The organism is Thermoflexibacter ruber (assembly GCF_900113045.1).
Lineage (GTDB): Bacteria > Bacteroidota > Bacteroidia > Cytophagales > Thermoflexibacteraceae > Thermoflexibacter > Thermoflexibacter ruber.
Map to the genome: position 1 here is coordinate 1 of NZ_FONY01000027.1, position 57,671 is coordinate 57,671.

Annotated in this window: 46 protein-coding genes and 1 pseudogene (1 of these 47 running past the window's edge); 33 read left to right on the plus strand and 14 right to left on the minus strand. The window is 38.3% G+C overall.

What is annotated here, in order from left to right:
- The 4 genes from BM141_RS14625 to BM141_RS14640 form a co-directional block, all read left to right on the plus strand.
- A partial coding sequence (locus BM141_RS14625) for a transposase (RefSeq protein WP_143090942.1) occupies nucleotides 1-333 on the plus strand: 333 nt, incomplete at its 5' end.
- Nucleotides 333-845 (plus strand): mannosyl-3-phosphoglycerate synthase, encoded by a 513-nt coding sequence (locus BM141_RS14630; RefSeq protein ID WP_262509461.1) that lies wholly within the window; start codon nucleotides 333-335, stop codon nucleotides 843-845. The genes BM141_RS14625 and BM141_RS14630, both read left to right, overlap by 1 nt.
- Before the next feature lie 12 nt (nucleotides 846-857).
- Nucleotides 858-1,667, plus strand: a complete 810-nt coding sequence (gene mpgP / locus BM141_RS14635; RefSeq protein WP_091547947.1) for a mannosyl-3-phosphoglycerate phosphatase — start codon at nucleotides 858-860, stop codon at nucleotides 1,665-1,667.
- Nucleotides 1,668-1,757: 90 nt separating this feature from the next.
- On the plus strand, nucleotides 1,758-2,114 hold the full coding sequence (locus BM141_RS14640; protein WP_091547949.1) for an RNA recognition motif domain-containing protein: 357 nt from the start codon (nucleotides 1,758-1,760) through the stop codon (nucleotides 2,112-2,114).
- A gap of 77 nt (nucleotides 2,115-2,191) precedes the next feature.
- Here BM141_RS14640 and BM141_RS14645 read toward each other — a convergent pair whose 3' ends face one another.
- Complete coding sequence (locus BM141_RS14645; RefSeq protein ID WP_091547951.1) at nucleotides 2,192-2,986, minus strand: alpha/beta hydrolase; 795 nt, start codon at nucleotides 2,984-2,986, stop codon at nucleotides 2,192-2,194.
- Nucleotides 2,987-3,407: 421 nt separating this feature from the next.
- On the opposite strand from BM141_RS14645, the gene dusB reads away from it, so the two are divergent.
- A complete protein-coding gene (gene dusB / locus BM141_RS14650) occupies nucleotides 3,408-4,457 on the plus strand; it encodes a tRNA dihydrouridine synthase DusB (protein WP_091547953.1) in 1,050 nt (349 codons plus the stop codon).
- Entirely contained in the window at nucleotides 4,454-5,689 is a 1,236-nt protein-coding gene (locus tag BM141_RS14655) for a glycosyltransferase (protein WP_091547955.1), read from the plus strand. The genes dusB and BM141_RS14655 overlap by 4 nt, the downstream gene beginning before the upstream one ends.
- On the opposite strand, the gene hpt is transcribed toward BM141_RS14655, so the two are convergent.
- The gene (gene hpt / locus BM141_RS14660) at nucleotides 5,668-6,198 is read right to left on the minus strand and encodes a hypoxanthine phosphoribosyltransferase (RefSeq protein ID WP_317039461.1); all 531 of its coding nucleotides are present in this window, start codon (nucleotides 6,196-6,198) and stop codon (nucleotides 5,668-5,670) included. The genes BM141_RS14655 and hpt overlap by 22 nt on opposite strands.
- A 214-nt stretch (nucleotides 6,199-6,412) precedes the next feature.
- Here hpt and trpS point away from each other — a divergent pair, with 214 nt between their 5' ends.
- The 17 genes and pseudogenes from trpS to BM141_RS14745 all read left to right on the plus strand — a co-directional run bounded on the left by trpS (nucleotide 6,413) and on the right by BM141_RS14745 (nucleotide 31,975).
- Nucleotides 6,413-7,384, plus strand: coding sequence for a tryptophan--tRNA ligase (gene trpS, locus BM141_RS14665; RefSeq protein ID WP_091547960.1), 972 nt, complete (start codon nucleotides 6,413-6,415; stop codon nucleotides 7,382-7,384).
- A gap of 19 nt (nucleotides 7,385-7,403) precedes the next feature.
- Nucleotides 7,404-8,876 carry a sensor histidine kinase gene (locus BM141_RS14670; RefSeq protein ID WP_091547962.1) on the plus strand — a complete coding sequence of 491 codons (1,473 nt, stop codon included), beginning with the start codon at nucleotides 7,404-7,406 and terminating at the stop codon, nucleotides 8,874-8,876.
- Between the two features lie 82 nt (nucleotides 8,877-8,958).
- A complete protein-coding gene (locus BM141_RS14675) occupies nucleotides 8,959-9,345 on the plus strand; it encodes a hypothetical protein (RefSeq protein WP_091547964.1) in 387 nt (128 codons plus the stop codon).
- A 385-nt stretch (nucleotides 9,346-9,730) separates the two neighbouring features.
- Nucleotides 9,731-11,203 carry a Do family serine endopeptidase gene (locus BM141_RS14680; RefSeq protein ID WP_091547966.1) on the plus strand — a complete coding sequence of 491 codons (1,473 nt, stop codon included), beginning with the start codon at nucleotides 9,731-9,733 and terminating at the stop codon, nucleotides 11,201-11,203.
- A 279-nt stretch (nucleotides 11,204-11,482) separates the two neighbouring features.
- Nucleotides 11,483-13,381: an amidophosphoribosyltransferase gene (locus BM141_RS14685; RefSeq protein WP_091547968.1), complete on the plus strand. Its 1,899-nt coding sequence runs from the start codon at nucleotides 11,483-11,485 to the stop codon at nucleotides 13,379-13,381.
- A gap of 79 nt (nucleotides 13,382-13,460) precedes the next feature.
- Nucleotides 13,461-14,117, plus strand: a complete 657-nt coding sequence (locus BM141_RS14690) for a hypothetical protein (protein WP_091547970.1) — start codon at nucleotides 13,461-13,463, stop codon at nucleotides 14,115-14,117.
- Between the two features lie 155 nt (nucleotides 14,118-14,272).
- Nucleotides 14,273-15,169 carry a DMT family transporter gene (locus tag BM141_RS14695; protein WP_091547971.1) on the plus strand — a complete coding sequence of 299 codons (897 nt, stop codon included), beginning with the start codon at nucleotides 14,273-14,275 and terminating at the stop codon, nucleotides 15,167-15,169.
- Nucleotides 15,170-15,178: 9 nt separating this feature from the next.
- Nucleotides 15,179-16,114, plus strand: a complete 936-nt coding sequence (gene queG / locus BM141_RS14700; protein ID WP_091547973.1) for a tRNA epoxyqueuosine(34) reductase QueG — start codon at nucleotides 15,179-15,181, stop codon at nucleotides 16,112-16,114.
- 122 nt (nucleotides 16,115-16,236) lie between these two features.
- Nucleotides 16,237-17,070: a CvfB family protein gene (locus BM141_RS14705; RefSeq protein ID WP_091548074.1), complete on the plus strand. Its 834-nt coding sequence runs from the start codon at nucleotides 16,237-16,239 to the stop codon at nucleotides 17,068-17,070.
- Between the two features lie 45 nt (nucleotides 17,071-17,115).
- Nucleotides 17,116-17,748, plus strand: coding sequence for a PAS domain-containing protein (locus tag BM141_RS14710; protein ID WP_091547975.1), 633 nt, complete (start codon nucleotides 17,116-17,118; stop codon nucleotides 17,746-17,748).
- Nucleotides 17,749-18,356: 608 nt separating this feature from the next.
- Nucleotides 18,357-21,266, plus strand: a pseudogene (locus BM141_RS14715) (methylmalonyl-CoA mutase family protein); the annotation flags it as partial.
- 43 nt (nucleotides 21,267-21,309) lie between these two features.
- Nucleotides 21,310-23,934 carry an alpha-L-rhamnosidase-related protein gene (locus BM141_RS14720; protein WP_091547979.1) on the plus strand — a complete coding sequence of 875 codons (2,625 nt, stop codon included), beginning with the start codon at nucleotides 21,310-21,312 and terminating at the stop codon, nucleotides 23,932-23,934.
- A 78-nt stretch (nucleotides 23,935-24,012) separates the two neighbouring features.
- A complete protein-coding gene (locus tag BM141_RS14725) occupies nucleotides 24,013-25,146 on the plus strand; it encodes a DUF3667 domain-containing protein (protein ID WP_091547980.1) in 1,134 nt (377 codons plus the stop codon).
- A gap of 6 nt (nucleotides 25,147-25,152) precedes the next feature.
- Entirely contained in the window at nucleotides 25,153-29,082 is a 3,930-nt protein-coding gene (locus tag BM141_RS14730) for a hydantoinase B/oxoprolinase family protein (protein ID WP_091547982.1), read from the plus strand.
- 80 nt (nucleotides 29,083-29,162) lie between these two features.
- Complete coding sequence (locus BM141_RS14735) at nucleotides 29,163-29,498, plus strand: ArsR/SmtB family transcription factor (protein ID WP_091547984.1); 336 nt, start codon at nucleotides 29,163-29,165, stop codon at nucleotides 29,496-29,498.
- Nucleotides 29,498-30,205: a low molecular weight phosphatase family protein gene (locus BM141_RS14740; RefSeq protein WP_245764069.1), complete on the plus strand. Its 708-nt coding sequence runs from the start codon at nucleotides 29,498-29,500 to the stop codon at nucleotides 30,203-30,205. The genes BM141_RS14735 and BM141_RS14740 overlap by 1 nt, the downstream gene beginning before the upstream one ends.
- Nucleotides 30,206-30,259: 54 nt before the next feature.
- Nucleotides 30,260-31,975 (plus strand): GMC oxidoreductase, encoded by a 1,716-nt coding sequence (locus BM141_RS14745; protein ID WP_091547986.1) that lies wholly within the window; start codon nucleotides 30,260-30,262, stop codon nucleotides 31,973-31,975.
- A 59-nt stretch (nucleotides 31,976-32,034) separates the two neighbouring features.
- Here BM141_RS14745 and gmk read toward each other — a convergent pair whose 3' ends face one another.
- Genes gmk through BM141_RS14760 form a run of 3 tightly spaced genes read right to left on the minus strand, consistent with a single transcriptional unit; the run spans nucleotide 32,035 to nucleotide 35,813 of the window.
- A complete protein-coding gene (gene gmk, locus BM141_RS14750) occupies nucleotides 32,035-32,610 on the minus strand; it encodes a guanylate kinase (protein WP_091547988.1) in 576 nt (191 codons plus the stop codon).
- 26 nt (nucleotides 32,611-32,636) lie between these two features.
- Nucleotides 32,637-33,377 carry a proteasome-type protease gene (locus tag BM141_RS14755; RefSeq protein WP_091547990.1) on the minus strand — a complete coding sequence of 247 codons (741 nt, stop codon included), beginning with the start codon at nucleotides 33,375-33,377 and terminating at the stop codon, nucleotides 32,637-32,639.
- Between the two features lie 48 nt (nucleotides 33,378-33,425).
- Nucleotides 33,426-35,813, minus strand: coding sequence for a SpoIIE family protein phosphatase (locus BM141_RS14760; protein ID WP_143090943.1), 2,388 nt, complete (start codon nucleotides 35,811-35,813; stop codon nucleotides 33,426-33,428).
- Between the two features lie 167 nt (nucleotides 35,814-35,980).
- On the opposite strand from BM141_RS14760, the gene BM141_RS14765 reads away from it, so the two are divergent.
- Nucleotides 35,981-38,200 (plus strand): TonB-dependent receptor plug domain-containing protein, encoded by a 2,220-nt coding sequence (locus BM141_RS14765; RefSeq protein WP_091547994.1) that lies wholly within the window; start codon nucleotides 35,981-35,983, stop codon nucleotides 38,198-38,200.
- Nucleotides 38,201-38,209: 9 nt separating this feature from the next.
- Here the strand turns inward: BM141_RS14765 and BM141_RS14770 are convergent, their stop codons facing one another.
- The gene (locus BM141_RS14770; protein ID WP_091547996.1) at nucleotides 38,210-39,736 is read right to left on the minus strand and encodes an OmpA family protein; all 1,527 of its coding nucleotides are present in this window, start codon (nucleotides 39,734-39,736) and stop codon (nucleotides 38,210-38,212) included.
- A 206-nt stretch (nucleotides 39,737-39,942) separates the two neighbouring features.
- Between BM141_RS14770 and proB the strand changes: the two genes are divergently transcribed.
- Nucleotides 39,943-41,013, plus strand: a complete 1,071-nt coding sequence (gene proB / locus BM141_RS14775; RefSeq protein ID WP_091547998.1) for a glutamate 5-kinase — start codon at nucleotides 39,943-39,945, stop codon at nucleotides 41,011-41,013.
- Nucleotides 41,014-41,029: 16 nt separating this feature from the next.
- On the opposite strand, the gene BM141_RS14780 is transcribed toward proB, so the two are convergent.
- The 3 genes from BM141_RS14780 to BM141_RS14790 all read right to left on the minus strand — a co-directional run bounded on the left by BM141_RS14780 (nucleotide 41,030) and on the right by BM141_RS14790 (nucleotide 44,955).
- Entirely contained in the window at nucleotides 41,030-42,370 is a 1,341-nt protein-coding gene (locus BM141_RS14780; protein WP_091548000.1) for a serine hydrolase domain-containing protein, read from the minus strand.
- A gap of 60 nt (nucleotides 42,371-42,430) precedes the next feature.
- Nucleotides 42,431-43,291 (minus strand): hypothetical protein, encoded by an 861-nt coding sequence (locus tag BM141_RS14785; RefSeq protein WP_091548077.1) that lies wholly within the window; start codon nucleotides 43,289-43,291, stop codon nucleotides 42,431-42,433.
- Between the two features lie 191 nt (nucleotides 43,292-43,482).
- On the minus strand, nucleotides 43,483-44,955 hold the full coding sequence (locus BM141_RS14790) for a xylulokinase (protein ID WP_091548002.1): 1,473 nt from the start codon (nucleotides 44,953-44,955) through the stop codon (nucleotides 43,483-43,485).
- A 178-nt stretch (nucleotides 44,956-45,133) separates the two neighbouring features.
- Between BM141_RS14790 and BM141_RS14795 the strand changes: the two genes are divergently transcribed.
- Entirely contained in the window at nucleotides 45,134-46,351 is a 1,218-nt protein-coding gene (locus BM141_RS14795; protein WP_091548004.1) for a PQQ-dependent sugar dehydrogenase, read from the plus strand.
- A 2-nt stretch (nucleotides 46,352-46,353) separates the two neighbouring features.
- On the opposite strand, the gene BM141_RS14800 is transcribed toward BM141_RS14795, so the two are convergent.
- Nucleotides 46,354-46,608, minus strand: coding sequence for a YkoF family thiamine/hydroxymethylpyrimidine-binding protein (locus tag BM141_RS14800; RefSeq protein ID WP_091548006.1), 255 nt, complete (start codon nucleotides 46,606-46,608; stop codon nucleotides 46,354-46,356).
- Between the two features lie 81 nt (nucleotides 46,609-46,689).
- Between BM141_RS14800 and proC the strand changes: the two genes are divergently transcribed.
- The 6 genes from proC to BM141_RS14835 all read left to right on the plus strand — a co-directional run bounded on the left by proC (nucleotide 46,690) and on the right by BM141_RS14835 (nucleotide 53,257).
- Nucleotides 46,690-47,490, plus strand: coding sequence for a pyrroline-5-carboxylate reductase (proC, locus tag BM141_RS14805; RefSeq protein WP_091548008.1), 801 nt, complete (start codon nucleotides 46,690-46,692; stop codon nucleotides 47,488-47,490).
- Nucleotides 47,491-47,637: 147 nt separating this feature from the next.
- Entirely contained in the window at nucleotides 47,638-48,732 is a 1,095-nt protein-coding gene (locus BM141_RS14810; protein ID WP_177217399.1) for a DUF4837 family protein, read from the plus strand.
- Nucleotides 48,733-48,832: 100 nt separating this feature from the next.
- Nucleotides 48,833-49,084: a hypothetical protein gene (locus tag BM141_RS14815; protein ID WP_091548012.1), complete on the plus strand. Its 252-nt coding sequence runs from the start codon at nucleotides 48,833-48,835 to the stop codon at nucleotides 49,082-49,084.
- Between the two features lie 64 nt (nucleotides 49,085-49,148).
- Nucleotides 49,149-49,619: an arsenic resistance N-acetyltransferase ArsN2 gene (gene arsN2 / locus BM141_RS14820; RefSeq protein WP_177217400.1), complete on the plus strand. Its 471-nt coding sequence runs from the start codon at nucleotides 49,149-49,151 to the stop codon at nucleotides 49,617-49,619.
- 162 nt (nucleotides 49,620-49,781) lie between these two features.
- Nucleotides 49,782-51,347: a sodium/sugar symporter gene (locus tag BM141_RS14825; RefSeq protein ID WP_091548016.1), complete on the plus strand. Its 1,566-nt coding sequence runs from the start codon at nucleotides 49,782-49,784 to the stop codon at nucleotides 51,345-51,347.
- A gap of 263 nt (nucleotides 51,348-51,610) precedes the next feature.
- On the plus strand, nucleotides 51,611-53,257 hold the full coding sequence (locus BM141_RS14835; protein WP_091548020.1) for a S41 family peptidase: 1,647 nt from the start codon (nucleotides 51,611-51,613) through the stop codon (nucleotides 53,255-53,257).
- Between the two features lie 71 nt (nucleotides 53,258-53,328).
- Here BM141_RS14835 and BM141_RS14840 read toward each other — a convergent pair whose 3' ends face one another.
- The 3 genes from BM141_RS14840 to BM141_RS14850 all read right to left on the minus strand — a co-directional run bounded on the left by BM141_RS14840 (nucleotide 53,329) and on the right by BM141_RS14850 (nucleotide 56,363).
- Nucleotides 53,329-53,955: a hypothetical protein gene (locus BM141_RS14840; RefSeq protein WP_091548022.1), complete on the minus strand. Its 627-nt coding sequence runs from the start codon at nucleotides 53,953-53,955 to the stop codon at nucleotides 53,329-53,331.
- 89 nt (nucleotides 53,956-54,044) lie between these two features.
- Nucleotides 54,045-54,770 (minus strand): carboxypeptidase-like regulatory domain-containing protein, encoded by a 726-nt coding sequence (locus tag BM141_RS14845; RefSeq protein ID WP_091548024.1) that lies wholly within the window; start codon nucleotides 54,768-54,770, stop codon nucleotides 54,045-54,047.
- 114 nt (nucleotides 54,771-54,884) lie between these two features.
- Entirely contained in the window at nucleotides 54,885-56,363 is a 1,479-nt protein-coding gene (locus tag BM141_RS14850) for a phytoene desaturase family protein (protein WP_091548026.1), read from the minus strand.
- 170 nt (nucleotides 56,364-56,533) lie between these two features.
- Here BM141_RS14850 and BM141_RS14855 point away from each other — a divergent pair, with 170 nt between their 5' ends.
- The gene (locus tag BM141_RS14855; RefSeq protein ID WP_091548028.1) at nucleotides 56,534-56,950 is read left to right on the plus strand and encodes a Dabb family protein; all 417 of its coding nucleotides are present in this window, start codon (nucleotides 56,534-56,536) and stop codon (nucleotides 56,948-56,950) included.
- Between the two features lie 76 nt (nucleotides 56,951-57,026).
- On the opposite strand, the gene BM141_RS14860 is transcribed toward BM141_RS14855, so the two are convergent.
- Nucleotides 57,027-57,671, minus strand: the 3' portion of a protein-coding gene (locus BM141_RS14860) for a 3-hydroxybutyryl-CoA dehydrogenase (protein ID WP_091548030.1). The gene runs 243 nt beyond the window's last position; only the last 645 of its 888 coding nucleotides appear in the window; its start codon lies beyond the right edge, outside the window; the stop codon is at nucleotides 57,027-57,029.

Sequence of the window (57,671 nt, forward strand, 5' to 3'; positions counted from 1 at the left end):
AAGGGTTATATTACTGCACTAAAAGAAGAATTTGCAGAAAGAAACTTGCACTTAATCACTAAGTTAAGAGCTAATATGAAGAAAAATCAAGTATTAACAGAACCACAAGCCTATTATTTAAGGCATAGAGGATTGATAGAAACTGCTTTCGATGTACTTAAAAATCAACTAAATATAGAACATTCAAGGCACAGAAGCCCTAAAAATTTTCTTATTAATTTGCTGGCAGGCTTAATTGCTTATACATTTTTGGAAAAAACACCAAACATAAAAGCATATCCACAAAAATTAGAGGACAAACAAATTGTATTTATTCAAGAAAATGTAAAATAATTCACGTTAATTACTATCTGAATAGACTCATTAGCCTTTACACAGGCTTTGAAACAGACGTCATCAAAACAGGAAACTCAGGCGAACATGCTCTCACCACTAATTTGGCGATGCTATTAGATTATTCCGCAGGGTTTTCTATTGAAACTTATCATTTTATCAATTTAATAGAACAGTTTGGTGGAGTATTGGAAAGCAAGTACCCCGAGGTTATGCAAAAAGCAGTCGAGATTTACCAAGTCGAGTCCCGTAATCCGCACCTACACGAGGTAAAAGACGAAGACCACATCAAGGAAATGATAGAAAGTTCTTTAAGCGTTATTTTCCACTCAGCCATTAGTCCAAGTGAACTGAAAAAAGAAGTGCTAAGAGAACTCAGAAAACTCAAAATCATAAACAAAGAAGAAGTACCCAACCAGCCTACTAAATACAAAGCCTTGAACTTAATTGACTTAGAAAAGTTTTTTCAAGAAATAGATTTAGAAAAGTATTGCAATTTCTCCAACAACTAACCCGCATTGCCCATGAACCAATACGTTGTTTATACAGACTTAGACGGCACGCTTTTAGACATCAATACCTACTCTTTTGACCTTGCCAAAGAAGCAGTTGGCGAACTCAATGCCCATCAGATTCCTCTGGTTTTTTGCTCTACCAAGACCTTTGCTGAGCAGATTTACTATCAGCATGAATTAGGCGTTACCGCTCCCTTCATTGTAGAAAACGGGAGTGCTATTTTTATCCCTCAAAACTATTTTTCTTTCCCTTATCACTTTGATAGCCAAGTAGAAAGCTATCAGGTCATAGAATTAGGCAAGCCTGTTTCCCTGATTCGTAAGGCTATGCGCGACATCAATAGAAATCTGGGAATGAGATTGAGAGGTTTTAATGATATGCCTATGGACGAGTTGGAGCGTTTGTTGGGCTTAGACAAGGACAAAATACATAAGGCTTTGGCAAAGTCGTACACCAAGACGCTTCTGAACAGCCTAAGCGAGAAAGAAGTATTGAAAATCAAAGAAGAACTCTTAAAAAGTGGGCTAACTATCGCCAAAGGAAGTAAATTCTACTCTGTCATGTCTATAGATACCGACAAGGGAAAAGCCGTAAAAATTTTGAATGAACTTTTTGCAAAAAAATACAAACAGTTCACTTCCGTAGGAATAGGGGACGGACTGAACGATTTCCCCATGCTAAAAGTAGTAGATAGACCATTTTTGGTGCAAAGACACAAAGGCTTTTGGGAAAACCTCAACCATGGCAACATAGAAAAAATAGAGGCTGTCAGTTCGCAAGGGTTTAGTAAGGTCATTCAGCTACTTTTAGCACAATAAAAAATATATTTTATCATATTTTGGGTTTTATGCTAAAAATGCCAAATTAATTCCCTACCTTTGAAACGTTAAACTTTAATTTGTTATTTAATGAATATTTATGTTTCTAACATTTCCTTCAAACTTACTGAGGGAGAGTTGCAAGAGGCTTTCGCCGAGTTCGGTGAAGTTTCATCTGTAAAAATTATCACAGATAAATTTACAGGAAAGTCTAAGGGCTTTGGTTTTATCGAAATGGAAAATGATGATGAAGCCGCTAATGCTATCGAGCAATTAAATGGTATTGAACTCGGTGGAAGAGAAATTCAAGTTAAAAAGGCACTTCCTAAAACTGAAAACAGTGGAAGCAGAGGCGGTTACGGCAACGACAATCGCTACGGCTCATCAGACAGAGGAGGTTACAAACGCAACAACAGTTACGATTCAAAGAAGAACAACAGATACTAATCGATATACAGGTTATTTGAAATTTGGTCTTATTTGAAAAAAAAGCCTACAATCTGAAAATTGTGGGCTTTTTCTTTTTACACAATGACTTGATTGTTAAAATGATGCACCAATTGATGATGCCCACATTCTAAGACTTTGATTTCACGCTTTGCCAATCTATACTGCAAAGGCTTGATAGTCTGTATATTGATTAGCCTATCATACTTACCTACATAGAAAAAAACTTTTATTTCCGCTCTATTGAGCACCTTGGCTAATTCTTTGACATCTACCTCCAAAAAGCGGTACAGCATCCATGTCTGATAGACCTTTCTGCGTTTTTGAGGAGTTCTCATTTCGGTATCTGCTAACTTTAAGACGGTCTTATGGATTAGTCCGTATTTGCCTAAACGTTTTACCGTTTTTCTATAAAAATCTGTTTCTGTGTGTGTAAAATATTTGAAAATTTTTTGTAAAGGTGGAAATTTTGTCGCTACTCTATACCAAGCATTGATTTGAATACCGTCTGGGGCGAGCAGATAAAGCGAATGGACTTTTTCAGGGAAAAGAAAAGCACTCACCAAAGCTATTCTTCCTCCCATGGAAAACCCAATCAAATCAAAAGTAGTTATCTGGTTATCAGATAAGAAATTGGCTAAAATTTGTTTCCACACTGAAAAATTCAGATGGCTTAAATTTCCTTTCCATTCACTTTTCCCATGAAAAAATAGGTCAATACTGTAAATAGTATGCCCAGGAAAACTTTTAGTAACTTCTTGAAAAACAATGCTTTCTTGACCGTATCCATGAAAAGCTAATAATTTTTTATCTCCTTTCCCAAACACTTGGAAGGCGAGCGTATAGCTATCTTGTTGAATAAAAGAATACATAGAGAATAAATTTTTGCCAAAGTTTAGCTTTTATGTTGTAAATTTGCAATTTAAATTGGTTCTCTGACACTTTACTGTGTAAAACTTATGTTTTTAGTCTGCCATTGACTAACACCGTAGGTGTGCTATTATTGTAGAAAATAATGAATAAAACCGCGTAGCGGTGGTATATTTTACGCCTATGGCGTTGCTGTATATTGGGCTTGCTCTTTTCCACAAAGATGACAGCCCCACGGGCTTAATTTACATGTAGTATCTAACTCCACTACAAGTGTCAAAGAACCCCTTAAATTTTGCTTATGAGCTATCTGAGAAGTATGTTTAATATCTCTTCTGGTGTATTTTAAGCAGGTCAGACGATAGTTAGACCGAATTTCTTAGAAAGTTTCATAGCATGTAAAGCACAAAATAAACTAAATATATGAAAATAGGAGAGGTAATTTTGCCAGATTTTCCCTTACTGCTCGCACCTATGGAGGACGTAAGCGACCCGCCTTTTAGGGCAGTTTGTAAGGAAAATGGAGTAGATTTGATGTACACGGAGTTTATCTCGGCAGAAGGACTGATTAGAGATGCGGCAAAAAGTATTCAGAAATTAGATATTTTTGAATACGAGCGACCTATTGGCATACAAATTTTTGGCGACAAAGTGGAGGTCATGAGAGAGGCAGCGGCAATAGCCGATGCGACTAATCCTGAGTTAGTGGACATTAACTACGGCTGTCCCGTGAAAAACGTAGCTTGCAAGGGAGCCGGAGCGGGTTTGCTCAAAGACCTTCCTAAAATGCAGAAAATCACAGAAGAAATCGTCAAAATCTGCAAAAGACCTGTAACAGTCAAAACTCGCTTGGGCTGGGACGATAATTCCATCAATATACACGAGGCGGTAAAAAGACTACAAGATGTAGGCGTACAAGCAATCACTATCCATGCTCGCACAAGGTCGCAGATGTATAAAGGCGTAGCAGATTGGCGTTGGATTGCAGAAATCAAAGAGAGAGCAGACATTCACATTCCTATTTTTGGGAATGGCGACATAGATTCTCCAGAAAAAGCCCTCGAGTACAAAAATAAGTATGGCGTGGATGGCATGATGATTGGGCGTGCAGCTATTGGCTATCCTTGGATTTTTAGGGAAGTCAAACACTTTTTCCAAACAGGGGAAAAACTCCCCCCGCCTACCTTCCAAGAAAGAATAGAAACTTGCAAAAAGCACTTGGATTTTTCTGTGCGGTGGAAAGGAGAAAAATTGGGAATTTTTGAAATGAGAAGGCATTATACAAGCTATTTTAAAAATTTACCAGACTTTAAACCTTTTCGCACCAGATTAGTCGAAGCCCCTACATACAGCCAAGTCTTAGAAATTTTGGAAGAGGTAAGTGAAAAATATGCAAATAATTATCTTTCTTTGATAGAAGAAAAAGAACAAACTGAGGCTGTAGAAAATATAGACTTTTGTATGGCTTTATGAAAAAACCCAAAATTTTAGTACTTTCTCCTTGGTATCCCTCGCTGGCGAACCCTGTGCAGGGTATTTTTGTGCAAGAGCAGTCTGCCTTGATGACTGAAGATTTTGATGTAAGAGTATTAGTAGGAAAGCCTATATACATTTCTCGCTTTGATTTTTTACTGCAAAAAATCAAAACCAAATACCTAAAGCAAAATCTTCCAAGCAAAATCAGCCCATACCCTATCGCTCCTCCAGCAGCCTACGAAGCGACTTATTTCTACTCTCCTGACTTAGAAGCCCATCATAACCTTTACCTCATGGAAGAGTGTTTTAAAACTGCACTCAATTATTGGATAGAAAAGGAAAATTGGAAGCCTGATTTGATACATGCGCATGTTACGAATCCCTCTGGCATTGTAGCAAGTGTATTACAACAGAGTTTTGATATACCATTTATTATTACAGAGCATACGAGCACCTTTTTATTACATGAGTATTCTTATTATTTAAGTAATAGAATCATTCATAACTTGTTAAATGCTAATGCTGTTTTGGTAGTAAGTAATCATCAAAAACATCTTTTATTGATACATAAAATTTACCGTCCAATAGATGTAGTGGGCAACTTAGTAGATGAATCTCATTTTTTTATAAAAAATCAAATAAGTGAAAAAAGTAAATTTGTAATTTTAAACACAGTACGTCCTTCTTTTGAAAAGGATTTAAAAACATTTTTGTATTCAGTAAATGAGCTGATAAAAGCAGGACACGAAGACATTAAGGTTGAAATCATCTTATCGAGAAGTAGAGAAGATACTATTCAGTTTGAAGATTATGAAAAAATATGCAAAGACTTAGGCATAGCCCAATTTTGTCATTTTCACTATATAATTCCAAGAGAGGAGATAGTTAGTTTTTATCAAAACTGTGATGTTTTTGTCTCTTCGAGTATTGTAGAGTCATTTGGGGTCGCAGTTTGCGAAGCTCTCATGTGTGGCAAACCTATAGTTTCTACGGCAAACGGAGGTGTAGAAGATATGGTCAATCAAGAAAACGGCATCATCGTTCCCCTTCAAGACTATCAAGCAATGGCAGAAGCTATCCTTAAAATCAAAAATAAAGAAATAGTTTTTGACCCTCAAAAAATTAGGGAAAGTGTAGTAGGCAAGTATGGAAAAGAGGCTTTTAAAAATAGGCTAAGTAAGATTTATATTGACCTTGTGAACTTAAATCAAATCTCCTCGACCACATAAATATCTTGCAGATTCCTTCCGTAGCCGTCATAGTCTAAACCATAGCCCACTACAAACTTATTCTCAATCTCAAAACCCACATATTTGATTTGTACTTCTTTTTTTAATGCAGAAGGCTTCATCAGCAAAGTAACTACTTCTAAAGACTCAGGGCGAAACCTTTTTAACTCTTGCATAATCTCAGAAATGGTCAGTCCCGTATCTACTATATCTTCTATTAGTACTACGTGGCGTTGGAATACGTCATCGTCAAAGCCAAGAATTTGGTCGACTTTTCCTGTGCTTTGCATGGATTCATAAGAAGTAAATTTGACAAAAGTAATCTCAGACACAATATCTATCTGGCGAATCAGGTCTGCAGCGAAAATAAAAGCCCCATTTAAGATAGTAATAAACAAAGGATTAAGGTCTTGATAGTCCCGTGCTATCTGCTTGCTTAGTTCAGAGATACGTTGCTGAATTTTTGCTTGTGGAATAAATAAATTGAAATTTTTGTCTTTGACTAACATGATAAAAACTAAGTTAGTTTATGCTGATGAATAGCATAAGAGTTTTTTACTTATGCGTTTAGCTATTTTTAACTTTCTGAAAACGAAGTTATCTAAAACCTTGTAAATAAGTCTGAGATTTCAGTTTTTTTTGTTTAAAATTTTTCAAATCTCAATTTAACATAGCAATTTTGTAAGAAGTTTAATATTTAGCGACGACTTATTACTTTCATACATGGCGAGAATACTTACAGGTATCCAAAGCTCGGGCAGACCACATTTAGGCAATTTATTGGGGGCAATCATTCCGGCTATTGAGCTTTCCAAATCAGAGCAAAACGAATCTTTTTTCTTTATAGCGGACTTACATTCGCTTACTACTATCAAAGACGGAGAAAAACGCAAAGAATATATCTATGCTGTAGCGGCCGCATGGCTTGCATTTGGCTTTGATACACAAAAAAATACCTTTTGGAGGCAGTCGCGCGTGCCTGCACATACCGAATTAGCATGGTACTTAAACTGTTTTACTCCCTACCCAATGCTGGCAAATGCTACTTCTTTCAAAGATAAGTCTGAGAAATTAGCCGATGTCAATGCAGGGCTTTTTACGTATCCTGTGCTACAGGCAGCGGACATCTTGCTCTACGATGCCAATTTTGTTCCCGTAGGTAAAGACCAGAAGCAACACTTAGAAATTACCAGAGATATTGCTGAAAAGTTCAATGCAGAATATGGAGAGGTTTTTGTAGTACCAGAAGCAAAAATTAGCGAGGAGGTCATGGTCATTCCCGGTACAGATGGGCAAAAAATGAGTAAATCCTACAACAATACCATTGACATTTTTCTCTCAGACAAAGACCTCAAAAAACAAGTCATGAGTATCGTTACAGACAGTACTCCTTTGGAAGAACCAAAAAATCCAGACACTTGTAATGTCTTTAAAATTTATGCTTTGTTAGGAAGTGATGAACAAGTTGCAAAAATGAGAGTTAATTACTTAGCTGGCAATTATGGGTATGGACATGCTAAAACTGAACTTTTAGAACTTATTAAAGCTAAGTTTGCTAAGGAAAGAGAAGTTTTTAATTATTACATGAGCCATCTTCCTGAGTTGGACAAAAAATTGAATGAGGGAGAAGAAAAAGCAAAAGCCATCGCACAAAGGGTATTGGACAAGGTTCGCAAAAAATTAGGATTTGCATAGCATCTCTTACCAAACACTAATGGGTAACAACTATCAAAATAATAGTACTATTTACAATCTGATTGAAAATGGGAAAGAGGCAGACTTTATTCAAAAGCTGCTTGTGACGATTCCACATTTGGTATATGTATATGATGTAAGCCAAAGCAAATATGTATATGTAAATCATCATATCAAAAAATTATTTGGTTATGAAGTAGAGCAGATTTTGGGAAATTCTGCCCAAAAGGTAGTTGAGCAAACGTTGCAAGTACACCCGCAAGACATAGAAATGCTCTATGATACTTGGGAAAAAGTGAGGAATCTTTCCCAAGATGAGGTAGTAGTAGGAGAATATAGGGTAAAAAATGCTGATGAGCAGTGGATTTGGGTGAGAGATAATATTAGAGTTTTTGCTAAAAATGAACAAGGAGAAGTAACCAAAGTCATAGGATACGTAGAGAATATTACCCCACAGAAAGATGCGGAAAAAGATATTCAAAAACTGCTTAGACATTATGCCCATCACATCAAAAAACTCAAAGAGCAGAACCAAATTCTTGCCGAGCATGAGCATAAACTAATGTCGGCAAACGAAGAACTTATCAGCCAGCAAGAAGACCTTAAAATGGCATTAAGTGAATTATCTGTGAAGCACAAAGAATTAGATGCAGTAAATGAGGAACTCCTAAGCCAGCAAGAAAACCTCAAAATTGCGTTTGATGCACTTACTACCAAAAATCAAGAATTAGATAAAGCCAATGAGGTCTTGATGGCACAGAAAGAAGAGATGACAAAGTTGGTCAAAGAACTCTCTGATAGAAACTTCGAGCTTGACCAGTTTGTCTATAAGATTTCTCACGATATTCGTTCTCCTTTTACCTCTATTTTGGGATTAGTCAATCTGATGAAGGTAGAAACCGACCCCCAACGCCTGCATGAATCAGTCAAGCACATAGAGAAAAGCGTCTTGCGTTTGGATTCTTTTGTCAAGTCCATGCTCAACTTTGCCCGAATTAGTAGGGAAGAATTTAATCCAGAGGAGATTTTCTTTTATATACTCATAGACGAGTGCTTGAATGACTTTAAATATTTAGAAAATTTTGATAAAATTGCAGTAGATATCAACATAGAAGACCAAGAAAGCAAGTTTTATAGTGATTCATTGAGAGTAAATAGCATCTTCCGCAACATTATTTCCAATGCTATCAAGTACCGAAAGCCATACATTGAGCAAAGTTTTTTAAGCATAGATATTCAAGTTACACCCGAATACGCCAATATTACTTTCACAGACAACGGCATAGGCATCAAAGAAGAATACCTTAATAAGGTTTTCGGCATGTTTGTAAGGGCTACCGAACGCTCCGATGGCTCAGGTTTGGGGCTTTACATCGTAAAGCAATCCGTAGAACGCATGAATGGGACTATCCAAATCCAAAGCAAGTATGGAGAAGGTACAATTATCAACATCATACTTCCCAACCTAATAAATCAGGTAGCAGGCGGATAAAAACACTCAACTAAGGATAAAATCAAAAATATTTCTTAAATTAGAGGCTTTGATTCCATTTCCGAATAAAACTAATACAAACATGAAACTTTTTAAAAAAATATTATGGATTAGCTTAGCAGTCGTTGTCTTAGGTACTGCGGGCTTCTTTACCTTTGCTTATAATGTAGAATATAGCACAGGTTTTCGAGCAGGCAAAATCACCAAATTTACGCGTAAAGGCTATATTTTCAAAACCTACGAAGGTTCGGTAGATGTGGGTGGTATCAATAGCAGCAGAGGAATGGTAAGTAGTACATGGGACTTTTCAGTTGATGGAAGCCGCAAAGATGTCATTCAAGCCATCGAGAAAGCCATGTTAGACGGTTCTCACGTCAAATTATCCTATGAAGAGAAGTTTTTTCAATTTTTTTGGCGTGGAGATACTAAATATTTCATCACCAAAGTAGAAAGCCATGACGTAAAATGAAACATCTACCTATGTTTTCAAACATTTTTCAAAAATCAAATTGGCAAGAAAACTCAATCTAATTTTATGATATTGTGTCAGTATTAAGGGTTCTGCTTTTTATAAAAACTGACATATTGTCTTTGTCTTTGCAATAAATTTTAAACAACTCTTGGTATAAGTGGGATTTTGTAGTTAATTATTCTTAATGCAGAGGGTTGTAAGGTCAATGTTACTTTTTTTGTATAGATATTGTTAAATAAGCTAACAAAGTGAAAATAGAATTGTATTTATTCATATGGGTAACTTTTCTAAGCATTTACAAACATATAAATACAGTTTTAGATTTGTGAAATTAACCATAACGAATAATCTAATAAAACAAAACATTGATAGATAAAAACTTATGAAAAAAATAATGATAACATTGCTCATTGCCTTGGTAGGCGGTGCAGCAAGCATAGGTCTATACAAACTGGCAGGATTTGATAAAAAAGAAATCATCTTCCAACAAGTTACAAGTAGCCCTTCTACTCTAACACGCTTTGGAGAAGGGGGATTAGCTGATTTTACTATAGTAGCGGAAAAAGCTAATCCTGCCGTAGTGCATATCAAATCTACTTTTGGTAGCACACGTACCTCAGAACGTCGTCGTCAGCCCCAATCTTTAGAAGATTTGTTTGACTTGTTTGGAGAAAACCCCTTTGAAAACAGAAGAATACCTCAACAAGGGGCAGGTTCGGGGGTGATTATCAGTAGTGATGGCTTCATCGTTACCAATAATCACGTGATTGATAACGCCGACCAAGTGGAAGTAACCTTGTACGACAAACGTTCATACAAAGGAACCATTATTGGTACCGACCCTTCTACTGACTTGGCACTCATTAAAATTAATGAAAAAGATTTGCCTACACTTCCTTTTGGCAATTCTGATGCGGTAAGAGTAGGCGAATGGGTGGTAGCTGTTGGTAATCCTTTTAATCTAACCTCGACTGTAACCGCAGGGATTGTGAGTGCCAAAGCTCGTAATATCAATATTTTGCGAAGCCAAGACAACTCTGCTATAGAGTCTTTTATCCAAACTGATGCAGCAGTAAATCCCGGCAATAGTGGCGGTGCTTTGGTCAATATGAACGGGGAACTCATAGGAATCAATACCGCAATTGCTTCGCAAACAGGTTCTTTTGCTGGTTATTCTTTTGCTGTACCTTCTAATTTGGTAAAAAAAGTAACTGAGGACATCAAAAAGTTTGGTTCGGTACAAAGAGGCTATTTGGGTATCATTATCAGAAACTTAGATGCAAAGCTGGCTAAGGAGTTAGACTTGAATATTACCGAAGGGGTCTATGTAGATAGCCTGATGGCGAACGGCTCTGCAGCAGCGGCAGGTGTAAAGCCACAAGACGTAATTATCAAAGTAGATGGAACACCTGTAAAATCTGTTCCCGAACTCCAAGAGTTTGTAGGAAGGCATCGTCCCGGTGATGTAGTAACGCTACTGCTCATCAGAGATGGCAAAGAAAAGGAAATCAAAGTAACCTTGAAAACAAGGGAAGGAAGCACAGAAGTAGCTAAAAAACCTGTAACTCAGACTAAGTTTGACTTGTTGGGTATTGAGTTAGAGAAAGTATCAGAAAAAGAATTGAAGCGTTTGGAAATAGAAGGTGGGGCTAAGGTAAAGTCAGTAGGTCGTGGCAAAATTAGCAAGCATACTGACATCAGAGAAGGCTTTATCATTACACGCATAGGTAATAAATTGATAAAAAGTCCTGAAGATGTGGTCAAAGCCTTAGAAGGAGCAAAGGGAGGGATCATGATAGAGGGCATACACCCTGAAGAAGGCGAAATACGTTACTATGCTTTTGGAATAGATTAACAGATAGATAAGATAGCAAATAAAATCTTTTAGATAACTTTAAGAACACAGATTTGACAAATAAAACTGATTTTCGCAGATAAAACTGTGATTACTTAGTTAATATCCCAAATCTGTGTTCTGTATTTATTTTGTAAAGGCATAAATATTTTGCTTAAAGCAATTGAAATGAGCATTTGATTAATTTTATCTGCTATCTATTTCAAAACTCGAAAAATTAGAAAATCTCAATTAATTTTCGCAACTTTGCAGTATCAATTTTCTGCACTGCAATTTTTTATGACTGATACAGTAAACCATGAGTGCGGTATAGCACTTATCAGACTTCGTAAACCTCTTTCTTATTATATAGAGAAATACGGTACACCTACTTATGCCTTAGATAAGTTGTACTTACTAATGGAAAAACAGCATAATCGTGGACAAGACGGCGCAGGTGTAGCGAATATCGTACTCAATTCCAAACCCGGCTATCCTTATATTTTCAGAGAACGCTCCGTAAAGTCCCAACCTATTGCAGATATTTTTAAAAAAATCTATAAAAAATTTAATAAGGCAAAAAGTAATTTTCACAAAGAATACCTGAATGCTCACTGGCTTCATCACAATGTGCCGTTCTCTGGAGAATTGCTATTAGGGCATTTGCGGTACGGAACACATGGGGAAAATTCCATAGAAAATTGCCACCCGTTTATTAGGAAAAATAACTGGCGCAGTAGAAACTTGGTGGTAGCAGGGAATTTTAATATGACCAATGTAGATGAACAGTTCGATAAATTGGTTAGTTTAGGTCAGCACCCCAAAGCGATGGCAGACACAGTTACCGTATTGGAAAAAATAGGGCATTTCTTGGATATGGAAAACCAGCGTTTATTTGATATTTTTAACGAACAGGGATATACTAACCAAGAAATCACAGACTTGCTTTCAGAACACATTGATTTGCAGAGAGTTTTACAACGCTCTTGCAAAGATTTTGATGGAGGTTACGTGATGGCAGGTTTGACGGGATATGGTGCGGCTTTCGTAGCAAGAGACCCCGCAGGGATTCGCCCTGCTTATTACTATGCCGATGAGGAAGTGGTAGTGGTAGCTTCTGAAAAACCTGCCATTAAGACTGCGTTTGACGTGCAGTACAGTGAAATCAAGGAAATTAGTCCTGCACATGCGCTTATTATTCAACGTAGTGGGGAGTTAGGCGAGTTTCAGTTTACAGAAGTCTTGGAAAAAAAATCTTGTAGTTTTGAACGCATCTACTTTTCAAGAGGCACAGATCCCGATATTTACCGCGAAAGAAAAGAATTAGGAAGGCTTTTGACAGATAACATACTGAAAGCCATAGACTACGACTTAGAAAATACCGTTTTTTCATATATTCCTAATACCGCAGAAACGGCTTTCTTGGGCTTAACCAAAGGCGTAGAACGCTTTTTGATAGACCAAAGGAAAAAAGCGATTATCTCAGGCAAACTCTCCCACGAAGAGATAGAGAAAGTGCTGTCTTTTAGACCAAGAGTAGAAAAATTGGTCATCAAAGATGCCAAGATGCGTACTTTTATTACTGACGATAGACACAGAGAGGACTTGGTAGCTCACGTATATGATACTACTTATGAGGTAATTAGAAAGCGAATAGATACAGTGGTGGTCATAGATGATTCCATAGTTAGAGGGACAACTTTGGAAAAAAGTATTATCAACATGCTGGAGAAATTAGAACCCAAACGTATAGTCATCGTTTCTTCTGCCCCTCAAATCCGCTATCCTGACTGCTACGGTATAGATATGTCGCGAATGCAAGATTTTGTTGCTTTTCGTGCTGCTCTTGCCTTGCTCAAAGAAACCAAAAGCCAATATTTATTAGAAGAAGTTTATCATAAATGCTTAGACTCTTTAAAGTTAGAAAAACATAAAGTTAAGAACTATGTCAAGGAAATTTATGCTCCTTTTACTGACGAGCAGATTTCTGACAAGATTGCAGAAATCGTAAAGCCTAAGCACGTAAAAGCCGAAGTCAAAGTTGTATTCCAAACCGTAGAAAACCTGCATAAAGCCTGTCCTAACCACTCAGGAGATTGGTATTTCACAGGGGATTACCCTACCGCAGGTGGGAATAGAGTAGTGAACCGTGCTTTTATTAATTTCATGGAAGGGAAAAATCAAAGAGCTTACTTATAATACTTACTAAACTTGATAAAATTTTACAAAATCTTTTAGGAAAAACTAATTATTTAGTTTATTATTAATTTTTTAATTTATGAAACAGTTTTATCTTTTGGGCATTATCAGTATTTTTATTTTAACTGCTTGCGGGGAAGATTTGAACGAAAGAGATAGAAAAATAAAGCAAACACTAATGAAAATGGCAGATGGTGTGCCTTGTATTTCTTTGACTGTAGCACCTGATTCTCTCAATAAAGACATTTTGGTAGCTGTTGGCATCATGGAAGACAGCTCTCGCATAGAGGCTTTGCTCAAAAAAGATGATGCCTCAGACGGATACATTGGTAGGGAAACCTTTGGCTCAGCTTTAGCTCGGGACATGAGCAAGAATATAGGTATGAGAGTTACCGACCTAAGTATGCAAAAAGCAGACGAGCAGGGAACTTTTAAAGGCAAAGCCTTGCTAAAAACAGGAGAGAAAATCTCTTTTATCGCTCACCCCGAGAAAGGCTGGTATCCTGAAAATGACCTTAATGTATTACAAACCATTACCAAGTATCAAATTATCAAAAGTTTAGAAAAAGGTAAAGAACTCATTGATTTTAGTATTGCTCCAGAAAATTCAGGAACTTACAGGGGTAAATATACGCTTAAATCGGGAGAGGAGCAGTGGGTATATGTAGTACATACAGGCGAGGGCTTCACTTGGAACTTATCCGAAGCCTATACACCTCCAACAAAAGGAAATTAGGGCTTTTAGCTTGCTTAGTCTGCAAGGCGGTGTTGAGCCAATAATGTCGGAATGTTATTATGTAGCATCATTGTCTGCGGCATTACATTTTTGACTCTACCTAAATCAAGTAATATAAGCGGCTCTGTCCCTACCAAATATAACATTTGTAATTCATGTTCAGAGATTACTTGCAGTTACACTTTTTAGTCTTACTTTGGGGATTTACGGCTATCTTAGGGAGGCTGATTCATGTGCCTTCTACTGAGTTAGTGCTTTACAGAACCTTACTTGCTTCTCTTGGCTTGTTGTTTTTTCTCTATCTTCGCAAAGAAAAAATAAGGATAGACAAAGCGGGCATCATTAAGATTATGCTTACAGGCGGTCTGATTTCGGTACATTGGATATTGTTCTTTGAGGCAGCACGCGTAGCCAACGTATCAGTTTGTTTGGCAGGCATGGCGACAAGTTCTTTGTGGACTTCTATCATAGAACCTTTAGTTTCCAAGAAAAATATAAAATGGTACGAGGTAGTGCTGGGCTTGGTAGTAATTTTAGGCTTGTATATTGTCTTTCACTTTGAATTTCATTACATTGGCGGATTGCTCATGGCGGTTGCTTCTGCTCTGTTAGCTTCTATTTTTAGCATTATCAATGCCAAATTTACTTTCAAGTACAATCACTTTACCATTACTTTCTACGAAATGCTTGGGGCATTTTTAGTAACGGCGATTTTAATACCCGTATATCAGTATTTACTCTATCAAAATATTGGTTTCCAATCACTTCCTAATGGCATGGATTGGCTTTATCTCTCTATTTTGGCTTTAGTTTGTACGGTATATGCCTATTCAGTAGCCGTAGAACTGATGAAGAGGATTTCTGCTTTTGCCGTCAATTTGACGGTAAACTTAGAGCCTGTGTATGGAATTTTGTTGGCAGTACTCTTTTTTAATGAGCATCAAGTAATGAGCAAAGAGTTTTACGTAGGCACTTTGATTATTTTACTAGCAGTGTTGATATACCCGAGCATCAAAAAATGGGACGAGAAAAGAAAATTAGCGAGAGGTTAAAACTGATAAATGCTTAAAAAACAGGATTATACAACTTTTATTAAGCAAAAAGCCAAAGAATTAGGTTTTGACTTTTGTGGAATTTCCAAAGCTGAATTTTTGGAAGAGGAAGCCCCTCGCTTGGAAAAATGGCTCAACCAAAAAATGCACGGACAAATGAGCTACATGGAAAATCACTTTGACAAAAGGCTTGACCCGCGCCTGCTCGTTCCCGATGCAAAGTCAGTAGTTTCCTTGCTTTACAACTATTATCCTTCTAAAAAAATACTGCACACTGACGAAACGCTAAAAATTTCTAAATATGCGTATGGAGCTGATTATCACTTTGTTATCAAAGATAAGTTAAAAACTTTTTTCAAAGCTATCCAAGACCAAATAGGGGAGGTAAGCGGGAGAGTATTTGTAGATTCTGCTCCCGTCATGGACAAAGTCTGGGCGGCAAAAAGTGGCTTAGGGTGGATAGGGAAACATACCAATCTACTTAATAGAGAAAGGGGTAGTTTTTTCTTTGTGGCAGAGTTGATTTTAGACTTAGAATTGGAAGTTGATGCCCCAACCAAAGATTATTGTGGGACTTGCACGCGTTGCATAGATGCCTGCCCTACGGAAGCTATCGTAAGCCCTTATGTAGTTGATGGAAGCAAGTGCATTTCTTACTTTACCATTGAGTTAAAAGACGAAATTCCAGAGGATTACAAAGGAAAATTTGAGAACTGGATATTTGGTTGTGATATTTGTCAAGATGTTTGCCCTTGGAACAGATTTGCTAAACCGCATCAAGAGCCTCAATTTGAGCCAAGCGAGGACTTAGCTAAAATGAAAAAGAACGACTGGAAAGATATTACAGAAGAAATATTCCATAATATTTTCAAAAAGTCAGCCGTTCATCGAACAAAACTAATGGGACTAAAACGGAACATTAATTTTGTTACAGAACAAAAGTAAGATTTGTTGAATTAAAATCCTAATTTTACGCAAAATTTTTGTAAAAAAATTAAACAAAAGTGTTTAATTTTAAAGGATTTAAGTTAAACAAAATAAAATATTACATCAATATTACACTTTTTATGCTTAAAATAGGCAGGTTCAATACACTTAAAGTAGTAAAAAAAACGCCACAAGGTTTGTATCTGGACTCGGACAGAGGCGAGATTTTATTGCCTAACAAATACATTCCCCAAGGCACTACTATTGGCAGTAAGGTAGAAGTTTTTATCTATTCGGACTCCGAAGACCGCCTCATTGCTACGACTTTGAAGCCCTATGCCCAAGAGGGAGAATTTGCCTGCTTGCAAGTAAAAGAAGTTACAAAAATGGGGGCTTTTATGGAGTGGGGCTTAGAAAAAGACCTATTCGTGCCTATCAAAGAGCAACATAAACCTATGGCAGTGGGCGAAAAGCACGTAGTTAGGGTTTGCTTGGACTTGCGTACTGACCGCCTACTTGGGGTAGCAAAGTTAGGCTCGTTCTTAGAAAAAGATACCAGCAACTTACAGATAGGAGAGGAAGTACATCTTTTAGTATATGAGTTTACTACGCTTGGAATTATGTGCATCGTAAACAATCTTTACGCAGGAATGTTATATAAAAATGAAGTTTTTAAAGAACTAACTATTGGTGAAAAAATCAAAGGCTATGTTAAAAATATTCGTGAAGAAGACGGAAAAATAGACCTTAGCTTGCGCAAAGAAGGTTTTGAGGGTATCAAAGACCAATCAGAAATCATCTTGAAAAATCTCCAGCAAAACGGTGGCTTCCTCCCTTACGGCGACAATAGCTCCCCAGAGGAAATAAAAAAACAGTTCCAAATGAGCAAAAAAACATTTAAAAGATTGATAGGGAACTTGTATAAACAGGGCAAAATCGTAATTTTGGAGCATGGAATTAGATTAAAAGCCTAATAAAATAGAACCTAAAAGCGTATGAATTAAGCTATATTAAGATTTATGATAAAAAACGAAAACCTCCTGACTTTACAAGACAAGTACGAACTCTTAGAAAAAATAATGAACAATATCTCGGTCATTATTTACATTATGTCCGTAGAAACCTTAGGCATGGAGTACATGAGCAGAGAAGTACGAAACTTGTTAGGATACAGTGAACAAGAATTCATCAATCAGCCTGATTTTTCTTTAAGCCTCTATCATTCCGAAGACTACCCCAACGTAGCAGCAAATATTCGACATTCTATGTCTATGAAAGACAACGAGTTAAATGCTTTTTCCTATCGTATTCGTCACAGAAGCGGCGAGTACCGATGGTTTGAAAGTAAAGAATTGGTATTTGAAAGAGATAGCTACGGTAACGCTACCAAAATACTCGGCTTTGCTCAGGATATTACTGATAAAGTAAACTATATCAATGAGTTAGAAAAGAAAAACGAACAACTTGCCGAAATAGCCCGTCTTAATTCACATGAAATTCGCCGTCCTCTGGCAAATATTTTAGGTTTGGTTGCCTTGTTTAACAGAGAAGACCCCGCAGATGAGTTTAATATAGAAGTACTTGACAAAATGGACAAATCCGCCCGCGAACTTGACGAGGTTATTCATCGAATTGTGGATAATACGTATTAAATAGTAAACAAAGAAGTGTTTTTAAAGATAATATAGAAAGCATTAACAAAAAAAACAGTCCCTCCGCAAAGCAAAAGGACTGAATGTCATTTGTTTCAAATTTACCCCCTTAATAAATATTTTCAAGGCATTTTTACTGCCTCTAAATATCATTTTTGATATTACAAAATTACAAGGTTTTTCATTGCCAGCCAATAGCATCATTTGCTCAAAAATCATAAGTAGAAATCCTTAAATTTTTGCTAAGTAAATCCATTCGTTAGATTAGGATAAATTTCCTACTTTTGCATAGATAATACTTTGGCTTTTCATGTGATAACACATGAAAAGATGATTGTGCATTATTTCACGTATTATCTCTCGGTATGAAGTACGTGAAATACTAACTATTTCACTCATAACTCCAAAACGCCATGACAACGCCCAATAAAATACTCAATCCTCAAAATCATCAGCTCATTGCCCAACTCATCAGCTTGGCAGAAAACTATCCTGACCAATACGAAAAAATCAGGGAACATTTATCAATTGACAATGAGCAATCAACAACTAACAACCAACAACCAACAACTTCAAACCATCGCAACAGCGAACCGTTCAAGCCATCGCAAACCCCTGTATTAGGCATCACAGGCACAGGCGGGGCGGGTAAGTCCTCTTTGGTAGATGAGTTGGTACGTAGGTTTCTTTTATACACAGAAGAAAAAACCGTAGCTATTATCTCTGTCGACCCTTCCAAGCGCAAAACGGGAGGCGCACTGCTTGGCGACCGTATCCGTATGAATAGCATTAATAATCAGCGAGTTTATATGCGTTCTTTGGCGACTCGTCAGTCCAATCTGGCACTAAGCAAGTACGTCAAAGATGCCATAGACATCTGCAAGGCGGCAGGTTTTGACCTCATTATTGTAGAAACTTCGGGCATTGGGCAGTCCGATACAGAAATTACCGAACACGCTGACGTTTCTCTTTACGTCATGACCAGCGAATACGGGGCAGCTACGCAGCTGGAAAAGATTGATATGCTGGATTTTGCAGATCTGATTGCAATTAATAAGTTTGATAAAAGAGGCTCGCTTGATGCCCTCAGAGATGTGAGAAAGCAGTATCGCCGCAACCGCAACTATTGGGAAGGCAAAGATGAAGACCTGCCTGTGTACGGAACTATCGCCAGCCAATTCAACGACTTGGGAATGAATATTTTGTTTGGAAAAGTCATGGAAAAGTTGGGTATTAATTACAAATTACTAATGAATAATGACCAAGCACAGTCTGACAATCTAATAACGGCAAACAACCAACAATTAACAACCGCAAACAATCTCAATCAACTTCAAACAAATGTAATCATTCCCCCCAACCGAGTACGCTACTTAGCAGAAATTGCAGAAAATAGTGATAGCTATGACCGTTTTGTAGAAGAGCAAGTGCATTTAGCACGAAAAGCCTACAATTTATATGGAACTATCGAGACCTGCAAGGTTTCCAAAACCTTACAGGTCTTAGTATTACCTGAGAAAATAGAAAACTTGGAAAACGAATCAGAAATCGTCAAATTCTTAGCACAGGAATACGAAAAAACGGTTTCCCAAATAGACTATGCGTGTCGTCAAAAACTACAAAATTGGGCAAAAACAAAAGCACTTTTCACTGCGGAAAAATATCAATTCAAAGTACGTGATAAAATCATAGAGCAAGACCTTTATACAGAAACACTCTCTCACCTCAAAATTCCCAAAGTTGCCCTGCCCAAATATCAAGATTGGGGAGATATTTTGAAGTGGATTCTGACCGAAAATGTAGCGGGAGAGTTCCCGTATTCCGCAGGTGTTTTCCCACTCAAACGAGAAGGCGAAGACCCTGCGCGTATGTTTGCAGGCGAAGGTAACGCAGAGCGTACTAACAAAAGATTTCATTTCTTGTCTATGGGAATGCCCGCCAAAAGGCTTTCCACCGCTTTTGATTCTGTAACTTTGTACGGAGAAAATCCAGACCGCCGTCCTGACATTTACGGAAAAGTAGGCAACTCTGGCGTAAGCATTTTTACCCTTAACGAAGCCAAAAAATTGTACTCTGGCTTTAACCTTTGCAATCCAAATACCTCCGTTTCCATGACTATCAACGGTCCCGCCCCTATGATTTTGGCTTTTTTCATGAATACAGCAATAGACCAACAATGCGAAATTTACATTAGAAAAAATGGATTATTGGAAGAAGTGGAAAGAAAGATAAAAGAAATATATGCCAATTTACACTTGACAGGTTTTAAAAACCTGTCAGGTGTGAAACCTCAATATAACGCCCCCCTTCCCGAAGGTAATGACGGTTTAGGCTTGCTACTTTTAGGCGTAACAGGCGACCAAGTGCTTGATAGAGAAGTCTATGAAAAAATAAAAGCAGAAACCTTGCAAGTAGTTCGTGGAACGGTGCAAGCTGATATTTTGAAAGAAGACCAAGCTCAAAATACCTGTATTTTCTCTACGGAATTTGCCTTGCGAATGATGGGAGATATTCAAGAATACTTTGTCAATCATAAAGTTAGAAATTTTTACTCTGTTTCTATTTCAGGTTATCATATTGCCGAAGCAGGGGCAAACCCCATTTCTCAGTTGGCATTTACCTTAGCCAATGGTTTTACTTTTGTAGAATATTACCTAAGCAGAGGTATGCACATTGATGATTTTGCACCAAATTTGTCTTTCTTTTTCTCCAATGGCATGGACCCCGAATATTCGGTCATGGGCAGGGTAGCTCGCCGAATCTGGGCTAAGGCAATGAAATACAAGTACAAAGGCAACGACAGAAGCCAAAAACTCAAATACCATATCCAAACCTCTGGTCGCAGTTTGCACGCTCAAGAAATCGCTTTCAATGACATCAGGACAACTTTACAAGCCCTCTATGCAATTTATGATAACTGTAACTCCTTGCATACCAACGCTTATGATGAGGCAATTACTACCCCAACAGAGGAAAGTGTAAGACGTGCCTTAGCGATTCAGTTGATTATCAACCACGAGTTAGGCTTAGCTAAAAATGAAAATCCTTTACAAGGCTCTTTTATCATAGAAGAACTCACAGACTTAGTAGAACAAGCTGTTTTACAAGAATTTAGAAATATCTCAGAGCGTGGCGGCGTACTTGGGGCGATGGAGCGAATGTACCAACGCAGTAAAATCCAAGAGGAAAGCCTCTACTACGAAACCCTCAAACACGAAGGCAAACTCCCTATCATTGGGGTAAATACTTTTCTTGACCCTAATGGCAGCCCTACAATTATCCCACAAGAGGTAATTCGTAGTACTATAGAAGAAAAAGAACTCACCATCAAAGACTTAGAAAACTTCCATGCCTTTCATGCAGAAGAAGCAAAAATAGCCTTGAAAAACCTACAAAGCACTGCCGTAAACAACGGAAATATCTTTGAAAGCCTGATGGAAGCGGCAAAAGTCTGTTCTTTGGGGCAGATGAGCCAAGCTTTATACGAAGTAGGTGGGCAGTATCGCAGGAATATGTAAGGAATTTTGCTATCTTTCGTAAACTTGAAAATGAAATAATAACATGATATTAAAACCGAATCGCCGTAAGTTCCTGCAACAACTGACCGCGGGGACTTCTCTGACCTTGCTTGCAGAGCAGGTCAATGCAGATGAATGGGAAGGAACAGAGCCACAAGAATTGTTCTCCCCAGAATACATAGTACATTATCAACTTTCTCAAACCTACGGCAAGCCGCTTAATCTCACTCCTGCACAGTGGATTTGGCTTCCCGCAGGACGTACTTTGCCTAATACTTTCCTACTTTTCAGGAAAGTTTTTACCTTGAACGAGCAGGTAAGCAAGGCGACAGGCTGGATTTTAGGTGAAAGTAGGTACAAACTTTATCTCAATGCAGAGCGGATACAGTGGGGACCTGCCCCCTTTGACCCAAGGTGGGCAGAAGCAGACCCAATGGATTTGACAGGAAAATTAATTCAAGGGAATAATATCATTGGGGTAGAGGTACTTTACTATGGTTTTGGTGATGGCACTATGCCCATAGGCAAGCCGGGTTTTATTTTTAAGTTGGACATAGAATACGCCTCTGGACGCAAAGCAAGTATTATTTCTGACGAAACTTGGCAGGTCAGCATAGCTGATGCTTGGAGAATAGGGCAGTACAAACGCTGGTATTTGCGCTCCCTCCAAGAGGAGTTTGATGCAAGATGGTATCCTTATGGCTGGAATACGCTTTCTTATTTAGATGAAAAAAAGGAAGAGCGAAAATGGTACTCGGCGACTCGTATTGCTGGGGCTTCCGCAGACAAACCTGTCATAGCCTCTTGGGCAAGGGACTACCTTTACGATGCAGGAGGGGCAAATCTCGCTGAGGTAGAGTTACGCCAAAGAAGCGTACCTATGCTCAAAGAAAACCTTGTACCCATCAAAAAACTTTCCGAACAATCTATACTAAAATGGAAAGTTGCTCCTGATGAGTTTTTCCAATTCAATATGCCCGAGTCTATTTGTTTTACTGCTTCTCGTGAAAATTTTGTCATCTCTATTACTGAGAATCAGTATGTTTTTGAAGCCCAAAAGAAATTAGCTTATGCCCTTACTTTTGAGTTTGAGGTTCAGTCAGTAGGATTTCCTTATTTTACCATAGAAACCTCCGAAGGCACTATCGTTGAACTTTTAGTACACGAAGGGCATGACACACAAGGCGACTATTTTTTGCTTAATACCCACTTTAATTCTTGGAGCAAATTTACTTGCAAAGCAGGCATCAATAAATTTGAAATATTTGATTATGAAAGCCTTAGATGGTTACAACTCCATGTACATAATGCAGAAGGCACAGTTAAAATCTCAGAAGTAGGCATGAGGCGTAGGGAATATCCCTTTGCAAATCCTCCCCAATTCAAATGTTCAGACAAAAAGTTGGAGAAGCTATTTGATGCCTGCGTGAATACTATTTACAACAACTCCCAAGAAACCATAGTAGATGGCATGGCAAGGGAACGACAGCAGTACAGCGGTGATATAGGACATATCTTGCATGGCATTGCGCGAGGGTTTGGCGATGTGCCTATCCTTGTGCGCTATTTGAATACATATAGCCAAGGACTAACTAAAACAGGTTTTTTTTTAGATACTTGGCCCGCCTATGACCGTCTTGCGCGTCTTATGGAGCGAGAAATCGGCATTACAGAGTGGGGACCACTCTTAGACCATGGAGTAGGCTTCAATTTTGATTGTTACTATTATTACCTCTACCACGCTGATACTTTTGCACTCCAAGAAGTATATCCTCGCCTAAAAATATTTTTTAACTACCTCAAAAGTATCCAAAAGCCTGAGGGAACGATGCCCGTAGAAAATTTGGGTATCCCGACGGTTTGGATTGACCATATTGCCTATAAAAAACAAAAACATAAAGAATGTGCTTTCAGCTTGTACGTAGCGGGAATGTGTAGAGAGGCTCTTTCCAAACTTGCTTTGGCAATGAACGAACCTGCCTTTGCTAAGGAAGTAATTGCTTTCGGAGAAAAAGTCTTAGCTGCTACTCAAAAAAAATTCTGGGACGAGAAGCGGAAAATATACATTTGTAACAAACCTTGGATAGGAGAAGAAAACGAAATTCGCTACTGCGACCGCTCTTTGAGCATGGCAGTTCTTTATGGATTAAATATTGGAAATCAAGATGATAATGCTATAAAAATACTTGCTGAAACACCTAACGAATTAGGTATTTCTTACCCAACCAATGCAGTGTGGAGGTACTGGGCATTAGCCAAAGGTAAGCGCATAGACATACTACTCAAAGAGTTTAGAACGCAGTGGTACGAAGCCCCTTCCGTACAACTTAACAACGTCTTGGCAGAGTTTTTAGAGGTCAAACCTGATACGAACAACCAGTGGAGTCATGCTTCTATCGCTCCTTTCTTTGCTCTTTACATAGACATAGCAGGGGTAAAGCCTCTCAAAGCAGGGTACGAAGAAGTAGAAATCGCTCCACAATTAGCGGATATTCAGGAATTTTCTATTACAAATTATACTATCAAAGGAGCTATCTATCTTGACTTTAAACATCAGGCAGGTAAATTGAAGGCAGAAATTCACCTGCCAGAAGGCATCAAAGGTGTATTCGTTTGGAAAGATAAAAAGTACATTTTGAAAAGCAGGGAAAACAAGTTAGAGATATGATAAAAGCAGTTTTTATAAAAATCTCCTGTATATTTGTAAGATGTAGCAAAGAGTTACCAACCCATTAAAGAGTACCTGATGAAAAAACTGCGAAAAGGAGAAAACTGCTTAAACTGTGGGCTAAAATTAGACAAAAAATACAATTATTGTCCTCAATGTGGTCAAGAAAATACAGACAACAAAGTGTCTTTAAGGACTTTGATAGCAGATACTATTTTAAACTACTTTAATTTTGATATGCTTCTGGGGCGAAGCCTGCTACCCTTTCTTTTCCGCCCAGGCTATTTGGTCAAAGAATTTTTAGAGGGTAAACGAGTAGGGCATATCCACCCTGTCCGCTTATATTTGATAGTCAATTTTTTATTTTTTCTTGTATTTGTTCATACCATTGATTTAAGCATCATCGATAAAAAGTTAGCTTTGACAGAGAAAAGAACCCAACCTAACAAAGTGAAAAAAGTAGTAGTTTTTGGAGAAAAAGATACCACAACGCTGACAATGAAGCAGTTTGCTCAGAAATGGGAAATAGACACGCAAAAGCTAAGAGGAGATTCCTTAGCTAATTTTTTAGCCCGAGAAATAGAAAAAAGGAAAATTCCTATCAAATACGCAATCAAAGAGTCTGAAGAAGAAGACATGATTGATGTCGGCTTAGGAGCAGACGAAAAATTGAGTTGGCAAAGGTTTGTCAAATATATAGGCAGAAAAGACCTCCCGCCAGAGGCATTTTTGGACTCTGTTGGTATCAAAAGCAGAACTTCTTTTGCTATCAAAGCCGCCGAGCAGTCTATGAAAATAGGACGCAACGACCTGTCTATGTTTATTTTAAATGTGGTGGAGAATATCCCTTTGATGATGATTATTATGCTGCCCCTGCTTGCATTTTACCTCAAATTTTTTTACCTTTTTTCCAAGCGATTATACATCGAGCATCTGGTTTTTACCTTTCATTTTCAATCATTTAACTATCTACTTTTAGGAGCTGTCTTGCTTATTGCCAATATTAAAGGAATCCCAGACGATGCGGTAGAGAGTGTTGCTGGCTGGTCAGTGCTGATATGGATTGTGTATAATTATTTCGCTTTCAAGAGAGTATATCAGCAATCTTGGTGGTTTACGCTATTCAAGGTTTTTTGGATAAATATTTTTTATATTACTACCCTGAGTTTTTTCCTATTAGCAGATTTAGTTTATTCATTTTTTACCTATTAAACAGATATGATGGCTTGGCAAATTTGGATTGATACAGGAGGTACTTTTACCGATTGCATCGCCATCGCTCCTGATGGCAAAGAACAGTATATCAAAGTATTAAGTAATGGAAGCCTGAGAGGGAAGATTTTGGAACAGGTAGCAGAAAACACTTTTAAAATTCAAATCCATTGGCAAACTACAAAAGACATTTTCCAAAATTATGAATTTCATTTATTACAAAAAACAATCACTAATCAAGAGGAAAAGCTCATAGTTGAGCAGATAGATATTGAAAATCAATCACTTACTCTGAACAAAGGATTTTCTATTGGAAAAAACAAAATTCCCTTAGATTTTGCTATTACGGCAAATGAAGAAGCCCCTATTTTATCCGCAAGAATTGCTACACAAACTTCTCTTTATCAAGCACTCCCCCCTATACAGATGCGACTTGGCTCTACCAAAGGAACGAATGCACTTTTGGAAAGGAAAGGAGCAAAAGTTACTTTGCTGATAACCAAAGGATTCAAAGATTTATTAAAAATTGGTACGCAACAACGCCCCCACCTTTTTGCCTTAAATATTGTCAAACCCGCTCCTTTGTACGAAAATGTGATAGAGGTAGAAGAACGCTTGGATAGCAAAGGAAATATTTTAATACACTTGACTGATAGCGAAATAGATAGAATAATAAAAACGCTCCAAACTCAGCAAGTCGAAACCATTGCAATTGCACTTTTGCATAGCTATCTCAACCCAAGTCATGAGCATTTGCTCAAAGAAAGATTGGAAAAAGAAGGTTTTAGCTTTGTTTCCCTTTCCTCAGACTTAGCCAATGCCATCAAAATTTTGCCAAGAGCGCAAACAGCAGTAGTCAATGCCTATCTTACACCTGTAATTCATCATTATCTTACTTCTATAAAAAATACAATTTTTCTTCCCACCCAAAATATCTCTTTAGATGCAAAAAACTCTCTTAAAGTCATGACAAGTGCGGGAGGCTTGGTAGAAGCAGATTTTTTTAATCCTAAAGACAGCCTGCTCAGCGGTCCCGCAGGTGGAATCATTGGGGCAGTAGAAACAGCTAAATACGCAGGGTTTCAACAAATAATTACCTTTGACATGGGAGGCACAAGCACCGATGTTGCTCGCTATGATGGTAGTTTTGACTACCAATTTGAAACAAAAATAAATGATATACAAATACTTAGCCCAAGTTTAGCCATAGAAACTGTAGCCGCAGGAGGTGGCTCACTCTGTCAGTTTGATGGCTTTAAACTTACGGTAGGTCCCGAGAGTGTAGGGGCGAATCCCGGTCCCGCTTGCTACGGTATTGGGAAGCAATTGGCAATTACTGACGTAAATTTGCTCTTAGGGCGATTGCTTCCTGACAATTTTAATATTCCTATTGATAAAAAATATGCCCAAGTAGCTCTTGAAAAAGTACAAAAACAAGTCTATGAAAGTACAGGCAATTTACTGAAACAAACAGAAATCTTAGAGGGATTTGTGCAAATTGCCAATGAGAAAATGGCAGAGGCTATCCGCAAAATTTCTGTCAGCAAGGGCTACAATCCAGAGGACTATGCCTTGCTTGCCTTTGGGGGGGCAGGGGGACAGCACGCCTGCGGGGTAGCGAATTTGCTCAATATCAAGCAAATTATTATTCCTTACAAGGCAGGCTTGCTCAGTGCCTTTGGCATGGGCATGGCACAAATAGAACGCTTTGCTTCTTTGCAAGTACTCCAACTTTTGCAAGATTTTGAAAGCCAATTAAGCCTGACTATTCAACAGTTAGCAGACAAAGCACTCCAAGACCTTCATAAGGAAGGTTTTGATAAAACACAAATTGGAATTAAAAATATTTACCTCTACCTGCGTTTCAAAGGGCAAGATAGTACTATTGAGGTTGATGTATCTAAGCATGAAACTATTACTGCCCAAACCATCAAAAATAGCTTTCAAAAAAAATACGAAAAAATCTATGGTCATTGGGTAGGAGATATACAAGCCATTGAAATAGAATCTATTAAAGTGATTGGAGCTACTTTGAAACAGGAAAGTCAAAACCAAAGTTTTTCTAAAAATACTCCTGTTTATTTTCCTGAAAGTGAGCAAATTACACAAACCTATTGTAGAGGAAGTTTTCAAGATACGCCTGTTTTTGTGTGGGAAAAACTACAAACAGGAGCAAGTATCAAAGGAACAGCAATTTTACTTTCTCAGAATAGTACTATTTTCATAGAGCCTAATTGGGAACTGACCATAGACGAAGCAAATAATGCGGTATTGAGATTAAGTGAAAATATCGTTGTTGGAGAAACTGATAACACCCAAATAGAGGAAAATGATAGTTTGAAAGCGATTGATTTGGAGTTATTTACCAATCGCTTTGTCAATATTGCAGAGGAAATGGGGGCTTTGCTGCAGCGTACTTCTTTTTCGGTCAATGTCAAAGAACGCTTGGATTTTTCTTGTGCGGTATTAGATGCTCAAGGCGAACTCATTGTGAATGCACCTCATATTCCTGTACATTTGGGAAGTTTGGGAATCTGCGTAAGAACTTTGAAAAGTACAATTCAGATGCAAGAAGGTGATGTCATCATTACCAATCACCCTAAGTTTGGAGGCTCGCATCTCCCTGATATTACCTTAATTGCACCTGTATTTTATGATAATCAATTAGTTGGCTATGTGGCGAATAGAGCGCACCATGCGGAGATAGGCGGGAAACGCCCTGGTTCTATGCCTCCCAATGCTACCTCTTTGGCAGAGGAAGGAGTAGTAATTTCGCCTACTTACTTAATTAAAAACTTTGAGCCTCAATGGGATAGCATAAAAAATATCTTGCTTTCTGCTCCTTTCCCTACCAGAGCTATCCACGAAAACTTAGCGGACTTAAACGGGGCTTTGGCTTCTATCAAAGCTGGGATAGATGCCTTACAAGCACTTTGTCAAAAGTTTGGTATAGAAAAAATACAATTTTATATGCAAGCCCTGAAAGACCATGCTTTTCAAAGTTTGCAAAAAAGTTTGGACAATTTTACTGCTCTGAAAACTCCTGCAGTAGCCCTATTTAGTGGTTTTGTATCAAGGAATGTTTTGCTTTCTGCTACTGAAAACTTAGACGATGGAACAAAACTTTGTGTGCAGTTAGATATCAGCCAAGATGAAGACGATGAGTATATGGTGCTTATTGATTTTCGTGGCACATCTGTAACTCATCAAGGGAACTTGAACGCTACCCCAGCGATTGTCAATAGTGCAGTGATTTATGTGTTGCGTCTGCTTTTAGATGCTGATATTCCTCTCAATGAGGGAATTATGAAGAAAGTGCAGCTTAAAATACCTAAGAATACCTTGCTGAATCCCGCTTTCCCCGATGATATTTCCCAATGCCCTGCAGTAGTAGGAGGCAATACAGAAACGAGCCAACGTTTGGTTGATACACTCTTGAAGGCTTTGGGTTTGGCGGCGTGTAGTCAAGGGACAATGAACAACTTACTCTTTGGTAATGAGCATTTTGGCTACTACGAAACTATTTGTGGAGGTACAGGTGCGGGCGAAGGCTTCAAGGGGTGCGATGCCGTCCACCAACACATGACCAATACCAGAATCACAGATGCTGAGGTATTGGAATTACGCTATCCTGTTCGTTTAGAGCGATTTGCCATAAGAGAAAACTCAGGAGGCAAAGGAAAGTGGCAAGGAGGCAATGGCATAATTAGAGAACTTACTTTTTTGGAAAATGTATCTTTAAGTGTACTCACTCAGCATAGAAAAGTTGCTCCTTACGGTTTGGAGGGTGGAAAAAACGGACAAGTAGGCAAGCAATATGTCATTTGCAAAGACGGAACGGTAGAAACTTTGAAAGGTTTGGACAAGAGAGAAATGGAGGCAGGGGATAAGATAATTATAGAAACGCCTGGTGGAGGAGGTTTTGGGGTAAAATAAGCAAACCCACAATAAAAATAGACTCTTTAGGGATTAATTTTTAAAAATTATGCAGTATGTTTGCAACATATTTATAACTTATGCAAGCAAAGATAAATAATTTTAGTAGAGAACAGCAAACCCTCTCGCAGTTTGCTAAATTGATTTCTCACCCCGCAAGGATAGCTATTGTCCAACTTTTAGCGGAAAAAAAAACGTGTATTTCAGGAGATATTTCTAAGGAAATACCTCAACTCAATAGAGTTACTATTTCTCAGCATTTGCAGGAGTTGAAAAATTTTGGCTTAATCAAAGGAGAGATTGAGGGAGTAAAAGTAAATTATTGTATTGATAATGAGAAACTTATAGAGTATCAAACGCTATTTCACTCTTTTTTCAAACAAATTATTTCAAATATTCAAAATCATTGTTGCTAATGAAAACTTTATTTATCACACTCATTTTAATTGCTTATACTATGAACACGGAAACCAAACTTTTCCCAGAGTTGGAAGCCTATTGTAAAACCTTAGAAGGCGAATTTTCTCGGATTTCAGAGGAAAGGAAGGAAAATTTGAAAAAAATTGCAGGATTTATTGGTGAAAAGTATAAAAAAGGAGAAACCGTAAACCTAACTTTCATCTGTACGCACAACTCTCGCCGTAGCCAATTTGGGCAAGTTTGGGCAAAAATAGCCGCAGGATATTATGGATTTGACCTGAGCAGAATCCAAACTTACTCTGGGGGAACAGAAGCTACCGCTTGCAATCCCCGTACCGTAGCCGCTTTGCGAAGGGCAGGAGTAAAAATAGAGGAAGTTCATCAACTTTCTGCCCCAGTTACAGTAGCTAACAACCCTCGCTATGAAGTTCGTTTTGCAGAAAAAATTTCTCCATTTTTCCTATTTTCAAAGAAATATGATGACGAGCAGAATCCGCAGAAAAACTACGGGGCTATTTTGGTCTGTTCGCAAGCAGATGAAGCCTGCCCTATTGTTTTTGGAGCAGAGATACGCATTTACAACGGCTATGAAGACCCCAAAAGGTCAGACGGAACAGCAGAGGAAGGTAAAGTTTATGATGAAACTTGCAGACTTATAGCCCGAGAATTATTTTATGTATTTTATCTTTGTAAAGCTACTTAGGAATTAATTTTCTAAATTGCACTTATTTAGATACAATACATAAATATAGTAAATATGGGAATACTTGGAACAGCAAAGCAAAAAATGACTTATGATGCCATAGTAATAGGTTCTGGCATCAGTGGCGGTTGGGCGGCAAAAGAACTCTGCGAAAAAGGCTTGAAAACCTTAGTCTTAGAGAGAGGAAGAATGGTCAAACATCGCGAAGATTATCCTACAGCCATGAAACACCCTTGGGAATTGGACAATAGGGGACAGACTACCGCCCAATTCAAAGCAGAAAACCCTATTGCAAGTAGGTGCTATGCCTTAGATACAGCTACTCAACACTTTTTCGTCAAAGATAAAGACCACCCCTATATCCAAGAAAAGCCTTTTGACTGGATTAGAGGCTATCAAGTGGGAGGAAAATCTTTGCTTTGGGCAAGGCAGGTACAGCGATGGAGTAAGTTTGATTTTGAGGCACCTGCACGAGATGGCTTTGCTATTCCTTGGCCTATTACTTATGACGATTTGGCACCTTGGTACAGCTATGTAGAGAAGTTTGCAGGCATTTCTGGTAACAAAGATGGTTTAGAAAATCTACCTGATGGAGAGTTTCTGCCTCCTTTTGAGATGAATTGCTTAGAGAAGGAGATGCAAAAAAGTATCATGAAAAACTACAAAGACCGTCCTGTTATCATTGGTCGCTGCGCTCACCTGACTAAACCTCAAGCCCATCACCTCCAATTAGGGCGTGGGCAGTGCATGGCTCGACATCTTTGCTATCGAGGGTGTCCTTATGGAGCATATTTTAGCTCCAACTCTGCGAGCTTACCTGCGGCGGAGAGAACGGGAAACTTAACCCTTCGCCCTGATTCTGTGGTTCATTCTATTATTTACGATGAGCAGAAGCAAAAAGCAGTAGGTGTAAGAGTCATAGATGCCAATACCAAAGAATCCGCAGAATACTATGCCAACATCATTTTTGTCAATGCCGCCTGCCTCAATACCAATTTAATTTTGCTTAACTCTACTTCTAATCGCTTTCCTAATGGCTTAGGAAATGACAATGGCTTACTTGGCAAATACATTGCTTTTCATAATTATAGAGGCTCATTGACGGCGAGTTACGAAGGCTTAAAAGATAGCATAGACTATGGTCGCCGTCCTACTATGTGTTTTATGCCTTCGTTCAGGAATTTGCGCAAGCAAGAAATGGATTTTATGCGTGGGTATATGGTGGCATTCTCAGCAAATCGCGGGAATAACTGGGGCAGTGGGAACTGGAAAGAAGGCTTTGGGGCGGAATGGAAAGATAGCCTTTCTGGATTTTCTGATTGGAGCGTGTATATGATGATGCAAGGTGAAACTATCCCTAAGGAAAGCAACCATGTTCGTCTAAGCACTGACCAAAAAGACCAATGGGGGATTCCTCTGTTGATTACTTCAGTGGGCTACGATGAGAATGATGAAAAGATGCTACAAGATTTCTTGACTCAAGGTGCGGAGATGTTAGAAAGTGCAGGTTGTAAAAATATTAGTCCTCGCGATTCTGGGCAAGCGCCGGGTTTGGACATACACGAAATGGGGGGAGTACGCATGGGCAAAGACCCTAAAACTTCTCTCTTGAATAAGTGGAATCAGTTGCACGCTTGCAAAAATGTATTTGTAACCGATGGAGCTTGCATGGTTTCTACAGGCATACAAAATCCTTCGCTGACTTTCATGGCTTTGACGGCAAGAGCGGCAAATTATGCAGTAGAAGAGTTAAAAAGAGGGAATTTGTAAAAGTTTAACCGAAGTATTTTGAAATAAAAGCCCATGTTTTTACAACTATGGGCTTTTATTTATAAGGTATTGTTTTTGAAATCATTATATAGTTTTTGTGCTTTGGTTAAGGCTTCTTCTAAATTATCGTTTTCTATTACTACATCGAAAAGTTTTTCGTACATGAGTTCTTTGACTGCTTTGGCGATGCGTTCTGCTCGTTTTGCTTCGGTTTCTGTATTTCTGTTATTTAGGCGTTCTTTTAGTACTTCTACTGAACTTACTTTTACAAATATAGCCAGCGCATCTTGTTGATAGAGTTTTTTAATTTTTAGTCCGCCTTCTACGTCCACATCAAAAATAAGGTTTTTTCCTTCCTTACGTAAGCGTTCTATTTCAGATTTTAGGGTGCCGTAGTAGGTGCCTTGGTAAACCTGTTCGTACTCGGCAAACTCGTTATTCTTAATTTTTTCCTCGAATTCTTCTTTGGAAAGAAAATAATAATCTTTCCCGTCGACTTCATAAGAGCGACGCTCGCGGGTAGTGGCGGAAACAGAAAAAGCCAATTCAGGATTATTTGCTAATAAGTGTCTAACAATCGTAGTCTTACCTGCGCCAGAGGGAGCTGAAAAAATAATCAGTTTGGTATTGTCCATACATACTAAGAAATTATAAAATGCGGTTATTGGTGGTGTATCTTATGAACCTTATCTATGATAGGGCGCATCCAATCTTCAGGCATCCGATTGATAGATTCTGTTACGCCTCTGTTCCATTCTTGGGAAATAGCTTGTAAGTCATGTTCCTCAAAACGATGTTCAACGATGTGAAAACTATTATTTTCATAAATAATTACATCAATAGGATAGCCTACATCGTTACAACTCAAGCGAGTAGCATCAAAAGATAAAAACCCTGTTTTTAAGGCAAACTCAATGCTTGATTCATACGTTAAACTCCTGACTAAGACAGGTTTACCATAGCCATAATTACCTATGATGAAGTATGGAGAACTTTGCCCTACTTCTACCCAGTTTCCCTCAGGATAGAGCAAATACAATTTGGGTTCGGGGTCATGTTCTAACTGTCCTCCTATGATAGCGTAGAGGTTAAAAAACAAGCCTGATTCTGCCAAAGCTGCCTTGTCCTCTCTTGCTACTGCCCTGACCTGTGCGGCAATAGCATTGACCGCTTTATACATTTTATCAAAATTGGCTGTTCCGTCTTCTATGGTTTCATTAAAGTAGGTAATCGCTTTATCTCTGACTGAGCGTAAGCCAGAGGTCATAATAAAAAGAGAATGATTATCTCTTTGATGTATAGTAACTTTGCGAGCAATAGAAAATTCGTTGCCCGAAGTAAGTCGTGTATCTGCCAGACCTACAATTCCTGATTTTACTTTGATAGCCAAACAATATGTCATACTTGTCTTTTTTGATTTTGGATTTTCAAAGCTAAGGATTTTTTTAATTTATACGCGCACCCCAATCCATAAAATATCATCTCTTTGCTCTACATCTTTCATGTGGGCATCAAGGGTATTTTCCAGTATTTGTTTTTGTGCTGCTAAGGGCAGGTGGCAATTTTCTTCTAAAATTTGAATAATCTGTTTTTCTCCAAACCTAACGCGTTCTGTATTATTTTGGTCTTGGAGTCCATCGCTCCCCGCATAGATAAGACTATTTTTAGGAAGGATAATTTCATGATTTTCAAATACTTTGTTTGGATTTTGCTTGCCCCCTATAGACTTTCTTGTTCCTTTCAAAATCTGTACTGAGGGTTCATGGGAGGCAATGATATAGTATAGATTGCTTTTTGCCCCTGAGAAAATAATTTTAGTGTTATCTTCACTTTCTTTTTCCATACAAATCACGACCAAATCCATGCCGTCATCGTTTTTGGTATCATCTTGGCGAAGGACAATTGCTATCTCCTCATGCAAGCGATTGAGGATTTGGGTAGGGTTAGTAATGTCCCAAACTCTTACTATCTTGTCTAATAAAGTATTGCCTATCAAAGTCATAAATGCACCTTGTACGCTGTGCCCTGTGCAGTCTGCTACGACTAATATTGTTTTTTCACCAATTTTGTTGAGCCAATAGAAATCGCCAGAAACTACATCTTTAGGGCGATAAATAATGAAATAATCTTTAAGTAATTCATCTAATTTTTCCTTGTAAGGCAAGATTGCTTGCTGAATATTGAGAGCCGCTCCTATGCTTTTTTGAATGAAACGATTGCGATTTTCTAATTCCAAATTTTTATCTGCAATGGCATCTCTTTGGGCTAAGATTTCTTCTTGATTTTGGAAAAGCTCTTCGTTTTGAGATTGGATTTCTATGCTTTGTTCTTCTATGATTTTATTTTGCTTGGCTAATCTTTTGGCAGTTTTCCGAGCATTGACAAAGCTAATAATCATAACAATAAGGGTAATACCTATCAATCCCAATACAATGTAGCCAAATTGACGCATCTGTTGTTCTTGCTCTAATTGTTTTTCTTGTTGTTGTTTCTGGCTCTCGGCTAATTGACGCGCTGTTTTTTCTTTTTCCATTTGGGCATTGGCTTTTTCTCGCTCTATGCGTTCTTTTTCTGCTAATAGTGTTTGTTTTTCTACTTCTCGAGCCTGCTCGGCGGAGCGTGCTTGTTGTTGAGCAATGACTAATAACTGCCTAATACGCTCTTTTTCCAATTCTTGTGCTTTTAGTTGTGCTTGCTGAAGTTCTTGCTCTCTTTTGAGTAAAGCCAATTCTTTTTCTTGCTTTTGTCGCTCTAATTCTGCCTGTGCTAAAGACATAGCTTGTTTTTCTCTCTCGGAAATCAGGCTTCTAATCTCACTCTCTTTTTTTTCTATTTCTAACTGCTTAGCTGACTGTTCTTGCTCTGTTTTTCGTTTTTGTTCTCTGATTTTCTCTGCAAGCTGATTACTTTGGTTTTGGTATTGTTGCGACTGTACTATTTCTCCCTCTACCTGATAAGCCATTGCCAAAATTTGATAACTCACTAGCAAAGTTTCCTCATCGTTGTTCAAGCGGGCTAACTCTGCGGCTTGTTGGGCATAGCTAATAGCATCAGAGTTATTCCCTGCTACGTAAAAGTTAGCGGCGAGGTAGTTGCGGACTTGGGCTATTTTGTGTGCATTTTTTTGTTTCTCCCAAATTTCTAAGGCTTTGATAAAGTTGTATTTAGCAGATTGGAAATCGCCTAAGTGCGTAAAAGTAGTTCCTAAGTTGAGGTATAGAGTGGCTTTTTGACTTAGTTCTTTCAAGGTCTGCTCTAACTGCAAGCCCAAATTAAGTCCTTTTTGAAAAGAGTTCATTGCCTCTGTAGTACTGCCATTTTCTTGATAAAGCACACCTAAGTTGTTATAGGCTTGGACAAGTTCTAAGTTGTTTTTGCTGTTTTCCAGATGAGCTATTTGGGTTTGGGTATAGTGTATGGCTTTGGAGTAGTCATTGGCTTGCTTGGCTAAAAGAGCCAGCTGGGTATAGATATTGTTTTTTTGCTGATTATCAAGGTTATTTAGTCGCAAGAGTTCCTCCAAAGAATTGATTGCTGCCGTAGGTCTGCTCAACTGAATATAATTATAGGCAAGGGCTTTGAGAATGTCTTGTCTTTTTCCTATATCTATACCTTTTTGCAGGTCATCAGCTTTTTGAAAATACTCTATGGCTTTTAAGTAGGCTTTGTCATTTTGATAATAAAAAGCAATTTGCTTATAAAATGCTAACTTTTCTTCTGTTTTGGTAGTAGCGTCTAATTTCATCAGCAATTTTTCTATTTCTTGCTGTGCAAAACAAGTAGGCACAGAAAATAATTTAATTAAAACAAGTAAAATGGAGAAATTTAATTTTTTCATATCATTTTGCGCTATCCAAAGCAAGAAAGTTATACAAATTCACAACAAAAATACGTTTAATTTTAGAAATTTATTTTACTTTGCCCTGCAATTCTAAGTTTTTCTAAGTCAATCAATAGTTTATCCTACCTTTACTTATAGTCAACGAGTTCTAAAATCATTCCATCATGTTCTTATACAGATACCTTATTGTTTTATTTTTTCTCTTTGTGTTTTTAGTAAAAGAGGGCTATGCCCAAACAGATACCTTGCCTAAGCTATTAGAAACTCCTGTGCAAAGCATCTTAAAACTTCCTGTGAGAGGGTTAAGGGGGTTAGAAATAGTAAGTGCGTCAAAAAAATCAGAAAGTATTTTTGATGCCCCTGTAGCTATTGCAGCTATTACCAGAGAGGAAATACAGCAAGCGGGAGCTTTGAGCATTATGGAGGCTTTGCGTCTGCTTCCGGGAATGATAGTGAGAGAGGTCTCGTCGGGCAACTATGACATTAATGTTCGTGGCTTGAACAATATGCCGCCGGGTTCTGACTTCTATGCCGCAGACAATAGCAATACCTTAGTAATGATAGATAATCGTCCGATTTACAACTACTTCTCAGGGGGAACTTTTTGGGAAGCTTTGCCCATAGACATTCATGACATAGAGCGAATAGAGTTGGTACGTGGGGCGTCCTCGGCGCTTTATGGTAGTAATGCGGTTACGGGGGTCATACACATCATCACGCGCAAGCTCAATAGAGAAGGATTCAGTACCTCTGGGAACTTAGAGTATGGAAGTTTAGGAACAGTAAGGGCAAGTGCCTCTGGCGGCTACGCTCCCAGCCCTAAATTACAGGTAATGGCATCATTCAACTACACTCAGAGAAAGCGAACCACAGATGAGTTTTATAGTTTAGTGAGTCAGAGATACTTGAATCCTATCAATAGTGCAGTAGGCATTCCAAGCTATCAAATAGGTTCTTCTGTTATAAAAGGCTATGAGAGTGTGCTGAGAAAGTACCCGCAGTTAGATGTAAGCATGGACAGGTATGGATTCAATACTTTTTTTAATTATACTCCTAATACGAATGTTTCTATTGATGCTACTTTGGGCTTAGAAGATTCTTATAGTGTGCGCACTTTTGCAGAAAATAGATACACTCCTCTTTCTGCTATGACTTCGCAAACAAAATACATTGATTTAAGAAGTAGGCTCAAAGATGGAGATATACAACTTTCTTATTGGTTTGGTAAACAGCGTCCTGGCATAGAAGCCATAGGAGCAGCATACGACTTTGGAGTATTAGATTTGCAGGCAGATTATAACTTAACATGGAAAAGATTTAACCTCAAACCTAGTTTTTCTTATAGGAATAGCATTTATGATGATAGTAAGTATTTCACCAATCAAGATGTGGAAACAGGATTGATTAGTGGAAGAAAGGGAATCAGCATCATAAGTCCTTCTATGCGTTTGGATTACACTCATAAGAACTTGCGTTTAATAGCTGCTGCACTTTATTCTAAATTTAGCACGCCCGATGCAGGGTATCTTTCTTATCAGTTGATAGGAACTTATAAAGTCAAAGAAAAGCATATTTTTCGTGCAGTATATGCTCAGGCAAATAGGGGAGCATTTATTACTCAAATTTTTGCTAATTATAGGTCTGCCTTACGACAAACCTCTGCTACTACTTTTACTTATGACATGGTAAGTGGGAATGAGAATTTGACGCTAATGACTTCCAAAAGTGTAGAAATAGGTTATCGTTTTCAAGCACAAGACAAGCTATCTATTGATGTGGACTTTTTTCGCTCTGATGCTAAGGATTATGGCGCGCTGATAGCAAGGGTTGATAATATCAATGAACCTACAAGAAGAATACAAAGGCGCGCGCTATTTCAAACAAAAATACCTGCCAGAGGAATCCAGCGAGGCGTAACTTTGACTTTTGCTTATAACTTTTCTTCAAAATTGCAAACAAGGCTATTTTTTACCCTTCAGCAAACTGAGGTAAAAGATTATTCGCCGTCTAATTTTGACGTATCTTTTAACCCAACTATTAATTATCTTGTACTCTCCAATATAGACAATTACAAAGGAACGCCGAGGCTTTATGGAGGATTTGTTTTTAATTATGCTATTAACAAATTTAATATTAACTTAAATGGCTATTATTTTGACCAGCAAGAACTTACCCATATTTCTGATTCTTTTTTAAATAGACCTTCAATAAGATGTATCATTGAGAGTAAGTTGCTGCTGAATTTGAAAGTAGGGTATCGCCCCTTCAAGCAGTTCCTCTTTTATGCCAACGTCAGAAATATTTTGCAGCAAGATACTTTTGAATATTACTTTACTGACAGAGTAGGTAGCACTGTATCAGGGGGAATTAATTATGATTTTTAGCTAATAAAGTTATTTTTTCAAGATTTTCATCTCCACCCTTCTGTTTTTCTGTCTTCCCGGTTCCGTCCTATTGTCTGCGATAGGTCTGTCGCCGCCGTAAGCTACCGTTTTGATACGAGATTCTTTGATGCCTTCCTTAATCAGATAATTTTTAACGACAATAACCCTTTGTTCGGAAAGTTTTTGATTTTTTGCGGGGTCGCCTACGTTGTCTGTATGCCCTGAAAGTTCTATTTCTACTTTGGGGTACTTTTTCATAAACTCCAATAGTTTTTTCAATTCATCATAGGAACTTGGCAAAAGTTCTGGGCGACTTTGCCTGAACAAGATATTTTCTAATTGAATAATATCTCCTTCATGTACTTCCTCAATCTTGATGTCTTTCAATACATCTTTCTTAGGTTCTTCTTTGACAGGTGGCGTAATTACCACTACGGGAGGTTCTTCTTTTTTAGGTTCTTCCTTCACGGGAGGTGGCGTAATCACTGCAACAGGAGGAGTTTCTTCTTCTTTTTTCTCTCTCCATAGGTTTACTGTGCCGTCATAGCTTGCGGTAGCGATGACATTTTCCGTGGGGCTAAAGCGAGAAATTCTCACTATGCGTGTATGACCTGTTAGCGTGCTAATTTGCTTCCCGCTCCCTACGTCCCAAAGTTTGGCAACTGTCCCTGAGGCAGAACTTACCAGATATTTGCCATCCTTACTAAAAGAAGCCCCACTGTAATTTCCCGGGACAGTTACTTGGAAGCTATTGGTAATTTGCCCTGTGGCACTGTTCCATATATTGACCTTTCCGTCATCGCTCCAAGTAGCTACTGTATTGAGTTGCGGTCCTACTACTACGTCGTTCAAATAACCCTCGTCATAGCGAAAATATTTGGCTAAAACATCAGTTTTCAGGTCAATAAAATCCACCAGATGTCCTACGGTAATCACCAAGTATTTTTCATCTCCAGAGATACACCCTCCTGTAATTGTACCATACCAACGTCCATCTTCGTAATTGGTGGAGAATACTGCATCGGCAGGGCGAATACTTCCTGAGGCATCAGGCTGTATTTGTCCTTTCATAATGTAGCCATTATCTCCCCCAAAATAGACATATCTACTGTCAGGAGAAAACACGACAAAGGAAGAGGAAACAAGCTCTCTCCCGTCATAGTTTACAAAGGGTTTGTTTTTGAAGGTGGCTAAAAGTCTCCAAGATTTAGTATCCCAAACTGCTACACTTCCGTCTTCGCTTGTGCTTGCCAGCATAGAACCACTTTTATTGAAAGTTACTTCTAATACTCTCCTTGTATGACCATTGATAGATTTTTCTAATTTTCCTGTTTTTACATTCCAAATCAGGATATTACCAAACTGGTCGCCACCTGCCAAATATCTGCCATCTGGATTAAATCTTATATTTTGGACTTCGCCTTTATTACCTTGTAGGTTAAATTCTATCTTGTACTCCTGTGCCTTTCCCTTCCTAAAAGGCAAAACAGCCCCAAGTAATAAAAAAGCTAATAGGAAAAATCTGTGTCTTATCATCTCATTATATAGTTATACGATTGTATGAAAAAGGACATTAGAATATATAAAAAGTTGCTTGTATCGTCTTTTTCTACAAAAATACAAAACTAATCCATGTACTTTTCATAAAGAAAAACAAAATTTAATCCAAGACAAATGCTATCTTTGTCTATTTTTGAATATTTAACAAAGTAAAAATTTGTTTCGCTAACAGCTTATCATTCATGCTTTATAAAAAAATTGTAGTCAAAGTCGGTTCTAATGTACTTACCCAAGCAGATGGCTTGCCTGATTTGCTGAGAATGAAAAATTTGGTTCGGCAAATCGCAGATTTAAAAAAACAACACATAGCTATCATTTTAGTTTCTTCAGGAGCGGTGGCTTTTGGACGGAGCATTGTCCAAGCCTCAGAAAAAAATGACACTATTGCTCAAAGACAGCTATTCTCCTCTGTGGGGCAGGTAAAACTCATGCAAAAATACAGTGAACTTTTTGCTGAGCAGGGACTTGCCTGCGCACAAGTCTTAGTTACCAAAGAGGATTTTAGGGATAGAAGGCACTACCTGAACATGAAAAACTGTTTGGATACTTTACTTCAAAACAATATCGTCCCTATTATTAATGAGAACGATGTTATTTCTATCACAGAACTGATGTTTACTGACAATGACGAATTGGCAGGTTTGCTTACGAGCATGATGAACGTAGAAGCCCTCTTTATCCTTACCAATGTCAATGGCATCTACAACGGCAATCCTAAAGACCCTCAATCTCAGCTAATTCCTGTGATAGATAATCATATACTTGATTTTGAATCCTTCATTTCTACCGAAAAATCTAACTTTGGTAGGGGAGGTATGGTAACAAAAAGTAATATCGCCAAAAGAGTAGCTAAGTTAGGCATTGCCGTACACATTGTTAATGGGAAAACAGATTTTATTCTTACCGAAACGATGCAAGGCAAATCTCACGGAACATTTTTTAAGCCTCACAAAGAATCATCAAGCATAAAAAAATGGTTGGCTCATGCTGATGGCTTTGTAAAAGGCATGGTCTATATCAATGAAGGAGCAAAGCAAGCATTATTTGAGAATAAAGCAAACAGTTTGCTTTTAGTAGGTATTACAAAAATAGAAGGACAGTTTGACAAGGGAGATATTCTGAAGATAGTAGATGAAAAAGGCTCTTTATTGGGCTTGGGAATTTCGCAGTATGACGACGAGAAAGCCATAGAAAGAATGGGTTGGAAAAATCAAAAACCACTGATTCACTATGATTATTTGTTTCTGTACTGAATAAATGCTAATCTGTTTATTTTATTGCCTTTACTATGTCTTTCACAAACTGGTTTCGGTCAAAATCATTTTCATTGGGCGTGCAACCTAAACGCACAATGACCAATTCCTTAGAAGGAATGATAGTTACGGACTGTCCCTCAAAGCCTAATGCCATGAAAGCATCTTTGGGAAAATCCTTATCTCTCGCCTCGAGCCAAAACTGAGCTGCATACCTGCCGTTGGATTTGGGGGTAGGGGTCTCAGAGTATTTTACCCAACCTTCGGGAAGGATTCTTTCACCTTGCCATATCCCATCTTGGAGAAATAACTGCCCAAATTTAGCCCAGTCTCTTGCGGTAGCGTACATAAATGAAGAACCTATAAACGTTCCCAAAGCATCAACTTCCATGACTGCACTTTTCATTCCTATTTTTTGGAAAAGAGATAGGTAAGGAAAGGCAAGGTAATCTATATGGTTGGGAAACTGTCTGCGTATGATTTCTTGTAAAATATTGCTCGTTCCGCTTGAGTAGTACCATACTTGGTCGGGTTCATTCGCTAACTTACTTGAAAGTGCATACACTCCAGCTCCTTTTTTGCGAAAAAGCATTCGGGTCGCATCGCTGGGTTTGGCATAGTTTTCTTCAAAAGATAAACCACTGCTCATTCGCAAGAGTTGGTCGGTAGTAATGGCTTTGCGTTCATCATTTTTCCATTCGTCTATGGGTGCGGGTTGGTAGATGTTTATTTTCCCTGCCTTGACCAATAACCCCACCATAGCGTTGGTAACGCTCTTGGTCATAGACCAGCCTAAGAGAGGAGTCTGCGGGCTGATAGTGGGTGCGTATTTTTCTGCAATAAGATGCCCCTTGTAAAGCACTACTACTGCTCTGGTGCGAATGATACGGCTTTTTTCTTTCTCCTCGAAAGCATTGTCGATGGCTTGTTGGAGTATATTAACATCAACATTTGGAGGAATAGAATCCAAAGTAAAATCTTGTATGGGCAAAGTGTCTATTACCTGTAAATTAGCTTGCTGTCTTATCTCGGTTTCGGAAATTTCATTGACTAAGGTACACCCCAGTCCTTTCCTGTAAATAGCTTTTGCTTCTGCAAGATGATAGACTTTTGCTATTACCTCTTGCTTAGTTTCATCTATTTGTACCTCTGCCATAGGTACGGCATACAAGTCCTCCGATTTGACGGATTCAAAGGTGCGTCCTGAAACAAAAACACAGGAACATACTGTTTTAGCCGCATAGGAGGCGGCGATATTAGCATATTCTAAGCCAAAATTGAATCCATAGCCCAAACCGATTGACAAAATAATTAGACTACTGATAATAATTTTTTTTCTTTTAGATAATTGTAACACAAGTATATAGTTGTAATTAGTTCTTTTGATTTTTTTATTGAAAAACTCCTGATAAATTTACTACTCGACCTTGATTTTCATGCCTCTTACTCCCATATCTACGACATTTTCATTTTCTAAAGGCTCCCATATCCCATTAGCATTAGTATCTCTCCACTCAAAACTTTTATTGGTGGACAAGGAAATAGTGATGACAATATCTTTATTTTCTTTACCTGCAATTATCAAAGGCGTATCAAATTTAGCAGTAACTACACAAGAACCTGCGGGGATAGGCGAGGTAGCAAAAAGTGGATTGGGAACTGTGGTACGAGCCGCCTGCCCACTGCTAACTCCATAAGGAGTTTCAAATGCCCAATAACCTTGCGAACGATTCCCATTGACTATCAAGCTACTTTCCTTGATTCTATGACTTTTAATATAAGTGCGAAAGCCAATAAAAGACGCTACAGTTCCTTCCAAATCCATATTTAAAGCCCTAAATTTCACACTATAATTTTGATAAGCTAAGGAAACTCTTAAATATTCATACTGCCCAGCGACAATATCTTTGATAGGAATTTCTAAGGCAACTTCTCCTTCTTTTACATTTTTACTTCGTTCAAAATCAATGGCATTTTCTCCACCAGTAGCTACTTCGGGGGCTTGATAAAGAATAGCTCCTTTCCCCAAAGCAGTAAAGGCGGTAGGACTTAGTTCATAATAATGAGCACTTATCAAATTAAAAGCGGGAGATTGTCCTGCATTTCCAGTAGGTATATTAGCAATATTGCCCAAATTATCTAAACGTTCTTGCTGAGGGTCAAATTTGAACTTAAAAATTAATTTTCCCGTGCCTTCTTGCAAAGGATTCGGGTCGCTTTCCTTTTGGCAACTCCATAAAAGTACGATAATGATTAGATAAGAGAAGAGATATTTCATAAACTTTACTGCTAATTTTTTAATTTTAAGTAGCAATTTAACAGCCAGAATGCACAAGAAGCTGAACAAGAAAGTTGATATAAATTTTTAAACTAATACCTGACAAGCCTAATGGTTTTTCTCGGAAGCATCTCCGCCAAGCTAAGACTTGGCGGAAATGCTTGTTTAATTTTGTGATTTGAGTATCTTCATCAAGCAATCAAAGAGTTAAGTTTGCTTAGCCAATTTTGATAGACTTCCTCATATTTTTCTTTTAAGTCTGCTTGTGGCTCTATGGTTTGGGTTTTGTGCAGACCTACAAAAGCCTCTAAAAAAGAGGGATATATGCCTGCACCTACTCCGCCTGCTCTCGCTGCCCCTTGCGAGCCATCTGTGTTATAAAGTTCTACCACGGTATTGGTAGCATTAGCAAAAGTTTGAGCAAAAAGAGGACTTAAAAACATATTGGCATCTCCTGCTTTGACGGTTTTTGCATGCACATCTATCCCTTTCATTACATCGAAGCCGTAACGCAGGGCAAAAACAATTCCCTCTTGGACAGCCCTTGCCAAATGTGCTTTGGTGTGTAGGTTAAATTGCAAACCTAAAATATTTCCTCCTATTTCCTTGTTAGCCAATACTCTCTCAGACCCATTACCAAAGGGAAGGATACAAAGTCCATCTGCCCCTATTGGTGCTTGGCTGGCTAATTGGTTGATGGCTTGGTAGGAGGTCTGCTCAGAAAATACATTTCTTCTCAGCCAAGAGTTTAAGATACCTGTTCCATTGATACAGAGAAGAATACCTGCTTTGTGATTGACGTGTAAGAAAGTATTTACCCTTGAAAGTTTATCGTACTGGAAGCTATCACTTACGCCATATACTACGCCAGAAGTGCCTGCGGTAGCGGCTACTTCCCCCGCATTTAGCACATTAAGAGAAAAAGCATTATTTGGCTGGTCGCCAGCGCGATAAGCTATCCAAGTTCCTGCTTCTAAACCCAACTCTTCGCTTGCTTTTTTACCTAATTGGGCTTGCTGTCCAAAAGAAGGCACGATAGTAGGCACTAAGAATCTGTCAATGCCGTAGTATGCCAAAAGAAAATCTGCTATCTTCTTTTCTTTGAAATCCCACAAGATTCCCTCAGATAAGCCCGAGGCGGTGGTTTGTACTTCCCCACTCATTTTCATAGCGATATAATCTCCCGGAAGCATGAATCTATACGCTTGGGCATATAAATCTGGCTCGTTTTCTTTTACCCATTTTAGCTTAGAAGCGGTAAAATTAGCTGGTGAGTTGAGTAAGTGAGCCAGACACTGCTCTTCTCCAATCTCACCAAAAGCTTTCTCCCCAATTTGCACTGCCCTACTATCGCACCAAATAATAGAGGGACGGAGTGGTTGCAAATCTTTGTTTACCACTACCAAGCCGTGCATTTGATAAGAAATTCCTATGGATTTGATGTCTTGCTTGCTTACTCCTGATTGGTGCAGTAGTTGTTGGGTAGCCTGTTTGACGTACTCCCACCATTTGTCAGGGTGTTGCTCTGCCCAGCCTGCTTTGAGGGCAATCATTTCCATTTCGCTTGAGGGTGCGGTAGCAGAGGCTTTTACCTTGCCTGTCTCAGCTTCTAACAAGGTGGCTTTGATAGAAGAACTACCAATATCATAACCTAAGAGATACATTTTGAAATAGTTATAATTTGAGAAAGATATAAGTTATTAGTTTAGGCTTTGAAGTTAGAGATTTTTTGAATGAAATTACTTATTTCTAACAAAAAGCAATATGTTTCGTTAAGATATAAAACTATATCAACATTTGGCTTTGCTTTTTTCTTTAACCACTTTAAAAATTGAATTGACTATGGAAAAACAAATCAAATTTTCTTCAATCATCTTATTAGCTTTCTTACTGCTCGTGATAGTAGGTGTTTGCGCTTGTAAAAAAGAGGCTCAAGAACCTGATATTGTAGATACAACCCCTTTGAACCCCGCACAATGGCAAACTTTTGATGCTTTCCCTACACTTTCGTTTCGCGCCCCTGTGGACATGACTCATGCGGGCGATGGAACGAATCGTATTTTTGTGGTAGAGCAGGCAGGAAGGATACAAGTATTTCCGAACTCTACTAACGCTACTCAAAGTACGTTTTTAGATATTACTTCAAGAGTGCTTTCTGGAGGTGAATTAGGTTTGTTGGGCTTAGCATTTCACCCTGACTATCGCAACAATGGGCTACTTTTTATCAATTACACGCGAAGGAATACCAGCGGTCAGACAGAATCTGTTATCTCTCGTTTTAGGGTAAATAGTGCCAATCCCAATCAGGCAGATGCAAATAGCGAACAGATTTTACTTACTTTTCCGCAACCCTTTGCCAATCACAACGGCGGGTCTATTTTCTTTGGCAACGATGGGTTCTTGTATATTGCCTCTGGCGATGGTGGCAGTGGAGGCGACCCTCAAAACAACTCTCAGAACTTGGGTAATTTGCTTGGTAAGATTTTGCGGATAGACGTAAATCGTACCGAAGGTAACTTGCAATATGCTATTCCCTCTGACAATCCTTTTGTTAGTACGCCTAATGCACGCAGAGAAATCTATGCCTACGGACTTCGCAATCCTTGGAAAACTTCTCTGGACAGACAATCAGGGCGTATTTGGTCGGCAGATGTAGGACAAAATGCAAGAGAAGAAGTAAACTTAATAGAAAAAGGAGGGAACTATGGCTGGAGATTTCGCGAAGGGAAAATTTGCTACAATCCTGCGGCTAACTGTCCCTCACAAGACTTGGTAGAGCCGATTTGGGATTATAGCCATGCTGAGGGTCGGTCTGTAACAGGAGGATATGTATATAGAGGAAGAAAGTTCCCAGAACTGAGAGGAAAATACATTTATGGAGATTACATCAGTGGTAAAGTTTGGGTACTTACTTACGATGAGGCTAACAAAACAGTAAAAAACGAAGACCTACTCCAAGTCTTAGGGGCTATTTCTTCTTTTGGGCAAGACGAGGAGGGAGAAGTTTATGTTTGTAATTATCAGTCAGGCAAAATATTAGGCATTAGGAAAACTCAATAAGGCTATTTCTGCTTATACTTGAGTTCACCTCTGCCCATTTTCATGACCAATACGGCTTGCTGTTTTTCATAAATTGTTGTCATTTCTTTTTCAATAGAGGTCATTACTTGGTTGATTTCTCCAAAAATCTGTGTACTCATACCATTGGTAATGACCTCTAATTGTGTGTTTTGGCGGATATTAGCAATAAAATCTAAAATAATCTGCTCGTAGTTTTCGCTAAGCGGATACAAGCTAATTTCTACACTAATTTTCATAAGTAAGCCTATATTTATTTGATAAAGTTCTCTATTTTTGAAGCCTTATTACAAATCTCATAAAAATTAATTAACAAACAAATGAAGATTTTGATTATTGGCGGCGGAAACATGGGCAAGACTTATGCAGATAGTTTTCTCGCTAATCATGCTATTCAAAAAGATGACTTATACATTTTGGAGCATTTTGAGGAAAAAGTCAATTATTTCAAATCTATTGGCTTCAAGAATGTATTTTTCCAACCAGACGAATACATTAAAGCCATGGATTTGATTATTTTGGCTATCAAGCCCCAAGATACGCAAGCCCTTTTTCCTAAGATTAGTCCTTATATACAAGAAGGACAGACCGTGCTAAGCATCATGGCAGGGGTACGCATAGAAACCTTGAAAAAAGAACTCCCAACCAAGAAAATAGTTAGGGCGATGCCAAATCTTCCCGCTCAGATAGGTATGGGTATGACGGGCTTTACATCGGCAGAGGAAGTAAGCAAGGAAGAGGTTTTCAATATCCAAAACTTATTGAATACTACGGGTAAGTCTTTGTATTTTGATGATGAGAGCAAGTTAGATGCGGTTACGGCTATCTCAGGGAGTGGACCTGCCTATGTGTTTTATTTCATGGACGCTATGATAGAAACTGCTATGCAAATGGGCTTTACCAAAGTGCAAGCAGAATTATTGGTAGAGCAAACGTTCATGGGAGCAGTACATTTGCTTAATATTCACAATATTAGTTGCAAAGAATGGATAGCAAGGGTAGCCTCTAAGGGAGGTACTACTGAGGCGGCATTGGTGCAGTTTGCTAACTTAAAACTCAGCAATGCAATTCAAGAGGGGCTAAAGGCGGCAAAGCAGCGAGCTACTGAATTAGGAAAGTAAATTTTTGTTAATCGTGTAACTTTTAGGGTGGCTTTGATATTATGGTAATGTTTAGCCACGAATGACACGAATTTTCACGAATGGTTCAAGGTTTAGCCACGAATGACACGAATTTTCACGAATGGATTTATAAATCAAAAAACAATAATGAAATACACTATAGCTTTTATGAAACTTTGCTTACTTGCTTTTACTGCTATCTTTCTGTTTGCGTGTAGCATGGAGCGCAGCGCAGAAAATGGAAATTTAGTGCCTTCCAGAGGAGATAGTGGGGAAATTTTACTTTTCATGGACTCTACCAAGTGGGAAGGAGAGTTAGGTAAAGCAGTAAGAGAAGTATTCTCTGCACGCCTTGCGGGAACGCTGAGAGAGGAGCGAATTTTTACGCTCCGCTATATCAATCCATTAGCCCTGAATGATGTACTAAAATCACATAGAAATATTGTGATGGTTACTTCGTTGGAAAGCAGTTCTAAGGAAACACGCAAACTCAAAAGTTTTTATACCGAAGAAAGCCTAAAAACTATAGAGCAGACAGATAGCTTGTTTATGCTACTAAAATATGAGCAATTCGCCAAAGACCAGATTTTACTGTTTTTGTTTAGCAAAACAGACCAAGGGCTTATTAAGCAGCTCAAAGCCAATAAGGAACGACTGCAAGAAATTTTTAACAGTGCAGAGGTTAGAAGACTATCGCAAAGACTTTATAAAGCCAAAGAGCAAACGAATATAAGCAAGCAAATAACAGAAAAACATGGATTCAAAGTAAGAATTCCTTTTGGTTATGAACAAGTTGTGAATGAGAAAAGTACAGACGGTAAGGAGGGCTTCCTTTGGCATCGTTTGTTAGACCCTGAAATAGATAAGTCATTTTTTGTAGCTTACAAACCTTATGAAAACCAAAATCAGTTTGAAAAAGATAGTATTATCAGTTGGAGGAATCAAATCTGCAAAAAATACCTCTATGGCGACCCTGACAACAAAGAATCGTATGTAGTTACAGAAACTTTAGAACCTCCTGTATCTAAGCCCCTTATGGTCAAAGGTAGATATACTATGGAAACGCGCGGACTTTGGAAAACCAATAATATTTCTATGGGAGGCTCCTTTATCAGCTATGTTTTTACAGACAATAAAAAAGGCAGAATTTATTACGCAGAAGGTTTTGTCTATGCCCCATCTAAGATGACTAAACGAGAGTATATCAGGGAGTTGCAAGTAATTCTGACGAGTATAGAGTAAAGTTGATATAATTTTTCTAAGATTTTTATAATAACCAAACAAGATTTGCGTTTTTTTAACAAAATCTCTATCAACTATTTTACTTAAAATACGTAATACAATGTTTGGTTGGTTTATTGCTTTTTTCCTAATAGTTACTTCTCTGGGAGGGGTAATTAGGATACTGAGAGAGAGGAACTACTCTCCTATGCTTACAGAATTTATTTTTGTGATTTTAGTGGTGGCTGTTTTTGCAGGGGCGTTTTATTTTTTCTGCTCATGGTTAGGGTGGGTAGGCATTATCCCTGCATTAATCTCTGCAAGTTTTGTTTTCCAAATCTTAGATAAGATGGGCTATGAGATGCCTAAATAATTACTAAAATCCAGCGTCTAACATTTATCAAAACCAATCACTTCAATAAACTTTTATATCTAAATTGCAAGAAAATAAATATCATAGTGAATCGCAAGACCTTACTTTTCAGAGAGTAACTTCTGAGGAAGCTAAAAAGGTTTTTGTGGCTCAACTAATAGAAGCCCAACTTCCCTATGCAGACTTAGGGGAAGCAACGGAACTTTTTGTACTACTTGATGCTGAGAATAAAGTCATAGGTACTGCGGGCTTAGAATGGTATGGGCAAAATATCCTACTTCGCTCAGTAAGTGTATCAAAGTGTTCTCAAGGCAAAGGTATTGGAAAACAAATTCTACTTGAAACAGAGGGTATTGCCCGTAGTCGTCAGGCAAAGGGTATTTATTTACTAACAGAAACCGCCAAGGACTTTTTTGAAAAGAATAACTATGTGATTACTCCTCGCCAATCCATTCCCCAAGAAGTACTTACTTCTCCACAATTCACCTCTACTTGTCCCTCTACGGCTACGGCTATGGTGAAAATGCTTATCTGACCTTTACAAATTCATCTTTTCTATGACTTTTGATAAAAATATGTTTTTTATCAAAAATTACCACTTCGAGTACTGAAATGTAGATACAAATTTTTATCATAGCAGACTCAAAGCAAGTAAAATTTGTAAGTACACTACATTACCATTTTTAACAGAGTAAATATGAAATTTTCAGAATTAGACATTGCTGTTTTTGTTGGCTACTGTTTGCTCATAGTAGCCGTAGGTCTTTGGGTATCTCGCGACAAAAAAGGGCATCAAAAAGACTCCAAAGATTATTTTTTAGCAGGTAGTACGCTTCCTTGGTGGGCAATAGGTGCTTCGCTGATTGCCTCTAACATCTCTGCCGAGCAGTTTATCGGAATGTCAGGCTCAGGATACGCTTTGGGCTTAGGCATAGCTACGTATGAGTGGATGGCAGCCGCTACCCTTTTGGTCGTGGGCAAGTTTTTTCTTCCCATTTTTTTAGATAAAAAAATTTATACCATGCCCCAATTTTTAGAAATCCGCTACGATAAGCGCGTAAGAACGAGTTTAGCGGTTTATTGGCTTCTGGTATATATTTTTGTCAATCTGACATCTGTGTTGTATTTGGGAGCTTTGACCTTGAAAACGGTCATGGGCATAGATTTGACTATAGCCATTATTTGTTTGGCTATTTTTTCCTTAGTTTATTCTATATATGGAGGGCTAATGGCTGTAGCTTGGACAGATGTAGTGCAGGTTGCCTTTTTGGTGCTGGGAGGTTTGATAACTACCTATTTGGCATTGGACACGCTGAGCGAAGGAGCAGGAGTATTTACAGGACTTTCTACTTTGCTGGCAAAAGCACCAGAGCGATTTGATATGATACTCGATAGTTCACACCCAAGCTACAAGGACTTGCCCGGTATTAGCGTGCTGATAGGGGGAATGTGGATTGCTAACTTGAACTATTGGGGTTGTAATCAGTACATTACGCAAAGAGCCTTAGCCGCCAAAAATCTTTCAGAAGCACAGCGAGGGATTATCTTTGCAGGCTTCTTAAAACTCATTATGCCTTTGATAGTAGTGATTCCGGGGATTGTGGCTTTTGTGCTGAAGCCTGACCTACCTAAGGCAGACGAAGCCTATCCTTGGCTGTTGAATAGTTTTGTTCCTGTTGGGTTAAAAGGATTGGCATTTGCGGCATTGGTCGCCGCAGTAGTGTCTTCTTTGAGTTCGATGACCAATAGCATCGCCACTATTTTTTCTATGGACTTATATAAAGAATATATCAAAAAGGAAGCCAGCGAAGCAAACTTAGTTTTTACTGGACGCATGATTGGGATAGCGGCTATGGTCGTAGCCATTGTAGTTGCTCCTTTCCTTTCTACCTTAGACCAAGCTTTCCAATTCATTCAGGAGTTTACAGGTTTTGTAAGTCCGGGGGTGGTAGCCATTTTCTTGCTTGGTCTTTTCTGGAAAAAGACTACGGCTAATGCGGCACTCTGGTCAGCTATTTTGTCTGTGCCTGTATCCTTGCTGTTTAAGTTTCTGCTTCCAGACTTGCCTTTTTTAGACCGCATGGGCGTGATTTTTCTATCTTTATGTGCTTTGATGGTGGGTATTAGCTTGTATGAAAGCAAAGTAGAAAATCCCAAAGGCATTGTGCTGAATAAAAAACTTTTCCATACAGACATAGTATTTAATGTAGGGGCAATCACTATTTGCATCATTCTTGCCTTTTTGTATGCACGCTTTTGGTAGGTTCGCTTTTTCAAAAAAGTAAAAAGTAAAATATTATATATAAAGCCTCTCCTATTTTCTTACCACAATTTTGGCTGAGGCTTTGCATAACTTTGCTTAAAATTTGAATATTAGTACTAAAATACTTATTTTCGTTAGTCGAATTTATTTGATAAAAACCATACTTGCTACAAGTGATTACTATAAACAAGACATAATCAACAAAACAATCTATTTATGTATATTCATCGCTTTTATTTTACAGCAAAATTTTAGTTTTTCTTATGAAGAAAAAAACGCTTTACCTCTTTATTGCCGCTTCCTTATCGCTTTTAGTGGCATACAATTCACCTGACGACCATTACTTCGAGGTGATGAAAAATTTAGAAATTTTTGGCTCTTTGTTCAAAGAAGTCAATACCTATTATGTAGATGAGATTAGCCCTAACGAACTCATGAATGAAGGTATTAATTCTATGCTCAACTCCTTAGACCCCTATACAAACTACATTCCCGAAGACCAGATAGAAGACTACCGCATCATGACTACAGGGCAGTATGCAGGTATAGGTATAGAAACTATTACAAGAGAAGACGGGAAAACGCTGATTACCAAGCCTATGAAAGGCTTTGTAGGCGAAAAATCGGGTTTACTCATCGGCGACCAGATTTTAAAAATAGATGGCATTGATGTTACTACCAAAAATGGTAATGAAATTAGCCATTTGCTTAAAGGACAAGCTGGCTCTCCCATAGAAGTAGTAGTAAAGCGATTTGGGAGTGATAAACCATTGACTTTCAAAATGGTCAGAGAAAAAATATCTACGACTAATGTGCCTTATTTCGGTATGGTGAGTAATGAAGTGGGGCTGATTCAACTTACTGATTTTACCTATAATGCCAGCAAAGAGGTTAAAGATGCACTTTTAAAACTAAAAGAACAAGGGGCAAAAAATATCATTTTAGATTTAAGAGATAATCCTGGGGGCTTGCTGGGTGAGGCAGTAAATATTTCTAACCTATTTGTTCCCAAAGGAAGCGAGATTGTAAGCACTAAAGGCAAAGTAAAAGAATGGAACAAAAAATACAACGCCCTGAACAATGCCTTAGATACAGACATACCTTTGACGGTGCTTATCAATAGCTCGAGTGCTTCTGCGGCAGAGATTGTTTGTGGAGTTATCCAAGATTACGATAGAGGGGTTCTCATAGGACAGAATAGCTTTGGAAAAGGTTTAGTACAGGTAACTCGTTCTCTTTCTTACAATTCTAAACTTAAAGTTACCGTAGCCAAATATTATATCCCAAGTGGAAGGTGTATTCAAGCGGTAGATTACAGCAATCGCAATCCTGACGGAAGTGTGGGCAAAGTACCTGATTCTCTCAGAGTAGCCTTCAAAACAAAAATAGGTAGAGTAGTATATGACGGCGGTGGAGTAAAACCAGACATAGAGAACGAAAAACCTCACGTTCCCCAAATTCTGTCTGTTATGCTTCGCAAGGGGCTTATTTTTGATTATGCCACGGAGTTTAGAGTAAAAAATGCAAGCATCGCTCCCGCCAAAGAGTTCAAACTGTCTGATGCGCAATACCAAGATTTTGTTAAGTGGTTAGCTAACAAAGACTTGGACTATAAGACCAGAGTAGAGAGAACTATAGAAAGTCTTGAAAAAACAGCCAAAGAGGAAAAATATTATGACGATATTAAGCCGCAACTCAATACGCTAAAAGATAAGCTATTCCACAACAAAGACAATGATTTGCAAAAGTTTAAATCGGAAATCAAAGAAGAATTGGAAAAGGAAATAGCAAGTCGTTATTACTTTGCAGATGGACGTATGGAAGCCTCTTTTGATGATGACCCTGATATCAAAGCTGCTTTGGCACTTTTCAAAGATGAGTCAAAGTATAAAAAGATTTTATCAAAATAGGGAATTGCAACTTGCGAAGCAGTTATTAGCAAAGAGGCAGTCCAAAAGTTGGATTGCCTCTTTGATATATTTTATTGAGGTGTTAGTGCCTTATTGTATTCATAAATAAAATAAGCTACTGCCATACCCACCATATCGTCGGGATTAGTAAAAGGACGAGAAAAAATATCTTGTTTGACAAAATCAGAGGTCATGGTGTGGTTATTGTCAAAACATTCCTGCATATATCCGCTGGCTTCTATGCTTACTTGGTTAGTACTTAGGTTAAAAGTCAATTTAAGAAAATCATCTTTGCGGATTTCTACCGTATAACCTTTTTGATTCCAAAGGTTGATTTTGACTATATACTCCTTACTCGTACCTCTATTGTCTATGGTAAAAATATCACCTGAATACATCAAGGTGCTTTGGTTTTTGATAGTAGCGTTTATCTTCAAATCTCTTTTCTTATCGCTTGATTTCAGTGCTACAAAAACATAGCTTGTTTCAGAAACTTTCCCTTTGATTTTAGACTTGCGTGTAAGGATACATCTTACCTCAGTAGGTTTTGTTTTAGTATTGCACCTATACAAAGTAGAAGAAGGCTTGTTTTTGCAATTACAATCACCTAAGTCTTTCGTAGTATGCAAGGAAAGGTTAGGAGAAATAAACGCACTGATAATAAGAAAAGTTAAAGAAAAAAAATGGGCTTTAAACATAGTTTTTGGGGTTAATAATTAGAAATTTTTAACAAAATCTATTGCTAATTATTAACGAAAATCGAGCCAAAATGCCTGCAAATAGCTGATTAATCTACTGCCTCGAATGTTTCTATGATGCTAAAATTAGAGCTTAGTGTTTCCGAATAGACCAGGCGTCTGTCAGTGAGTTCCAATATCGTCAATCTCCTTTCGCTCGCTCCGCCCGGAGTACCCCTAATAATTCCTCTGTTGTCAGAAGTTACTGCCCATACATCGCCAGAAACCTCTAAACCTGCATTAGGACAACCGCTTCCTGCAAAAATTTTTACGAACCAATCTCTGCGAAAGGCATGTACTTGGCGAGAGAAACAGCTATTATCAGGCGTGTTATTGATGAGTTTATTCACCTGTCGCCAGCGTTTTTCGTATCTTCCTGCTATGGTATTGGCGATAGAAGACTTAATTTTTACTTTCAAAGTGTGGCTTTGCTGTTCCAATCTTGCAAAAATTATTTGCGTTTTATCTTCCCAATTATTTTCGCCTCCTCGTTCTACACTTACGTAATACTGAAAAATTTTCAAGTCTAAACCTTTGAAAATCACGTAGCCTCTGCGATTAGTTACTTCTTTTCTTACGGGATTAGCGTCTGTTCTAAAATCTTCTGCTGTGGCATATAATGTAACACTTGCTCCCTCTACCCCCATGTCAGCAGCATCAGTAACAAAAACTTCAAGTTCGTACCCTACCTCTATGACATCAGTAGGGCGACAAGCAAACAACAGGCTAAATAAGCAAAGAAAAAGCACTTTCTTGAAAGCCAATTTTTTAATCATAACTCACGTAGTTCGTTAAAAATTTTCGCAAATTTATAGCTAATAATCAATTTTTTAGCAAAATGAATCAAGAAAATGATTTAGTAAAAAATTTTAGTTTACTAAGGACTTTCTCTATGCTCGCCCAAACTCTTTGACTACTTCTTTAGCAACTACTTGTCCTGAAATCAACGAAGGAGGAACACCAGGTCCGGGTACGGTAAGCTGCCCTGTATAAAACAAGTTTTCTACTTTTTTGCTTTTTAATGAGGGCTTTAAAATAGCTGTTTGTAGAAGTGTATTAGCCAAGCCGTAAGCATTGCCTTTGAAGGCATGATAATCCGCTATAAAATCTTTGTGAGCGTAAGAACGCTTATATACAACTGATTCTCTGATACTTTGCTTGGTCAATCTTTCAAATCTGTCCATAACGATATGATAGTATTTTTCTCTGACTTCTTCTGTGTCCTCCAAAGTATGCGCTACAGGTATCAAGATAAAAACATTCTCGCAGCCCTCTGGCGCAACGCTCTTATCAGTTTTTGAAGGTACAGAAACATAGAACAAGGGTTCTGAGGGCCACTTGGGGGTAGTATAGATTTCTTTGGCATGTTGCATAAAGTCCACATCAAAAAATAAGGTATGATGCAGGGTATTTTCTAATTTTTTATTCAATCCAAGATAGAAAATCAAGCAAGAGGGTGCAAGGGTACGGGAGTCCCAATAATTTTCTGAGTAAGAACGGTATTCTTTACTAAGAAGTTGGGTTTCTATGTGCTGATAGTCCGCCCCTCCTATCAAAATATCTGCTTCAAAAGTGCCTTTTGTAGTAATTACTTTTTTTGCTTGATTCTTGGAAACCTCAATAGATTTTACTTCTTGATGATACAAAAACTTTACTCCTTTCTCCTCTGCTAAATTTACCATTCCTTTGATAATCTGGTGCATACCTCCCAAAGGGTACCAAGTACCTAAGCTAATGTCTGCATAATTCATAAGGCTATAGAGTGCAGGCGTATTCTCAGGCAAGGCTCCTAAGAATAGGATAGGAAACTCCATTAACTGAACAATTTTTGGGTGCTTAAAAAAGCGTCTGATGTGCTTGTGTATAGAAGTAAATACGTCCATGCGGAACAGGGCAAGCAAAAGTCGCATATCAGCAAACTCCCATATAGAACGACTTGGCTTATACACTAAGTCGTTGATACCCACTTTGTACTTATATGCCGCTTGTGCTAAAAATAGGTCTAACTTGGAGGCACTGCCTTTTTCTAAAGACTCTAACATAGCCTTGAATTCTGTGAGGTCAGCAGGAATATCTAAGTAATCATCAGCTCCAAAAACTACTCTATATGAAGGATTTAGACGCACAAGCTCATAGTAATCAGAAGGCTTTTTGCCAAACTTGCCGAAGTAGCTCTCAAAAACATCGGGCATCCAGTACCAACTCGGACCCATGTCATAGGTAAAACCTTCTGCTTCAAATACTCTGGCTCGCCCCCCTGCAATGTCATGCTTTTCTAATACGATAACTTCAAAGCCTTCATGTGCTAAATTGGTAGCGGCAGCAATTCCTGCAAAACCCGCCCCAATAACAATCACTTTCTTATTCATTGGGTTTATGTTTGATGTGTGTGTGTTTAAGCTAAAGGAAAAAAATAAATTGCTTGCCTTAATAAGACATCAAAGCAAATAAATGTTTTGATTTTATTCGTATTTTTACAATTCATAGCCAGAAGGCTATATAAAATTGAATTTTTTAAAATTATCAAAACCCAAACACCATGAAAAAAATACATATAGGTTACAAAATTGTACTTTTCTTGCTTTCAGGAATTTTATTGATTTTTGCTTCCCACTATTACGCTCAGGCTACGACAGCCTCTGAAAAGAAAAAATTGCTGCGTCATGTCGTTTTATTCAAGTTTAAAGACACCTCCTCGCCTGAAGACATCAAAAAAGTGGAAGAGGCTTTCCGAGGACTTCCCTCCAAGATAAAGCAAATCAAAAGTTTAGAATGGGGTACTAACAATAGCCCAGAGAATCTAAATCAGGGCTTTACACATTGCTTTTTTGTCACTTTTGCTTCTGAGAAAGATAGAGAGATTTATCTTCCTCACCCTGACCACAAGGCTTTCGGTGCTGTTTTAAGACCTCACTTGGACAAGGTGCTGGTAGTAGATTACTGGGCAGAGAAGTAAGCCGTAATTTTATTTTTCAACGAATCAACTTTGCCAAACTCAACATGGCTTGGCAAAGTTGGTAGTTTCTCTAATTTTAGCCCTTTCTAAATCTCTCAGCTACCATCATCTCCTTGCCTTGGTATTCATAAAATCCTCTGCCTGTTTTTGCGCCAAGATGCCCTGCTGTAACCATATTGACTAAGAGCGGACAAGGTGCGTATTTAGGATTACCGAAACCTTGGTACAAGACCTCTAAGATAGATTTGCATACGTCTAAACCTATAAAATCTGCCAAATGCAAGGGACCCATAGGGTGTGCCATACCCAATTTCATTACACTATCTATTTCTTCTACGCCTGCTACTCCCTCGTAAAGCGTATAAATTGCTTCGTTTATCATAGGCATCAGGATACGATTAGAAACAAAACCCGGATAGTCATTAACTTCTACGGGCGTTTTTTGTATGCGTTCTGCCAAACTCATAATTACGCTACACGTTTCCTGAGAGGTGCTGTATCCGCGAATAATCTCCACAAGTTTCATAATAGGTACGGGGTTCATGAAGTGCATGCCTATCACTTTATCAGGTCTGCGAGTCGCGCTTGCGATTTTGGTAATAGAAATAGAGGAAGTATTGGTAGCTAAGATAGTCCCTTCTTCGCAAAACTCATCTAAATCTCTAAAAATAGCAAGTTTGACTTGGGGATTTTCGGTAGCGGCTTCTATGACCAAATCCGC

What these genes read in the sequence shown, in the direction of transcription:
- mpgP (WP_091547947.1), top strand. Translation starts at nt 858, where the DNA reads ATGAACCAATACGTTGTTTATACAGACTTAGACGGCACGCTTTTAGAC.
- BM141_RS14640 (WP_091547949.1), top strand. Translation starts at nt 1,758, where the DNA reads ATGAATATTTATGTTTCTAACATTTCCTTCAAACTTACTGAGGGAGAG.
- BM141_RS14645 (WP_091547951.1), bottom strand. Translation starts at nt 2,986, where the DNA reads ATGTATTCTTTTATTCAACAAGATAGCTATACGCTCGCCTTCCAAGTG.
- dusB (WP_091547953.1), top strand. Translation starts at nt 3,408, where the DNA reads ATGAAAATAGGAGAGGTAATTTTGCCAGATTTTCCCTTACTGCTCGCA.
- BM141_RS14655 (WP_091547955.1), top strand. Translation starts at nt 4,454, where the DNA reads ATGAAAAAACCCAAAATTTTAGTACTTTCTCCTTGGTATCCCTCGCTG.
- hpt (WP_317039461.1), bottom strand. Translation starts at nt 6,198, where the DNA reads ATGTTAGTCAAAGACAAAAATTTCAATTTATTTATTCCACAAGCAAAA.
- trpS (WP_091547960.1), top strand. Translation starts at nt 6,413, where the DNA reads ATGGCGAGAATACTTACAGGTATCCAAAGCTCGGGCAGACCACATTTA.
- BM141_RS14670 (WP_091547962.1), top strand. Translation starts at nt 7,404, where the DNA reads ATGGGTAACAACTATCAAAATAATAGTACTATTTACAATCTGATTGAA.
- BM141_RS14675 (WP_091547964.1), top strand. Translation starts at nt 8,959, where the DNA reads ATGAAACTTTTTAAAAAAATATTATGGATTAGCTTAGCAGTCGTTGTC.
- BM141_RS14680 (WP_091547966.1), top strand. Translation starts at nt 9,731, where the DNA reads ATGAAAAAAATAATGATAACATTGCTCATTGCCTTGGTAGGCGGTGCA.
- BM141_RS14685 (WP_091547968.1), top strand. Translation starts at nt 11,483, where the DNA reads ATGACTGATACAGTAAACCATGAGTGCGGTATAGCACTTATCAGACTT.
- BM141_RS14690 (WP_091547970.1), top strand. Translation starts at nt 13,461, where the DNA reads ATGAAACAGTTTTATCTTTTGGGCATTATCAGTATTTTTATTTTAACT.
- BM141_RS14695 (WP_091547971.1), top strand. Translation starts at nt 14,273, where the DNA reads ATGTTCAGAGATTACTTGCAGTTACACTTTTTAGTCTTACTTTGGGGA.
- queG (WP_091547973.1), top strand. Translation starts at nt 15,179, where the DNA reads ATGCTTAAAAAACAGGATTATACAACTTTTATTAAGCAAAAAGCCAAA.
- BM141_RS14705 (WP_091548074.1), top strand. Translation starts at nt 16,237, where the DNA reads ATGCTTAAAATAGGCAGGTTCAATACACTTAAAGTAGTAAAAAAAACG.
- BM141_RS14710 (WP_091547975.1), top strand. Translation starts at nt 17,116, where the DNA reads ATGATAAAAAACGAAAACCTCCTGACTTTACAAGACAAGTACGAACTC.
- BM141_RS14720 (WP_091547979.1), top strand. Translation starts at nt 21,310, where the DNA reads ATGATATTAAAACCGAATCGCCGTAAGTTCCTGCAACAACTGACCGCG.
- BM141_RS14725 (WP_091547980.1), top strand. Translation starts at nt 24,013, where the DNA reads ATGAAAAAACTGCGAAAAGGAGAAAACTGCTTAAACTGTGGGCTAAAA.
- BM141_RS14730 (WP_091547982.1), top strand. Translation starts at nt 25,153, where the DNA reads ATGATGGCTTGGCAAATTTGGATTGATACAGGAGGTACTTTTACCGAT.
- BM141_RS14735 (WP_091547984.1), top strand. Translation starts at nt 29,163, where the DNA reads ATGCAAGCAAAGATAAATAATTTTAGTAGAGAACAGCAAACCCTCTCG.
- BM141_RS14740 (WP_245764069.1), top strand. Translation starts at nt 29,498, where the DNA reads ATGAAAACTTTATTTATCACACTCATTTTAATTGCTTATACTATGAAC.
- BM141_RS14745 (WP_091547986.1), top strand. Translation starts at nt 30,260, where the DNA reads ATGGGAATACTTGGAACAGCAAAGCAAAAAATGACTTATGATGCCATA.
- gmk (WP_091547988.1), bottom strand. Translation starts at nt 32,610, where the DNA reads ATGGACAATACCAAACTGATTATTTTTTCAGCTCCCTCTGGCGCAGGT.
- BM141_RS14755 (WP_091547990.1), bottom strand. Translation starts at nt 33,377, where the DNA reads ATGACATATTGTTTGGCTATCAAAGTAAAATCAGGAATTGTAGGTCTG.
- BM141_RS14760 (WP_143090943.1), bottom strand. Translation starts at nt 35,813, where the DNA reads ATGAAAAAATTAAATTTCTCCATTTTACTTGTTTTAATTAAATTATTT.
- BM141_RS14765 (WP_091547994.1), top strand. Translation starts at nt 35,981, where the DNA reads ATGTTCTTATACAGATACCTTATTGTTTTATTTTTTCTCTTTGTGTTT.
- BM141_RS14770 (WP_091547996.1), bottom strand. Translation starts at nt 39,736, where the DNA reads ATGATAAGACACAGATTTTTCCTATTAGCTTTTTTATTACTTGGGGCT.
- proB (WP_091547998.1), top strand. Translation starts at nt 39,943, where the DNA reads ATGCTTTATAAAAAAATTGTAGTCAAAGTCGGTTCTAATGTACTTACC.
- BM141_RS14785 (WP_091548077.1), bottom strand. Translation starts at nt 43,291, where the DNA reads ATGAAATATCTCTTCTCTTATCTAATCATTATCGTACTTTTATGGAGT.
- BM141_RS14790 (WP_091548002.1), bottom strand. Translation starts at nt 44,955, where the DNA reads ATGTATCTCTTAGGTTATGATATTGGTAGTTCTTCTATCAAAGCCACC.
- BM141_RS14795 (WP_091548004.1), top strand. Translation starts at nt 45,134, where the DNA reads ATGGAAAAACAAATCAAATTTTCTTCAATCATCTTATTAGCTTTCTTA.
- BM141_RS14800 (WP_091548006.1), bottom strand. Translation starts at nt 46,608, where the DNA reads ATGAAAATTAGTGTAGAAATTAGCTTGTATCCGCTTAGCGAAAACTAC.
- proC (WP_091548008.1), top strand. Translation starts at nt 46,690, where the DNA reads ATGAAGATTTTGATTATTGGCGGCGGAAACATGGGCAAGACTTATGCA.
- BM141_RS14810 (WP_177217399.1), top strand. Translation starts at nt 47,638, where the DNA reads ATGAAATACACTATAGCTTTTATGAAACTTTGCTTACTTGCTTTTACT.
- BM141_RS14815 (WP_091548012.1), top strand. Translation starts at nt 48,833, where the DNA reads ATGTTTGGTTGGTTTATTGCTTTTTTCCTAATAGTTACTTCTCTGGGA.
- BM141_RS14825 (WP_091548016.1), top strand. Translation starts at nt 49,782, where the DNA reads ATGAAATTTTCAGAATTAGACATTGCTGTTTTTGTTGGCTACTGTTTG.
- BM141_RS14835 (WP_091548020.1), top strand. Translation starts at nt 51,611, where the DNA reads ATGAAGAAAAAAACGCTTTACCTCTTTATTGCCGCTTCCTTATCGCTT.
- BM141_RS14840 (WP_091548022.1), bottom strand. Translation starts at nt 53,955, where the DNA reads ATGTTTAAAGCCCATTTTTTTTCTTTAACTTTTCTTATTATCAGTGCG.
- BM141_RS14845 (WP_091548024.1), bottom strand. Translation starts at nt 54,770, where the DNA reads ATGATTAAAAAATTGGCTTTCAAGAAAGTGCTTTTTCTTTGCTTATTT.
- BM141_RS14850 (WP_091548026.1), bottom strand. Translation starts at nt 56,363, where the DNA reads ATGAATAAGAAAGTGATTGTTATTGGGGCGGGTTTTGCAGGAATTGCT.
- BM141_RS14855 (WP_091548028.1), top strand. Translation starts at nt 56,534, where the DNA reads ATGAAAAAAATACATATAGGTTACAAAATTGTACTTTTCTTGCTTTCA.